Source organism: Paenactinomyces guangxiensis, assembly GCF_016055185.1.
In the GTDB taxonomy this organism is placed as follows: domain Bacteria; phylum Bacillota; class Bacilli; order Thermoactinomycetales; family Thermoactinomycetaceae; genus Paenactinomyces; species Paenactinomyces guangxiensis.
This window is the reverse complement of the sequence record NZ_JAECVR010000010.1, coordinates 57,672-115,342: the sequence shown is the minus strand read 5'-3', so window position 1 is coordinate 115,342 and position 57,671 is coordinate 57,672. Positions and strand designations below refer to the sequence as shown.

General features: G+C 46.7%; 55 protein-coding genes, 6 pseudogenes and 1 riboswitch (2 of these 62 cut by a window edge). Of the genes and pseudogenes, 27 read left to right on the top strand and 34 right to left on the bottom strand.

What is annotated here, in order from left to right; all coding sequences use genetic code 11:
* From queC to I8U27_RS11135, 3 genes are all read right to left on the bottom strand, one after another.
* Window positions 1-68: the 5' portion of a 7-cyano-7-deazaguanine synthase QueC gene (queC, locus tag I8U27_RS11145; protein WP_181752134.1), read on the bottom strand. It extends 622 nt beyond the left edge of the window; 68 of the gene's 690 nt are visible here — the first part of the coding sequence; the start codon lies at window positions 66-68; its stop codon lies off the left edge, out of view.
* Window positions 69-82: 14 nt separating this feature from the next.
* Entirely contained in the window at window positions 83-802 is a 720-nt protein-coding gene (locus tag I8U27_RS11140) for a radical SAM protein (protein WP_181752133.1), read from the bottom strand.
* Between the two features lie 171 nt (window positions 803-973).
* Window positions 974-1,894 carry a DMT family transporter gene (locus I8U27_RS11135; RefSeq protein ID WP_181752132.1) on the bottom strand — a complete coding sequence of 307 codons (921 nt, stop codon included), beginning with the start codon at window positions 1,892-1,894 and terminating at the stop codon, window positions 974-976.
* A 106-nt stretch (window positions 1,895-2,000) separates the two neighbouring features.
* Between I8U27_RS11135 and pdxR the strand changes: the two genes are divergently transcribed.
* Window positions 2,001-3,488 carry a MocR-like pyridoxine biosynthesis transcription factor PdxR gene (gene pdxR / locus I8U27_RS11130; RefSeq protein ID WP_181752131.1) on the top strand — a complete coding sequence of 496 codons (1,488 nt, stop codon included), beginning with the start codon at window positions 2,001-2,003 and terminating at the stop codon, window positions 3,486-3,488.
* 159 nt (window positions 3,489-3,647) lie between these two features.
* Here pdxR and I8U27_RS11125 read toward each other — a convergent pair whose 3' ends face one another.
* Window positions 3,648-4,265, bottom strand: a complete 618-nt coding sequence (locus I8U27_RS11125; protein WP_181752130.1) for an aminotransferase class I/II-fold pyridoxal phosphate-dependent enzyme — start codon at window positions 4,263-4,265, stop codon at window positions 3,648-3,650.
* A complete protein-coding gene (locus I8U27_RS11120) occupies window positions 4,262-5,095 on the bottom strand; it encodes a GntR family transcriptional regulator (RefSeq protein ID WP_181752129.1) in 834 nt (277 codons plus the stop codon). Before I8U27_RS11120 ends, I8U27_RS11125 begins: the two co-directional genes overlap by 4 nt.
* Before the next feature lie 94 nt (window positions 5,096-5,189).
* On the opposite strand from I8U27_RS11120, the gene I8U27_RS11115 reads away from it, so the two are divergent.
* Both I8U27_RS11115 and I8U27_RS11110 read left to right on the top strand, forming a co-directional pair.
* Window positions 5,190-5,801 (top strand): pyridoxamine 5'-phosphate oxidase family protein, encoded by a 612-nt coding sequence (locus I8U27_RS11115; protein WP_232345381.1) that lies wholly within the window; start codon window positions 5,190-5,192, stop codon window positions 5,799-5,801.
* A 75-nt stretch (window positions 5,802-5,876) separates the two neighbouring features.
* Window positions 5,877-6,071, top strand: coding sequence for a hypothetical protein (locus I8U27_RS11110; protein ID WP_181752127.1), 195 nt, complete (start codon window positions 5,877-5,879; stop codon window positions 6,069-6,071).
* A gap of 164 nt (window positions 6,072-6,235) precedes the next feature.
* On the opposite strand, the gene I8U27_RS11105 is transcribed toward I8U27_RS11110, so the two are convergent.
* Window positions 6,236-6,985, bottom strand: coding sequence for an IclR family transcriptional regulator (locus I8U27_RS11105; RefSeq protein WP_181752168.1), 750 nt, complete (start codon window positions 6,983-6,985; stop codon window positions 6,236-6,238).
* A gap of 221 nt (window positions 6,986-7,206) precedes the next feature.
* Between I8U27_RS11105 and acnA the strand changes: the two genes are divergently transcribed.
* From acnA to I8U27_RS11090, 3 genes are all read left to right on the top strand, one after another.
* Window positions 7,207-9,930 (top strand): aconitate hydratase AcnA, encoded by a 2,724-nt coding sequence (gene acnA / locus I8U27_RS11100; protein ID WP_181752126.1) that lies wholly within the window; start codon window positions 7,207-7,209, stop codon window positions 9,928-9,930.
* 4 nt (window positions 9,931-9,934) lie between these two features.
* Window positions 9,935-10,300 carry a VOC family protein gene (locus tag I8U27_RS11095; RefSeq protein ID WP_181752125.1) on the top strand — a complete coding sequence of 122 codons (366 nt, stop codon included), beginning with the start codon at window positions 9,935-9,937 and terminating at the stop codon, window positions 10,298-10,300.
* 124 nt (window positions 10,301-10,424) lie between these two features.
* Complete coding sequence (locus I8U27_RS11090) at window positions 10,425-11,093, top strand: site-2 protease family protein (protein ID WP_181752124.1); 669 nt, start codon at window positions 10,425-10,427, stop codon at window positions 11,091-11,093.
* Window positions 11,094-11,665: 572 nt separating this feature from the next.
* On the opposite strand, the gene I8U27_RS11085 is transcribed toward I8U27_RS11090, so the two are convergent.
* Window positions 11,666-13,318: a cellulase family glycosylhydrolase gene (locus I8U27_RS11085; protein WP_232345377.1), complete on the bottom strand. Its 1,653-nt coding sequence runs from the start codon at window positions 13,316-13,318 to the stop codon at window positions 11,666-11,668.
* Window positions 13,319-13,891: 573 nt separating this feature from the next.
* Here I8U27_RS11085 and I8U27_RS11080 point away from each other — a divergent pair.
* A pseudogene (locus I8U27_RS11080) lies at window positions 13,892-14,251 on the top strand (tyrosine-type recombinase/integrase); the annotation flags it as partial.
* A 123-nt stretch (window positions 14,252-14,374) separates the two neighbouring features.
* Here I8U27_RS11080 and I8U27_RS11075 read toward each other — a convergent pair.
* Window positions 14,375-15,910 carry a glycoside hydrolase family 10 protein gene (locus tag I8U27_RS11075; RefSeq protein WP_181752165.1) on the bottom strand — a complete coding sequence of 512 codons (1,536 nt, stop codon included), beginning with the start codon at window positions 15,908-15,910 and terminating at the stop codon, window positions 14,375-14,377.
* A 24-nt stretch (window positions 15,911-15,934) separates the two neighbouring features.
* On the opposite strand from I8U27_RS11075, the pseudogene I8U27_RS21355 reads away from it, so the two are divergent.
* Window positions 15,935-16,607 (top strand): annotated as a pseudogene (locus I8U27_RS21355) (substrate-binding domain-containing protein).
* Here I8U27_RS21355 and I8U27_RS11060 read toward each other — a convergent pair.
* From I8U27_RS11060 to I8U27_RS11035, 6 genes are all read right to left on the bottom strand, one after another.
* Window positions 16,563-18,974 carry a heavy metal translocating P-type ATPase gene (locus tag I8U27_RS11060; protein ID WP_181752122.1) on the bottom strand — a complete coding sequence of 804 codons (2,412 nt, stop codon included), beginning with the start codon at window positions 18,972-18,974 and terminating at the stop codon, window positions 16,563-16,565. The pseudogene I8U27_RS21355 and the gene I8U27_RS11060 overlap by 45 nt on opposite strands.
* Before the next feature lie 261 nt (window positions 18,975-19,235).
* The gene (locus tag I8U27_RS11055; protein WP_181752121.1) at window positions 19,236-19,436 is read right to left on the bottom strand and encodes a copper ion binding protein; all 201 of its coding nucleotides are present in this window, start codon (window positions 19,434-19,436) and stop codon (window positions 19,236-19,238) included.
* Between the two features lie 29 nt (window positions 19,437-19,465).
* Window positions 19,466-19,789, bottom strand: a complete 324-nt coding sequence (locus I8U27_RS11050) for a metal-sensitive transcriptional regulator (RefSeq protein ID WP_181752120.1) — start codon at window positions 19,787-19,789, stop codon at window positions 19,466-19,468.
* 135 nt (window positions 19,790-19,924) lie between these two features.
* Entirely contained in the window at window positions 19,925-20,089 is a 165-nt protein-coding gene (locus tag I8U27_RS11045; protein ID WP_181752119.1) for a hypothetical protein, read from the bottom strand.
* A gap of 108 nt (window positions 20,090-20,197) precedes the next feature.
* Window positions 20,198-20,725, bottom strand: coding sequence for a GNAT family N-acetyltransferase (locus I8U27_RS11040; RefSeq protein WP_181752118.1), 528 nt, complete (start codon window positions 20,723-20,725; stop codon window positions 20,198-20,200).
* A gap of 77 nt (window positions 20,726-20,802) precedes the next feature.
* Window positions 20,803-21,615, bottom strand: a complete 813-nt coding sequence (locus tag I8U27_RS11035; RefSeq protein ID WP_181752117.1) for an ATP-binding cassette domain-containing protein — start codon at window positions 21,613-21,615, stop codon at window positions 20,803-20,805.
* Between the two features lie 301 nt (window positions 21,616-21,916).
* Window positions 21,917-22,029, top strand: a riboswitch (TPP riboswitch).
* Between the two features lie 145 nt (window positions 22,030-22,174).
* On the opposite strand from I8U27_RS11035, the gene thiC reads away from it, so the two are divergent.
* The gene (thiC, locus tag I8U27_RS11030; protein ID WP_181752116.1) at window positions 22,175-23,923 is read left to right on the top strand and encodes a phosphomethylpyrimidine synthase ThiC; all 1,749 of its coding nucleotides are present in this window, start codon (window positions 22,175-22,177) and stop codon (window positions 23,921-23,923) included.
* A gap of 140 nt (window positions 23,924-24,063) precedes the next feature.
* On the opposite strand, the gene I8U27_RS11025 is transcribed toward thiC, so the two are convergent.
* Entirely contained in the window at window positions 24,064-25,398 is a 1,335-nt protein-coding gene (locus I8U27_RS11025; RefSeq protein ID WP_181752115.1) for a vWA domain-containing protein, read from the bottom strand.
* 205 nt (window positions 25,399-25,603) lie between these two features.
* On the opposite strand from I8U27_RS11025, the gene I8U27_RS11020 reads away from it, so the two are divergent.
* Window positions 25,604-26,851, top strand: a complete 1,248-nt coding sequence (locus I8U27_RS11020) for a dicarboxylate/amino acid:cation symporter (protein ID WP_181752114.1) — start codon at window positions 25,604-25,606, stop codon at window positions 26,849-26,851.
* On the opposite strand, the gene thpR is transcribed toward I8U27_RS11020, so the two are convergent.
* Entirely contained in the window at window positions 26,852-27,424 is a 573-nt protein-coding gene (thpR, locus tag I8U27_RS11015) for an RNA 2',3'-cyclic phosphodiesterase (RefSeq protein ID WP_232345400.1), read from the bottom strand.
* 76 nt (window positions 27,425-27,500) lie between these two features.
* Window positions 27,501-28,022 carry a thiol peroxidase gene (tpx, locus tag I8U27_RS11010; RefSeq protein ID WP_181752112.1) on the bottom strand — a complete coding sequence of 174 codons (522 nt, stop codon included), beginning with the start codon at window positions 28,020-28,022 and terminating at the stop codon, window positions 27,501-27,503.
* Between the two features lie 216 nt (window positions 28,023-28,238).
* On the opposite strand from tpx, the gene I8U27_RS11005 reads away from it, so the two are divergent.
* Entirely contained in the window at window positions 28,239-29,477 is a 1,239-nt protein-coding gene (locus I8U27_RS11005; RefSeq protein ID WP_181752111.1) for an MFS transporter, read from the top strand.
* A 53-nt stretch (window positions 29,478-29,530) separates the two neighbouring features.
* Here the strand turns inward: I8U27_RS11005 and I8U27_RS11000 are convergent, their stop codons facing one another.
* Complete coding sequence (locus tag I8U27_RS11000; protein ID WP_181752110.1) at window positions 29,531-29,710, bottom strand: hypothetical protein; 180 nt, start codon at window positions 29,708-29,710, stop codon at window positions 29,531-29,533.
* Between the two features lie 235 nt (window positions 29,711-29,945).
* Here I8U27_RS11000 and I8U27_RS21000 point away from each other — a divergent pair, with 235 nt between their 5' ends.
* From I8U27_RS21000 to I8U27_RS10990, 3 genes are read left to right on the top strand one after another with little or no spacing between them, the layout of a single operon-like run.
* Window positions 29,946-30,080 (top strand): hypothetical protein, encoded by a 135-nt coding sequence (locus tag I8U27_RS21000; RefSeq protein ID WP_258567775.1) that lies wholly within the window; start codon window positions 29,946-29,948, stop codon window positions 30,078-30,080.
* Entirely contained in the window at window positions 30,053-30,256 is a 204-nt protein-coding gene (locus I8U27_RS10995) for a hypothetical protein (protein ID WP_181752109.1), read from the top strand. The genes I8U27_RS21000 and I8U27_RS10995 overlap by 28 nt, the downstream gene beginning before the upstream one ends.
* Window positions 30,257-30,315: 59 nt before the next feature.
* Entirely contained in the window at window positions 30,316-30,894 is a 579-nt protein-coding gene (locus I8U27_RS10990) for a YdcF family protein (protein WP_181752108.1), read from the top strand.
* Between the two features lie 78 nt (window positions 30,895-30,972).
* Here the strand turns inward: I8U27_RS10990 and I8U27_RS10985 are convergent, their stop codons facing one another.
* Window positions 30,973-31,380 (bottom strand): DUF309 domain-containing protein, encoded by a 408-nt coding sequence (locus I8U27_RS10985; RefSeq protein WP_181752107.1) that lies wholly within the window; start codon window positions 31,378-31,380, stop codon window positions 30,973-30,975.
* Between the two features lie 168 nt (window positions 31,381-31,548).
* Here I8U27_RS10985 and I8U27_RS10980 point away from each other — a divergent pair, with 168 nt between their 5' ends.
* On the top strand, window positions 31,549-31,782 hold the full coding sequence (locus tag I8U27_RS10980; RefSeq protein WP_309506134.1) for a DUF1128 domain-containing protein: 234 nt from the start codon (window positions 31,549-31,551) through the stop codon (window positions 31,780-31,782).
* Between the two features lie 92 nt (window positions 31,783-31,874).
* On the opposite strand, the gene I8U27_RS10975 is transcribed toward I8U27_RS10980, so the two are convergent.
* The gene (locus I8U27_RS10975; protein WP_181752105.1) at window positions 31,875-32,270 is read right to left on the bottom strand and encodes an acyl-CoA thioesterase; all 396 of its coding nucleotides are present in this window, start codon (window positions 32,268-32,270) and stop codon (window positions 31,875-31,877) included.
* 101 nt (window positions 32,271-32,371) lie between these two features.
* Window positions 32,372-32,860: a hypothetical protein gene (locus tag I8U27_RS10970; protein ID WP_181752104.1), complete on the bottom strand. Its 489-nt coding sequence runs from the start codon at window positions 32,858-32,860 to the stop codon at window positions 32,372-32,374.
* 448 nt (window positions 32,861-33,308) lie between these two features.
* Here I8U27_RS10970 and I8U27_RS21140 point away from each other — a divergent pair, with 448 nt between their 5' ends.
* Window positions 33,309-34,862, top strand: coding sequence for a golvesin C-terminal-like domain-containing protein (locus I8U27_RS21140; protein ID WP_198065870.1), 1,554 nt, complete (start codon window positions 33,309-33,311; stop codon window positions 34,860-34,862).
* A gap of 297 nt (window positions 34,863-35,159) precedes the next feature.
* Complete coding sequence (locus I8U27_RS10960; RefSeq protein ID WP_181752103.1) at window positions 35,160-36,062, top strand: EamA family transporter; 903 nt, start codon at window positions 35,160-35,162, stop codon at window positions 36,060-36,062.
* A 64-nt stretch (window positions 36,063-36,126) separates the two neighbouring features.
* Here the strand turns inward: I8U27_RS10960 and lpdA are convergent, their stop codons facing one another.
* The 7 genes from lpdA to I8U27_RS10925 form a co-directional block, all read right to left on the bottom strand.
* Window positions 36,127-37,548, bottom strand: a complete 1,422-nt coding sequence (lpdA, locus tag I8U27_RS10955) for a dihydrolipoyl dehydrogenase (protein ID WP_181752102.1) — start codon at window positions 37,546-37,548, stop codon at window positions 36,127-36,129.
* 1 nt (window position 37,549) lies between these two features.
* Window positions 37,550-38,830, bottom strand: a complete 1,281-nt coding sequence (locus tag I8U27_RS10950; RefSeq protein ID WP_181752101.1) for a dihydrolipoamide acetyltransferase family protein — start codon at window positions 38,828-38,830, stop codon at window positions 37,550-37,552.
* Window positions 38,831-38,965: 135 nt separating this feature from the next.
* The gene (locus I8U27_RS10945; RefSeq protein WP_181752100.1) at window positions 38,966-39,943 is read right to left on the bottom strand and encodes an alpha-ketoacid dehydrogenase subunit beta; all 978 of its coding nucleotides are present in this window, start codon (window positions 39,941-39,943) and stop codon (window positions 38,966-38,968) included.
* A 3-nt stretch (window positions 39,944-39,946) separates the two neighbouring features.
* Window positions 39,947-41,056 carry a pyruvate dehydrogenase (acetyl-transferring) E1 component subunit alpha gene (pdhA, locus tag I8U27_RS10940; RefSeq protein ID WP_181752099.1) on the bottom strand — a complete coding sequence of 370 codons (1,110 nt, stop codon included), beginning with the start codon at window positions 41,054-41,056 and terminating at the stop codon, window positions 39,947-39,949.
* Window positions 41,057-41,321: 265 nt separating this feature from the next.
* The gene (locus I8U27_RS10935; protein WP_181752098.1) at window positions 41,322-42,179 is read right to left on the bottom strand and encodes a Cof-type HAD-IIB family hydrolase; all 858 of its coding nucleotides are present in this window, start codon (window positions 42,177-42,179) and stop codon (window positions 41,322-41,324) included.
* A gap of 341 nt (window positions 42,180-42,520) precedes the next feature.
* The gene (locus tag I8U27_RS10930; RefSeq protein ID WP_181752097.1) at window positions 42,521-43,390 is read right to left on the bottom strand and encodes a carbon-nitrogen hydrolase family protein; all 870 of its coding nucleotides are present in this window, start codon (window positions 43,388-43,390) and stop codon (window positions 42,521-42,523) included.
* Window positions 43,391-43,393: 3 nt separating this feature from the next.
* Window positions 43,394-44,020: a GNAT family N-acetyltransferase gene (locus tag I8U27_RS10925; protein WP_232345373.1), complete on the bottom strand. Its 627-nt coding sequence runs from the start codon at window positions 44,018-44,020 to the stop codon at window positions 43,394-43,396.
* Between the two features lie 227 nt (window positions 44,021-44,247).
* Between I8U27_RS10925 and I8U27_RS10920 the strand changes: the two genes are divergently transcribed.
* Together I8U27_RS10920 and I8U27_RS10915 are read left to right on the top strand one after the other, a co-directional pair.
* Window positions 44,248-45,234 (top strand): TIGR01212 family radical SAM protein, encoded by a 987-nt coding sequence (locus I8U27_RS10920; protein WP_181752096.1) that lies wholly within the window; start codon window positions 44,248-44,250, stop codon window positions 45,232-45,234.
* Between the two features lie 13 nt (window positions 45,235-45,247).
* Window positions 45,248-45,817, top strand: a complete 570-nt coding sequence (locus tag I8U27_RS10915; protein ID WP_181752095.1) for a class I SAM-dependent methyltransferase — start codon at window positions 45,248-45,250, stop codon at window positions 45,815-45,817.
* A 53-nt stretch (window positions 45,818-45,870) separates the two neighbouring features.
* Here the strand turns inward: I8U27_RS10915 and I8U27_RS10910 are convergent, their stop codons facing one another.
* Together I8U27_RS10910 and I8U27_RS10905 are read right to left on the bottom strand one after the other, a co-directional pair.
* Window positions 45,871-46,662 carry an SDR family NAD(P)-dependent oxidoreductase gene (locus tag I8U27_RS10910; protein WP_198065869.1) on the bottom strand — a complete coding sequence of 264 codons (792 nt, stop codon included), beginning with the start codon at window positions 46,660-46,662 and terminating at the stop codon, window positions 45,871-45,873.
* Between the two features lie 346 nt (window positions 46,663-47,008).
* Window positions 47,009-47,395, bottom strand: a complete 387-nt coding sequence (locus I8U27_RS10905; RefSeq protein WP_181752094.1) for a S1 RNA-binding domain-containing protein — start codon at window positions 47,393-47,395, stop codon at window positions 47,009-47,011.
* Between the two features lie 438 nt (window positions 47,396-47,833).
* On the opposite strand from I8U27_RS10905, the gene pckA reads away from it, so the two are divergent.
* The 7 genes and pseudogenes from pckA (at window position 47,834) to I8U27_RS10870 (ending at window position 53,622) form a co-directional block, all read left to right on the top strand.
* A complete protein-coding gene (gene pckA, locus I8U27_RS10900; protein ID WP_198065868.1) occupies window positions 47,834-49,411 on the top strand; it encodes a phosphoenolpyruvate carboxykinase (ATP) in 1,578 nt (525 codons plus the stop codon).
* 241 nt (window positions 49,412-49,652) lie between these two features.
* Complete coding sequence (gene udk / locus I8U27_RS10895; RefSeq protein ID WP_181752093.1) at window positions 49,653-50,276, top strand: uridine kinase; 624 nt, start codon at window positions 49,653-49,655, stop codon at window positions 50,274-50,276.
* Between the two features lie 338 nt (window positions 50,277-50,614).
* Window positions 50,615-50,842 (top strand): annotated as a pseudogene (locus I8U27_RS10890) (LacI family DNA-binding transcriptional regulator); the annotation flags it as partial.
* A gap of 93 nt (window positions 50,843-50,935) precedes the next feature.
* Window positions 50,936-51,502: pseudogene (locus tag I8U27_RS10885) on the top strand (ribokinase); the annotation flags it as partial.
* Window positions 51,503-51,582: 80 nt separating this feature from the next.
* A pseudogene (locus tag I8U27_RS10880) lies at window positions 51,583-51,885 on the top strand (nucleoside transporter C-terminal domain-containing protein); the annotation flags it as partial.
* Window positions 51,886-52,049: 164 nt separating this feature from the next.
* Window positions 52,050-52,217, top strand: coding sequence for a hypothetical protein (locus I8U27_RS21135; protein WP_181752089.1), 168 nt, complete (start codon window positions 52,050-52,052; stop codon window positions 52,215-52,217).
* A 127-nt stretch (window positions 52,218-52,344) separates the two neighbouring features.
* Window positions 52,345-53,622 carry an NCS2 family permease gene (locus tag I8U27_RS10870; RefSeq protein WP_181752088.1) on the top strand — a complete coding sequence of 426 codons (1,278 nt, stop codon included), beginning with the start codon at window positions 52,345-52,347 and terminating at the stop codon, window positions 53,620-53,622.
* 275 nt (window positions 53,623-53,897) lie between these two features.
* Here the strand turns inward: I8U27_RS10870 and I8U27_RS10865 are convergent, their stop codons facing one another.
* Both I8U27_RS10865 and I8U27_RS10860 read right to left on the bottom strand, forming a co-directional pair.
* Window positions 53,898-54,533 (bottom strand): DedA family protein, encoded by a 636-nt coding sequence (locus I8U27_RS10865; protein WP_181752087.1) that lies wholly within the window; start codon window positions 54,531-54,533, stop codon window positions 53,898-53,900.
* A gap of 1,042 nt (window positions 54,534-55,575) precedes the next feature.
* The gene (locus I8U27_RS10860; protein WP_181752086.1) at window positions 55,576-56,169 is read right to left on the bottom strand and encodes a DinB family protein; all 594 of its coding nucleotides are present in this window, start codon (window positions 56,167-56,169) and stop codon (window positions 55,576-55,578) included.
* A gap of 338 nt (window positions 56,170-56,507) precedes the next feature.
* Between I8U27_RS10860 and I8U27_RS10855 the strand changes: the two genes are divergently transcribed.
* The gene (locus I8U27_RS10855; protein WP_181752085.1) at window positions 56,508-56,846 is read left to right on the top strand and encodes a hypothetical protein; all 339 of its coding nucleotides are present in this window, start codon (window positions 56,508-56,510) and stop codon (window positions 56,844-56,846) included.
* A 156-nt stretch (window positions 56,847-57,002) separates the two neighbouring features.
* Here I8U27_RS10855 and I8U27_RS10850 read toward each other — a convergent pair whose 3' ends face one another.
* Together I8U27_RS10850 and tnpA are read right to left on the bottom strand one after the other, a co-directional pair.
* On the bottom strand, window positions 57,003-57,362 hold the full coding sequence (locus I8U27_RS10850) for a hypothetical protein (protein WP_181752084.1): 360 nt from the start codon (window positions 57,360-57,362) through the stop codon (window positions 57,003-57,005).
* 185 nt (window positions 57,363-57,547) lie between these two features.
* Window positions 57,548-57,671, bottom strand: a pseudogene (gene tnpA, locus I8U27_RS10845) (IS200/IS605 family transposase); its annotated part runs 74 nt beyond the window's last position; the annotation flags it as partial.

Sequence of the window (57,671 nt, the reverse complement as noted above, 5' to 3'; positions counted from 1 at the left end):
CGGGCAATCCCCATACAAGTGGTACTATCCAGGCCGCCGCTTAACACAATGACTGCTTTTTCTTTCATTGCTACTCCTCCCCTTAAACTCCTCTGGCATCAGGGTCCCAGATCACTTTATGAATCTGCAGATTTAGTTTTACATTGGTCAGTTGATGTTTCAATATAAGTGAAACCAGCTTTTCCGGGCTCATCGTTTCCCAAACGGGACTAAACAGCGGAACTCCTTTATTCACCCATCGCTCTACGATTTCCACAGCCATTTTGAAATCCTCTTCACTGCCGATCACAAACTTGATTTCATCCGAATCACGAAGATAAGAAAAATTTTCGAGGATCATTTTTTCGTTTTCACCGCTGGCCGGCAGTTTATAGTCTAAAATGAAGCGGGCTTTTTTGCCCGTCAACGGATCACTTTCCCGCAGTTCATGAAAGGGCCCTAGATGAATCGCCCCATTGGTTTCTATATGAATATCCTCAACCGTGTCGATCCCGGCCAAAGCTTTGAGCAATAAAAGAGATTTCCGCCCATGCATTAAAGGTTCCCCGCCTGTCAGGCAGATATATTTGCTGGGGTACTGTTTGACTTGCTCCACAATCTCGGAAATGGTTGCAAAATACTCCGGTTTTGCCGGGGCATAACTATAAGGAGTATCACACCACGTACAGCGTAAATTGCAGTTAAAGACGCGGACAAAAGTAGTGGGAAATCCCGCTTTCGTCCCCTCCCCTTCCACCGTCTGAAAAACTTCTACCATCGGCAGCCTGGGGTCTTCCATTTGCCCGAGTGTATCCTGCAACATTTGCACCTCTTTTCTCTTTCCAATCTATCAAAATCCCCATTCACAGTTACAAGGTTTTACTTTCTTTTTTCCGCTAAAGCCCATGCTATCAGATACAATCCACGATTCGCAACTGTGCCGGAGGATTGCGCAATGTTCAGACGCGATCCAAGACATAAGGAATAATGTTGGTTATTTAGCCAGGCTGCTTCTTTCGCTCTGCCTTAGTCGGAGCATCTTTCTCCAATCCTTGAAATTTGTTAAAAAGACCCCGGCCAGGATCAACAGGGACCCCGTGATTCCAAGCCAATGAACCCTTTCATTTAAAAAGAGGAAGCCAACAAGCAATGCGATCAAAGGTGAGAGATACAGCCAGGTAGCCGGGAACACCGGATTTGTCCGTTGTACAAGCCAGTAATAGATTCCCTGGGCGACTATAGAGCCAAACAGAATCAGGTAGAGTAATGATCCAATCGCCAACCCACTCCCGCCCGATAAAGAAAATGGATTTGTTTCAAAGAGAAGGGAGGCGAGAATCAGGCCCAGGCTTCCGAAAAACATTTGAAATCCGTTTAACATCAAGGGAGTCATCCCTCTGGCTAACAGCTTTCGGGAGCGAATTGTCCCCAGAGCAAAAGCGAACTCAGATCCAACGATTGCCAGGGCTCCCTTTAACCCGACAGAAGAAAAGCCTGCTTCCAGGTGGGGTAGAACGACAAGATATACTCCAATCAGTCCGGCACAAAGTCCGGCGAATTGGACAAAATGAGGAAGCCTCTTCTCATTCACAGATTGAATGGCAGTAATCATGAACGGGCCTGTTGCTGTTAACAAGGCGGCCATTCCGGAAGAAACATATTGTTCACCCCAATACAGAGCGCCAAACGGGATTGCAGTCATGCATAACCCGGTAAAGGCCAGGTTCAGATAACTTTTTAACTCTTTAGGGAATGAAATCTTTCTTATTATTAAATACAACAAAATCATCACCCCGGCTGCAGCAAACCGCACTCCGGCGTACATAAAGGGAGCAGCCCCTGATTGAATCCCCACTTTAATCGCCAAAAAGGTGGTTCCGAAAATCAGGCACATAAAAATATATGCGTAAATCAAGTGTGACACCTCCATCGTATTACTGTTATAATATTTTGCAAGAATATACGGCATATATATGTATAACAGTCAACTTACGATGATAACACTTCAAGGAGGGTTTTCCATGCACATCCGGCTGCAGAGAAATGCAGGTGTCCCGATTGTCAAACAGATTTACCAGGAAATCGCCGATCGCATTCGCTCCGGTTTGCTTGAAGAAGGAGCGTTGTTACCCTCTGTACGGACACTCTCCAAACAATTAAATGTAAGCCCGATGACGACTGTGCGAGCCTACAATCAGTTAGAATCAGATGGTTATATTGTTAGGGAGCAGGGAAAAGGGACATTCGTGAAGAGGACGGAAAAAAGAGAGGAAAAACAGAAGAGACGCCTCAAATCACAGGAGTGGCAGTTATCGATTCCCGATTATTTGCCTAGGGCCCAGTACTGGAGGCAACAACAATTGTTTCAAACAGACAACCTCAAGCTGCCGTTATCGGTCGCATCTATCCACCCATCGTTGCTGCCTCAACAGGAATTTAATCGAGAGGTACAAAAGTTACTGCAAAACGATTCCACCCCTCTGTTTCAATACGGCCCGATTGAAGGAGATCTTGAATTTCGCAAAGCGGCAGCCAATTACTTGTCCAGCCGGAACCTTTCTTTAAAACCGGAGGAAATCCTGGTGACAAACGGTTCCCAACAGGCCATTGACCTCATTGCCCGCTGTTTTGTTGGTCAGGGAGATGTGGTGGTTACAGAAGCCCCCACTTACTCAACTGCGATTGATGTATTCCGGGAACGGGGCGCGACTATCATCCCCATCCCTGTTGATCAAGAAGGAATGCGTATAGACTCACTCATCACTTTGTGCGATACCCATCCCCCCAAAGTGATTTACACGATCCCAGATTACCAGAATCCAACCGGGGCCGTCATGAGTCCCCGCCGACGCTCTCAGCTATTGGAGATTGCTCAAGTCTGCCAATCGGTGATCGTTGAGGACGACCCGTGGAGTGAGACTAGTTTTACAGAGACCGCTCCTGCTCCGATCAAGGCACAGGATCAGGAGGGACATGTGGTTTATATCAAAGGGTTTAGCAAGATTTTGTCTCCCGGATGCCGGGTTGGTGCCGCAGCCGCATCCGGAAGATTGATGGATCGGTTAGTCGCCGCCAAAGCGAATGCCGATCTTGGAAGTCCACTCCTTACACAGCGGGCAGTCGCATCTTTCATTCGTTCCCCGCAAATGCCAAAACATATCAAGAGATTGAAAACCGCTTTAAAAAAACGGCGGAACAAGGTGATTGAGCTGTTAAGCAATTACGCACCCCAACACGTCACCTGGACAGTTCCATCCGGCGGCATAAATATTTGGATCACTCTCCCCGGCACAATCAACGCCGATGAATTAGTGTATGAGGCGAAAAAGGAGAGCCTTTCGTTCCTTCCGGGGTCAAGTTGTTATCCGGGCCAGCCTGAATTTCATCATCTGAGAATCAGCTATTCATATTTGGAAGAGAACCAGCTTGAGTTGGGAATCCGTATACTGTGCCACATTTTGTCCTCTTCCTCAGCCGGGACAATTGCCACTAGATTTCCCGTTTTCTAAAATCAGCAACAGCAGCAAGGCAATTCCTTCTTACCGGATATCGGATAGAGACGAAAAGGAAGAAGGAATCCCCTCTCCCCCTGCCCACATGGGTGCAGAATCTGGTCAATCATCTGGATCAGGATCTTTGCTGCTGTATGGAACCCCTGGACCATCTCCTCATTGACGACTCGTCCGGAAGTTGGATTGCAATACCCGTCCAATCCGTTTGATCCCTTCGTCCAACATTTGCGGGGGGATATGGCCAAATTTAACTTGAAATCCTGGAACGGGATCTTCTGCGGCAAATGCTTCATCCGGCATGACAAACACATGCTCAGCCAGACACCGTTCAAAAAAGTCCAGCCCATTAAAAGCAGCCGGTGCATAAACCCACCCGCTGACGCCCATTTGCGGATAACTGTATGTGTATCCTTGCGGAATCCACTCTTCTAAACTTTCTATCATGCGGTTACGGGCATAGCACAACTTTTTCCGTAATTGCGCGAGATATTCCGGCAATTGGATTGTTTCCCACAGTTGCAACAAAAGCTGCTGGCTGACAAGAGAAGTGGTGGTATCCCTGGCGTATTGAAAACGTTTTGCCCATTCAGGAGGGATGACCAGATAGCCGATCCGCAAGTTGGGATGAAGAATCGTACTGAAAGAGCTGAAGTAAAACACAGACACCCGGCGATTGGAAGGAAGGTCTGAAGCCATTGTAAACAAAGTGGCAGGAGGCAGCGGCGTAAAATACAATTCGCTGTAATATCCGTCCTCAATAATAGAAAAATTCATCTCAGAGGCCATCTTGAGGACAGCTTCTTTTTTTCGGCCGACCAGGACTCTCCGGTCGGATAATGGGCATTCGGCATAGTGTAAAGATAAGTGAGTTTTTCATTTTTGCATACTTCTTCCAGGTGTGTCAGATCAATTCCGTTCCTGTCCTGGCGAATCGGAATCACACGCGCACCTTTCTGTTGAAAAACCTCTTTGACCGGCAAGTAACACATCTCCGTAATCCCCACAACATCCTCTGTGGTGAGCAGTTGGTCTGCCAGTAACGAGATCGCCTGTTGAGTTCCGTTTACCATACAAATTGAAGACAGTTCGCTCCAAAATCCTTTCTCAATCAACAGCCCCTGAATCTTCGACCTTAATGGAAGCAACCCGAAGGGATCATGCTCCTCCATATGAAGCGCCAGTTCCACCGCCTTCCCGGCAACCTCCTTCAATCCTGTCCTGATCGTTTCATCAGGAGGAAGAGAGATGCCCGAAACGGGGAACATTCCCGGTAGATGTGCATATGTTTTCAGCTGCTGTAAAAGCTCGAATCTCTGCTGCTCCCTTTTGGGCGGCAGCATGGGAATGGAGGAAGGGAGATTCGGTGATACAATCGTCCCGTGACGCGGCCGGGAGATAATCCATCCATCGCGTTGCAAAAGATGATAAGCCTTTTGTGCCGTTTCAAGACTGATCTGGACAAAAGAAGCCAGTTGACGCACAGTGGGCAAGGATTGTCCGGGTTGTATTCTGCGCGCGCGAATCGCTTGGACCAATTGTTCTGCTACTTGTTGAGACAGAGGCACACGGCTGGACCGTTCTATTCGCAAATAAGGGATTGACATTGTTTTTTCTCCTCTATATACTCTTAAAAATTTATCTCCATTGTTCTGTTTATTTCATATTAACAGAACAATGGAAGCCGGAGGAGGAAAAGAGTTGAACCAAGAGAAAAGCTGCCCGCTTCACTCCCTTCTTTCCCGTAAAGAAGGGCGACCTTTACGAAGGATCACAAAGGAGGTAAAAGATCATGAACGGGTTACAGAATTGTTGAACTCAACACGTGTGGGATATCTTGGTCTATATGACGAGGAAGGCACTTATGTAGTACCTCTCAATTTCACCTGGTACAATGAAAAGATTTATTTTCACGGGAGCGACCAGGGACGGAAATTTGATGCCCTGCAAAAAGAAGGAACCATCTGTTTCACTGTGGCACAAGATCTGGGAACGATCACCAATCCCGTACCTGCCAAAACGGGAACTGCCTATTTGAGTGTGATGGTTTTTGGCAGTGTACATGTCGTCACCGATCCCCGTGAAGCGACAGAAGCCTTGCAGTCAATGCTGGATAAATATGTTCCCGGGTATTTTGCAAAACCTCTGTCACAAAAGCATGTGGAAAAATACCGTTCCTCCATGGGAAGCGCCACCGTTGTCTGCAGAATCGATCCTGACCGGATCACAGCAAAAGAAGATTCGGGAAATCCCGGTCAAATGTATTATCCGGGCCGTAAACAAGAGGATGACCTTGGAAACAGACTAAAGTAAGTGACTCAAAAAAACATATCCAATATGCCTAACGATCCCTTTCCTTGTCTACACTTAAGATGAGGAGGGATTCCTGTGGATAAAAATGTCGGTGATATGAACGACCAGTATATGAAAACATTTGATGCTGAGGAAGCGGCCATCATTGAATTTGCATTGCTTCAGAGCTATAAGATTTTAAAAGATTATAAGGATGAATGGCATCAACAACAAGCGGAAAAGATCAAACAGCTGCTGAGCAGAAGGTTTGAAGCCAGTATTGATGAATAGCTGAAAAGCCATCCAATGGTTATCTCCATGATGATTAGCAGGCAAGGTTTCCGCCTTGAAAGCATATAGAAACCCCCTCCGGAATATCAATGAGCTGGTGACAACGTGTTGGAACAGCGGGTTCCGTTATCAGCCGATATGAACCGGAAAGGGGGTTTGTTCATTTAACTTTTCACCATTCTCCCCATCTCTTCTGCTGCATCCTTCAGCCGGGGAGCGAACTGAATCATTTTTTCCACATTCATTCTGGAAACGGGGCCTGACACTGCGAGAGCAGCGATAAGCCGTCCTTCCCGGTTGAATACAGGAACGGAAACCGCCGCGGTACCGACTTCCCGCTCTTCGACACTGATCGCATACCCCTTCTCCCTGATCTCCTTTAGCTGGGCTTGATACTCTTCCTGATCAATGCCGGACGGCCATAAAGGATCAGAGAGAACTTGTTGCCTCAACTCTTCATCCCCATAAGCAACTAATACCTTGCTTGAAGCCCCCACTGACAGGGGCATGCGCGCTCCCACAGGAGCTACGCGGCGGATCGCCTGTTTGCTTTCCACCGCTTGGATGCGAATGCGCTCTTTACCGTCCCGGACATATAAGCTGACAGTTTCATCAAGGTCATCCCGCAGGCGCTCCATCTCCGGCAGGAACAAAACGGCCGGGTCATCCGAGTGGTCCAGGTTGGCGGCCAGTTCCCAGATGCGAAACCCCAGCTGGTATTTCTCAGTCTGCGGGTCACGCTTGATAAATCCTTTGGCTTCTAAAGTGGCAAGCAAACGGAAAACAGTACTTTTACTCAGTTTCGTTCGTTTGGCAATCTCCATCATTCCCAGCTGGGGCTCACGCACAAAACAGAGTAAAATGTCCAAAGCCCGTTCCGCAGCCCGAACCGTTAATTTCTTCTCCTCACTCAAATGAACACCCTCCGTGTTTCGCTCTACGAAACCTGTTTTCAATCATTATACTCCTCCTTTCTTAAATATAAAACACTTAATCAGACCATTTTTCGGTTAAGGGGTATACAACATTTTCATTCCATTGTATAATGATTACGAAATTAGAAACTGTGTTCCATTAGATGAAACAAAAACCAGGCCTTTTTATTCAATTTGCCTTAAGCTAGGAGGTTACCCGAATGGCAAACGATTTATATAATGTCCGCTCAAAACTGTCTTCCGGCGGCAAAGAGTATGCTTACTATCGCCTGGGCAGTTTGGAAGAACAGGGCGTTGGCAATATTTCCAAGCTTCCTTTCTCCATCAAAGTATTGTTAGAAGCAGCTGTTCGCCAATATGACGGAAAATCTGTGACTAAAGAACACATTGAGCAACTGGCAACCTGGGCGGATAAACGTTCAGATAAGGAAATCGCCTTTAAACCCGCCCGGATCGTCCTGCAGGATTTCACCGGTGTACCGGCAGTGGTTGATCTTGCCGCTCTCCGGTCTGCCATGGCACGTGTGGGCGGAAATCCGGAGCGTATCAATCCGCTTATTCCCGTTGATCTCGTCATCGACCACTCAGTGATGGTGGACCGCGCAGGTACCAGGGACGCACTTGAATACAATATGAATCTGGAATTTGAACGCAACGAAGAACGGTATCGTTTACTCCGCTGGGCAGCTGAATCGCTCGATAACTTCCGCGCTGTTCCACCGGCAACCGGGATTGTTCACCAGGTCAATCTGGAGTACCTGGCAAGTGTTGCTGTTACTCGTGAAGATAACGGCGAAACAGTTGTTTTCCCCGACTCTCTCGTAGGTACCGATTCCCACACCACCATGATTAACGGCCTCGGTGTTGTCGGCTGGGGAGTTGGCGGTATTGAAGCAGAAGCCTGTATGCTTGGGCAGCCGCTCTACTTTATCACTCCTGAAGTGATCGGATTCAAGCTGACCGGCAAACTGGCTGAAGGGGCTACCGCTACCGACCTGGCACTTACCGTTACGGAAATGCTGCGTAAAAAAGGCGTAGTAGGCAAGTTTGTCGAGTTCTACGGTCCGGGATTGAGCAACATCAGCCTGGCAGACCGGGCAACTGTTGCCAACATGGCCCCTGAATATGGTGCCACTGTCGGCTTCTTCCCGGTAGATGAAGAATCTCTCCAATATCTGCGCAACACCGGACGTGATGAAAGCCTGGTGCAATTAGTCAAGGAATATTACCAGGCACAGGGTTTATTCCGTACGGATGATACTCCCGATCCTGAGTTTACTGATACCATTGAATTGGATCTGGGCGATGTCGTTCCGAGTTTATCCGGTCCCAAACGTCCCCAGGACCGCATTGAGTTAACCAAAATGAAAGAAGCCTGGAACGAAACGCTTCGCAAGCCAATTGAAGAGCGCGGATTTGGCCTGTCTGAAGATGAGGTTGCCAAAACAGCAAAAGTGGAACAGTCAGACGGCTCCTCCTACGAATTGAAAAACGGTGCCGTCGTGATCGCTGCCATTACCAGCTGTACCAATACCTCTAACCCGAGTGTGATGGTTGGTGCCGGTCTGGTGGCGAAAAAAGCCGTCGAAAAAGGACTGTTCGTACCTTCTTATGTAAAAAGCAGCCTGACCCCGGGGTCCAAAGTTGTAACAGAGTATCTGACCAAAGCAAATTTGATTGACCCACTGGCTCAATTAGGCTTCACCGTTGCCGGTTACGGTTGTGCGACCTGTATCGGGAACAGCGGACCTCTGTCCGATGATGTGAGCAAAGCGATTGAAGAAAACGATCTAACCGTCGCTTCCGTTCTCTCCGGCAACCGCAACTTTGAAGGCCGCATCCATCCGCTGGTAAAAGCGAACTACCTCGCTTCCCCGCCGCTGGTGGTCGCCTATGCACTTGCCGGAACCGTAAACATCGATTTTGATAAAGAACCGATCGGCTACGGTACAAATAACCAGCCCGTCTATCTGAAAGATATCTGGCCCAGTTCTCAGGAAGTCAGCGACACAATGAAAGAAGCGATCAGTGCTGAACAATTCCGCAGCCAGTATGCACGTGTCTTTGACGCCAACGAGCGTTGGAACCAGTTGCCGACTCCCAAAGGTGTTCTCTACGAATGGGATGAAACATCAACCTATATTCAAGAGCCGCCGTTCTTCGTTGATATGGCTGCCGATGTGGAAAGCATTAAACCGATCCATGGGGCAAATATTCTGGCCCTGCTCGGCGATTCTGTCACGACTGACCATATTTCCCCTGCCGGAAGCATCGCCAAAAACAGCCCGGCCGGTCAATATCTGCAAGAGAACGGTGTCGCGCTCAAAGACTTTAACTCCTACGGTTCCCGCCGCGGTAACGACCGTGTCATGACCCGCGGTACCTTTGCCAACATTCGCATCCGCAACCAGATGGTCCCGGGTTCCGAAGGCGGAGTTACTGAACATGTGCCAACCGGTCAAGTGATGTCCATCTATGATGCCGCAATGGAATACAAAAAGAACAGCACTCCGCTCGTGGTGCTGGCCGGCAAGGAATACGGCACCGGAAGCTCCCGTGACTGGGCAGCCAAAGGAACCAACCTGCTCGGCGTTAAAGCGGTGATCGCCGAAAGCTTCGAGCGTATTCACCGCAGCAATCTTGTCGGCATGGGTGTCCTGCCCCTGCAGTTTACCAATGGGGACAGCTGGAAATCCCTTGGCTTAACAGGCAAAGAAACCATCGACATCATCGGCCTGAGCGATGACGTACAACCGGGCCAAACTTTGAAAGTACGTGCGACCCGGCCGGATAACTCCTCTATCGAATTTGAGGTGCTGGTCCGTCTCGACAGTGTTGTTGATGTTGAGTACTATCGCAACGGCGGAATCCTGCAAACCGTTCTGCGTCAAATCTTAAACGACAAAGAAGAAGTGACGGTTTAACAACATGCGGATCCTCGACTTGCATCACGCCCAGATCACCGTTCCCAGGGGGATGGAAGCGGAAGCACGCCATTTCTACTGCTACCTGCTGGGGCTTCCCGAAATAGAGAAGCCCGCCTCTCTCCGGGGACGGGGCGGATTCTGGATTCAAGCTGGAAGCAAACAGGTTCACGTGGGTACAGAAGAGGGTGTAGACCGTTCCGCCACCAAAGCACACCTCGCCTATCTGGTGGATGATCTGGACGCCTGGAAAAAGCTTCTGGTCCAAAACGGGATCAAGGTATTGGAATCTGTACCGATCCCCGGATATGACCGCTTTGAATTCCGTGACCCTTTTGGGAACCGTGTCGAGTTGCTTCAAGAGAGCTAAACAAAAGCAGTGCCCTTATCTGCATCAGAAGAGGGGCACTGCTTTTTCATTCAGACAAACACTTAAATTCAAAACAGTCTTCAAGTAAAATAGAGAAATAGAATAAGATCGAGGTGATTATCCTTTGGAACTCCCATTTTTAAGATATTCGCTGGCGGAAATCCCTTATGTTCTCTTCGCCTTATCACTTGCCTTTGCCGTGCATGAATTTGCACATGCCTATGTGGCTTACCGCTTTGGAGACCCTACGGCCAAAAATCAGGGGAGGCTTTCATTAAACCCCCTTGTTCATCTGGATGTAATAGGGACGATTATGATTTTTCTGGCCGGTTTTGGTTGGGCAAAGCCCGTTCCCGTCAATCGTTTCTATTTTCGCCAGCCGCGTTTGGCAGGTGTTTTGGTTTCCGTTGCAGGTCCTGTAAGCAACCTGGTATTAGCTTTTATTTTTATGTTTCTGTGGATAATGGTGAGTAAATTGGGATGGGTCTCCGGACTGTCCATAGCCGATCCCGGTATAGCAAACCAACTGTTTCAACACGTCATCATGTTAAATATCGTGCTATTCATTTTTAACCTGTTGCCCTTCCCACCCCTGGACGGCTATCGGATCATTCAAGACTTGGTGCCGAATGAAACAAGGGCGAAGATGACGCAATATGAAACATACGGCATTATCCTTTTCCTCGTCCTTGCAGTGACACCTTTAGGCGATTATGTCTTTGACCCTATATTTAATACAGCAATCCCCTTTATACTAAGTACCATGTCAATGATTCTGTCGCCGTTATTGTGAGGGACCAAGGCGGTTCCTCTCATTTGTTGGCAGTCAATGACAACCCTCATGACCTAGGCGACACAACCCTGGGATGAAAAGTTGAATCGTGCCGGGGAGGCAGGTTTTTGGAGAGCGATTTTTGGTGACCGAACAAGCGAAAAAAACGGAACAAGGAAAAAGTGAGACAATTCTTCATTGAACTCGCTTCCTGCTTTTTTGCCGAGCCCCTTGTGCTGTTTTTGGAGCGGCCATTTATACTTCCTCGCAGGGCGCCAATCTGAGCGAGACAGAATATCCTTGCCCTCCCCCTGTGATACACAACACTTTCTCAGAAAAAAGCCCCTGAAGGCGTAAAGGGAGCGAAGACCGATTTTTCTCAAGATGACGACGTGTTTCCGTATTTTTATCTCGTGTGAGGGTTGAAACCATGACAAACCGGATTTCAGCGGCGAATGCAGGCACGTTTAAAATTGGCGGCGAATTAACCGTTCATCGCTTAGGTTATGGCGTGATGCGCTTGACCCGCGATGGAATTTGAGGCAAGTCCCGTAATCCTGAGGAAGTGGTCGTTTCAGGTGACTTTCAGGAGCTTACGGTGCCACCTCTATGGTGAAAGCCTCCCAAGCGCCACCAACCGAGTTGCGATTGGCGATCAACTCCGGTGAGGCCTGGTTCAAGTCGGCACACACATACATATTGTTTGCCATTGACCGAAGGGCGTAGGTATTGTCACCCAGAGGCTCCATTTTGAATTTCTCCCATTGTTGGATAATATCCGCGGATGCGATCAGCTTTCCTTGCTGATTCAAATCCGCTTTCACATATTTGTGGTTTGCCATAGACAGAAGGGAGACCGTGCCATCGGAATTGTTGACTATTTTGAATTTCTCCCATTCCTGTACAACATCACGATTCGCAATGAGCGGATTTTTCCCATAATTATCGGCGCTTACATAATTGCCGTTCGCGACCGCTTTGATACTATGCGTGGTTTCCGTGATGGGAGGAGTGGTCGTATATTTTTTGACCAAATTTTGGAATGTTGTGTTGGGAGTGAAATAGTTCGTGCTGAATTTTTTCCATTTGTCCACTATGACGCTTTGGCTGTCGGTATCCAGACTGGGTGATGGGTTGCTGTTGTTTATATAATAACCCCAGTTTCCGCCACCCTTCACTTTATAACTCCAGTTGGTCCAAGATGCGTTGAGAGCATTCAAACCGGAAAGCCATTTTTCATACAAGTCGTTTTGGCCGAATGAGAATTCACCGGCGTATACCGGAATGTTCCATTTTGCCTGGTAATTGGCCAAGTCCGTCAACCATCTGTTAATTTCAGAATTGGTCAGATTCCAGTCATCATAGTTTGTGAAGTTATAGTGATGTGTCTGGTAAACTACGTTGGTCCATCCATAGGTGGACGGAGGATAAGCCGCATACCAATCAAAGAAAGCCGCAATGATGATAATATGGTCTGGGTCTTTAGCCCGAACCGCTTGATACAGGCGGTTATAGAATTGCATTTTTTGTTGGATTTGGGTGGAGTTTTCTCCTTCCCCCATTGTGACCAGGGGTTCATTCAACAAGTCGTAAGCGGCCACAGTCGGGTTTCCTTTATAGCGTGCAGCCAGACGCTCCCAAATTTGAACGGTCCAATTTTGATATGTGGCGTTTGTCCACAGTTGATTGGAATTTTCGCGTCCGCAGGATTGCCATGGGCACGCCGCACCGGGTGCACCATGAAGGTCCAAGATGACATAAATGTCACGGCTTCCGGCTTCAGAAATGAGCCAGTCCAGTTTTCTGAAGGTGATGTTGTCCGGTTTCATCGTACCATTGGTATTGATGAAATCTTCCCAATATAACGGCACGCGAACCACGTTCATTCCTAAATTTTTGATATTGTCAAGGTCGCTCGCCTGAATCCAGGTGTCTTGGTATGCGTTTATCAGCGCTTGAGCATCCGCCTCACCGAATCGGCTAATCAGTTTCCGCCGCAAGGTATACTCATCGACCGCACCGGCAGGTGACATCCAGTTTTCCTGCAAAAGCCAACCTCCAAGATTCGTTCCCCGCAGATTGACAATATCACCAGTACCTGAATGATTTCTGATAACTTTCCCGTTGGCTTTCAGGAAGTCATCGGAACCAATCGCAGCGTTTGCCTCTGGTGTTAAAGGAATGCCAATGAACAATCCAATCAATAACGCCAAGCAAAGCGCGCTCAATAGTGATTTTTTCAACAATTTGCTTCCCTCCCTTTATTCACTGATTAGACCGTCCTTCTTTTAGTTGTTGCCTTTTCTCCGTTCACCCCTTTATAGTGGAACGGCATCATAAAAGTACAAAAACCATGAACCCTTCTTTTATGCAGTGTTGGAAGGTGAACTTGACCGGCTTGGCCATTTTGCCATCAGCGGTTGGGTACAAATGTACTTAATATTCTCATGCTGATTTCCTTACTTAATATTGATTATATACAGAAAATTATAAATGTAAATACTACATATTTTTTAATAAACTACTATATACGAAACGAGTCTTAGACAAATCAAGATGCTCGTTTTTCTTTTGATTGCAAGCTTTAAGCATCGGAGGGGAGAAAGGAGTATCTGATCATCTCCTTTTTAAAACTGCATCTAGTCCCGTTAGAAGTTTCATGCATTTAGATTGTACCACTGGCAAAAACATAAAAAGTATCGTTGGGATGATTGATTGTCGTGTCTCTAATGGTCGCCTGGATATTTTCACTCTCAACACTTTCATCCGGTTTCGTAGGCTCTATTATCCTGTAAGGACGTTTCCCTGGCAAAGGAAAGAAGGATCGGATTGTACTGTTTCCCTTTTCGTTCAAAGAACTGTTAGCTCATGCCGATAGGGCAGAGAAAAAGGGGGCTGTTTACCTATTTGAATCATCCTGGAAGAAGAAATACACCGACCTCGGCATCCGAAAAATCCTCAAGAAGTATTCTGATCAGGCCGGGATGGTTCACTCCGTATCTCCGCCTAAGTTGCGACATTTCCTATTAACGTGGCTCAAAAAGCAAGGGATTGACGATGCACTCATTCAGCCTTATTCTGGACATGCAAGCCGCAAGTCACTTGAAGTGTATTCTAAATTGACCATTAGCGATGCTCAGGGTGAATATGAGCGTGTCATCCCTGATTTTCCTGTATAAACAAGAAATGACTTGAGTCCATAGTCCCAAGTCATTTTTCCATTTATTAGACAGATGGCGGCAAAATCGAGCCTGCCCTACCCGACGCCCCCTGAAGTGATTTCGAGGGCCCGAATTTCAACCTTATTTAACTTTTAAAGTGATCTGGTTACTGATGGCACTTTCATTGTGGAGCCGGTCTGCTGCCGTGATCACATAAGTGTACTTTTTACCCGGTTCAGCCGTTTTGTCGGTAAAAGATTGGAACACTCCATTTGTTTTTCTTACCGTCGCCAGCAAATATTTGGAATCCCCAATATCCAGCACTTTGTTGCCCTCAAATCGGTAGACCACAAAGTAAGCAGAATCGTTCCGGTTATGGTCCCTCCAATAGATCTTAACGCCTTCCCTGCTTCTGTGTGCGGCTTTCAGTTTGGGCTTTTTCGGCGGTTGACTGTCAAGCCAGGGCATGGTTGGAACAAGAGCCGGATATTTGTAGAGATCATTGGCCAGGCGGTCTTTGATCCCCAGCGGGTTTCGGTTTAAATCTTTGAAACTGAAAAAGATACTGCCCTTGACTTCCGGGAACAGCAGATTATATTTAAGCTGATTCGGCATTTCTTCAGGATTTTTCCATTCCGGCGGAGTACTGGTATCAATCTTGTAAGCGGCCTGTCCAACATACAAGTGAGTGTTTCTGCCTTTGACTTCATTACTCCACCAACTGACCAGCTTTTCATAAGCAGCGGGAGGATAGCCGAAATTCCAGTAGATCTGTGGTGTGACATAGTCAATCCATCCTTCCCTGATCCAGGTGCGGGTATCCGCGTAAACCGCATCATAGCTTTGTAACCCGTTTGTCTCTGAACCGGTCGGATCGGTCGATTTGTTTCTCCAAATTCCAAAAGGAGAGATACCAAATTTGACATAAGGCTTTTCCTGCTTAATCGCAGCGGACAATTCCCCGACAAGCGTATTCACATTATGTCGGCGCCAGTCTGCTTTATCGGGAAAGAGGGCGGCGCCGTATTTCTGGTAGGCAGCTTCATCGGCAAACTCCTGGCCGCTTACCGGATAGGGATAGAAATAGTCGTCAAAATGAACGGCATCAATATCGTAATTTTTGACCACTTCCATGACTGATTCAATGATATGCTCTTTTGCTTCAGGAATTCCCGGATTATAGTAGAGCTTTCCGCCGTAGGGAATCACCCAGTCGGGATGCAGTCTGGCCGGATGGTTGGGAACCAGATCCTCAATCCGGGTATCCATGCTGACACGATAGGGGTTAAACCAGGCATGAAACTCCAAATTGCGTTTATGTGCCTCTTCAAGCATAAAAGCGAGCGGGTCATACCCCGGATCCTGCCCCTGTTTTCCCGTCAGATATTTGGACCAGGGGTTGATGTTAGACCGGTAAAACGCATCGGCAGTAGGCCTGATCTGCACAATAACCGCATTCATCCCCATCGCTTTCGATTTATCCAAAATGTTGATAAACTCGGTCTGTTGCTGCTCTTTTGTAAGCACTATCTTTGAAGGCCAGTCAATATTGACTACACTTGCAATCCAAACGGCTCTCAGCTGCCTTTTCACCGGGGCGGCTTCCTGCGGTGTCTGCAAATCATTTGTCTGTGCCTGAATCATACCGGGCATCATCAACATAAAACTGATCATCATAACTAAAAACAGTACACCCAGCTTCTGACCGCACCACTTAAGCTTTTTCAACTCAGCCCCTCCTATTGTCCCATTTATTTAAAGATTTACATAATAATTATACCAAAATATTATTATGTTTCTTACAAATATTTATCATCTTTTAACACAAGACTTAAGCACTCATTCATAACAAAAAACTGGAACCGGCGAATCGCTTACTTTTCAGGTCCCCGGCATATCTCAACGGCCCGGGAGCGGGTTCAAGCTTATATTAATATACTTAAATTAAATAATCTTCCTGTTGACCCTTTATTCATTATTGAAACAAATTATAAATTAGATGGCGGCAAAGAAGCTGCCACTCAACTGCTCAAGCAACCGAAGCGGCCTACAGCATTCTTTGCCGCCAATAACTTAGTGGCCATCGATGCTTTGCACCACCATGGTTTGCGCGTACCTGAAGATATCTGTGGTCTCTTTTGAAGATCTTGGATTATTCAATGACATAAGCCCGTTCCTGACGTTCCTGACCACCGTATCCCAGCCCGCTTATGACTTTGGATTGATCGGTGTAAAATTGCTGATTGACCGGATCCAGGGCACCGCTCCTCCTGAATGGAGGAAGATCATCCTGCAACCCAAACTGGTCATTCGCCAATCGTATCTCCTCCTATCGTTTCACTCGTTGCAAACGCAGGGCATTCAGAACGACTGACACAGAACTGAGTGCCATCGCTGCACCCGCAACCCAGGGAGCTAAGAAACCAAAAGCGGCAACCGGGATTCCAATTACATTGTAAGCCAGTGCCCAGAAGAGGTTTTGTTTAATATTGCGCATGGTTTTGCGGCTCATGAAAATGGCGTCTGCAATGCTGTTCAAATCTCCGCGGATCAAGGTCACATCTGCGGCCTCCATCGCTACATCGGTCCCGGTTCCGATCGCCATCCCGATATCAGCAGTTGCAAGCGCAGGGGCGTCATTTATTCCATCCCCCACCATCGCCACTTTCTTTCCGCTCTTCTGCAGCTTTTTCACTTCATCTGCTTTACCTTCAGGCAATACTTCCGCTAATACCCGATCTACACCGACTTCCCGGCCGATCGCCTGGGCGGTGCGTTGGTTGTCTCCTGTAATCATAATAACTTCTAATCCCATTTCTTTAAGACGGCGTATTGCTTCTTTTGAGGTTTCCTTTACGGTATCAGCTACAGCCAGCAGCCCGCTATATTGCCGGTCTATCGCAACCAAGACCGCTGTTTTGCCCGCGGTTTCAAGCTCGGACATGACAGATTGAATCTGTTGGATTTCTACATTGTGTTTAGCCATTAAGTTTCTGGTTCCAATAAGCAGTTCTTTCCCTTGAACGACTGCCTGAACCCCATAACCGGGGATGGCCTCAAACTTATCTGCGTCAGGAAAAGTGATCTTTCTTGCCTGAACCCCTTCTACAATCGCCTCTGCCAGCGGATGTTCCGAGTTCTTCTCCGCCGCACCGACCAATCTCAGCAAAGAGGTTTCGTCTATTCCCTCTGCCACGATGACATCTGTTAATTGCGGTTTGCCATTTGTGATGGTTCCCGTTTTATCCAGAACAACTGTATTGATTTGTTCGGTAGACTCTAAATGCTCTCCGCCTTTGAATAAGATACCCCATTCAGCAGCACGTCCCGATCCGGCCATAATGGAGGTCGGAGTAGCTAATCCCAGAGCACACGGACAAGCGATGACAAGAACGGCAATGGCTTTCTCCAAGGCTTCGGCAAATTTTCCGGGATCAACTGCCAAGAACCAGATGAAGAACGTAACAACAGCAATTCCTACAACAATGGGAACAAAAACACCGGAAATTTTGTCCGCGATTCGTTGAATCGGAGCTTTGGAACCCTGCGCTTCTTCTACTACTTTAATAATCTGGGCCAGTGCAGTCTCTTTGCCCACTTTGGTCGCCTTCATCACCAAACGGCCATTTTTATTGATCGTCGCACCGATGACAGTGTCCCCAACCCGTTTTTCGACTGGGATACTTTCCCCTGTCAACATGGATTCATCAACAGCTGATACCCCTTCTGTGACTTCGCCGTCGACCGGAATTTTCTCACCCGGTTTTACGATCAGGAGATCACCGGCTGTCACTGCTTCGACCGGCACATTTTGTTCCAGGCCGTCCCGAATCACTAAAGCGGTTTTCGCCTGAAGTCCCATTAACTTCTTAATCGCCTCCGACGAACGCCCTTTGGCGCGGGCCTCAAACAGTTTTCCAAGGATAATGAGTGTAATCAATACGGCACTTGTTTCATAGTACAGTTCCACCCGGTGATGGGCACCCTGAGCGGTGCTTGCAACAGTCAGATACAAACTGTAGAAATAGGCGGCTGATGTCCCCAATGCAACCAACACGTCCATATTGGCACTTTTATTGCGAAGAGCTTTATAAGCGCCTATATAGAAATGGCGGCCTATGATAAATTGGACAGGTGTAGCCAGGGCAAACTGGAACCAGGGATTCATAAATAAATCCGGCAGCCAGATAAAAGAGGTAAATGAAAAATGGCTGACCATAGCCCATAGAAGCGGGAAGGACAAAAGGGCTGAAAGCAAAAATTTACGCTGTTGTTTTTGGATTTCTGTTTGTCTGTAGTCTTTATCCTGAGATTGCTCCTCTTTGGGTTTCGCCTGATAGCCCAGCTGCTCCACCTTTTGCATCATATCCGCCATACTCACTTCAGCAGGAGAATATTCTACTCTTGCTGTTTCCAAGGCAAAGTTGACAGTCGCTTTGGAAACGCCCGGCAGCTTGTTCAGGCCTTTTTCGATCCGATTGGCACAGGCCGCACAGGTCATTCCAATCAGTTTAAATTCAGTTGTTTCCTTTACTGTACGGTAACCAAGAGACTCTATTTTCTCTTCCAGCTGATTTATATTTGTTTTCTCAGGGTCATAAGAAACCTTAGCTGTTTCCAGTGTAAAATTGACGTTTGCTTCCGTTACACCCTCCACTCTGTTCAAACCTTTTTCAATGCGGTTCGCACAGGCAGCGCAAGTCATACCAGTAACTTTGAAGGTGGTTTGTTTCGTTGACATGGATATGACTCCTTTCTATACCTAAATACCCCATAGGGGTATATGAGATTGAAAAAATTTCTACCCCTGCAGGGTAGTATCACTTACCGTAAAAAGCTGTTTAAAAGCTCACAGTCTCCATTATGGAATTAAAAAAAGCAGTGCTGCTATAACTGCATTGGACAGGATGATCACATCCGAGTTCAGGTGCCCGTCGGAACAGAAACCGGACTGAGGCCGCACAAGTGCTGATACTGGATGCGGCCTCAGCCGCGCAGAATGTTAAACTACATCATAACCTTGATCTTCAATCGTATATTTTACAGTATCTAAACTCACTTTATCATCATCATATTCTACTGAGACAGTTTTGGCAGACAAGTCCACTTTTGCTTTCACATCAATTTTTTGCAGGGCTCCTTCAATCGCAGCCACACAATGATTACAAGACATTCCTTCTACACGCAGTGCCTCTTTTTTCATCCCGGATTCCTCCCATATGAAATATCAGTCTATTTCATCAGCTTTTTCATGGTAATAAGCAACTCATCAATCACTTCAGTATCCCCTTCTTGCAAGCGTTCCACTACGCAACTTCGCATATGACCTTCCAAAAGGAGCTTACTGACGCTATTAAGAGCAGATTGAATTGCCGAGATCTGATTCAACACATCATCACAATAAGTATCTCTTTCAATAAGAGTTTTTACCCCTCTGATTTGTCCTTCAATTCGGTTCAAGCGGGTCGTAAGATTATGTTTCGTCTTCTCGGAGTGATGACTCTTTCTTTTTCCAGAGCATTTTTCGGAATATATCAGTTTTTGTGGTTCCTGCATATTGTTTCCACCTCACCCCCACATACCCCTGCGGGGTATCATCCCGTTGTGTCAAATATAACATACCCATCTAGGGTATGTAAAGAGATATATCAAATTTTTAGCACAGCATTCCATAGTGCCCACGCAACATCATCATATTTTAATCTTTCCTTCACAAGGCTCCCCTCTTTGTTCATTCATCGGGTCCAAAATTTTCTTCTTTTCCATCGCCGGATATGTAAGGAAAAAGCTGAGCAGGGAAGCTGCCCCCAGAAGTACCCCGGCTAAAAAAAAGGATGAATCATAACCCACGGTCATGTCAAAATGGCTCCCTTTTTGCCCCACAGTTTGATTGCACAAAAGAATCCATTCGCAGCGGAGAATAAAAAAATAAAACCCGGCTTGACACCAGGTTCCAGGAGATGATTACACGTGTTCGAAGGGTCTGTCTCCAACTCTTTCCCGGTTAAACACCTTTTCCAATTCAATCTCATCATGTAATGGAATTCCAAATTTCCCTACCAGAGGAATAGACGGTTTATCCTTTCTCGCTTCATCTACTGTCCCGGGATAGAGCGCTGCCATTCGATAGCCACGCCGTTGATAAAAACGCAGAGAATCCAGGTTATCATTTGTTGTGATAACCCAGATTCGTTTTCTTCCGGCGTTTTGCACCTCTTTTTCTGCTGACCGGAGCAGGGCACCCCCGATTCCACGTTGTTCAACAAGGGCATTTAAACTTATGATTTCGGCATCTTCGCTATTCAAATGGTACGTAATCGCTCCAACTGGCTTTTCTCCTTCCCGGGCGATAAGAACATTAAGATCCCGCAAATGGTAGATGGTGCCGCGTGTCACCATCGTAGTACCGCCCCATTCCTTCTGCCAGAGTTTTTCCAGCCAGACCCAATCTGATTTATTTTCTGGCGGGGAAATGCAAACCTTTGGATTCATAACTCCATGTAAACCTCCCAAAAAGTCCAACCCAAAACAATGATGGGATTGGACCTCCTCTCCGTAAATCTATTCTCTTACCTCTGGGAACTGCGCAATTTGGAAAATGCCTGCATCGCCTTGTACCAGGCGGAAACCGTCCCCTCCGGAACGCTCGCCGTGAGCCATTTTTTCCGCCCCAGGCGGCGGCAGGAGCCGGATTCCAATAGCATCAGATCATCGGCGCATTCCGCCAGTTCCATATCATCTGTGGTGGCGATCAGAGTAATCCGATCTGCCGGCTGATCAATCAGTTCCTGCCATAGCAATCTTTTTCCCAGCTCGTCCATTCCCTTGGTCGGTTCGTCCAGAATCCAGATCTTCGGGCTGACGATCAGGCTCTGTGCCAGCAGATACCTTTTTAAACTCCCGCCGGATAATTCATGGAGCGGAGTTCTGCGATAGGCGCCCAGTCCCCATTTGGTGATCATCTCTGCACTTCTTTTTTTGGGATTTGGCACACGTCTCAACTGTGCGAGATGCAGCAATGATAATTCGACGGTAATATCATGATCCAACTTTTTTGTATGAGGTATGTAACCAATTTTCTCTTTCAAGTCCCCCAGACTGGAGATTCCCGAAGTAATTACGCTTCCTTTGGACCAAACATAACCTTCCCCGTTACTGTCCTGGAAAGTGATCCTCCCATCGTCAGGAACCATCAATGTTCCTGTTAATCTGAGCAAAGTTGTTTTACCGGAGCCCTCAGGCCCCAGAATAACCGTGATCCCTCTTCGGACAGATGCTGAAAAATCGAGCAATCCCATATGGCGCGTTCTTTTTTGGTAATATCCGCGAATACTTTCTTGAGGTTCATATATTTTACTCACATGAGACCAATCAATCCTCAAAGGAAACTCCTTCCTTTCCACGTACAGCCTACCACTAGCATACCGAAATAAAATGATGAATGATAGAGGAAAACTTCACTTTATCAAATATCAAAGGATTGATACAATTTATGGTAAATATGAGCAAATGGCGCCCCTTAAAATGACAGGTTAACTCTAGTATAGAAAATAAATACACCTCTGTGATCACAAAACAGTGGGACTTTTTAGCAAACTGGTGACAATTTTCCTTGCACCTGCAACTAACTCCGTACGATTGACCCTGCCAGTAATCTGTGTTACGTTGATAGTAGCAACTACATAGGATAGTAACGGGAGCTTGGAGCAGCCAGGCTGAGAGGGCGGAGAACTCTGCCGCCGACCGGTTAACCTGATCTGGGTAATGCCAGCGTAGGGATGGACAATTTGTGTCCTTTTCTATTACTCTTCCAATGGATGACTTGGAAGCCGTATGCGCTGGGCGTACGGCTTTTTTTATTTAAATATCTCAGCATCTGTGAACGACACTCCCGCATTTGAATATGGGTTGCTAATTTTTGCCTCAGGAGGCGAACATGTGATGAGTCCATATTCTTTCCCAGCCAGTAAAAAAGTGTATGTTCAGGGTTCCCGGCCCGATCTGCGGGTACCCATGCGCGAGATTCAGCTCTCCCCAACCAGGGATTGGCGGGGGGAAACAACAAATGAACCGGTTCGCGTCTATGATACCAGCGGTCCCTATACGGATCCCAATCATGTGGTCGATGTCCGAAAAGGGCTGCCCAAGCTGCGGCACAAGTGGATCTCGGAGCGCGGAGATACAGAAGAATACGAAGGACGGAAAGTACAACCCATCGACAATGGCTATCGCTCTGAGGAAAAAGCCAGGCGGCAAGAAGTTTTCCCTCATTCCGGTCACCGCCCGCTGCGGGCAAAAGCCGGGAAAAATGTGACACAAATGCACTATGCCCGCCGGGGGATCATCACTCCCGAAATGGAATTTATCGCCATACGGGAACAGGTAAGCCCCGAATTTGTCCGCGATGAAGTGGCACGCGGGCGGGCGATCATACCCGCAAACATTAACCATCCCGAATCTGAACCAATGATTATCGGAAAAAATTTCCATGTAAAAATCAATGCCAATATCGGAAATTCTGCCGTCTCTTCCTCCATTGAAGAGGAAGTAGAAAAAATGACCTGGGCCACCCGCTGGGGTGCTGATACGATTATGGATCTGTCTACCGGGAAAAACATTCACACTACCCGTGAATGGATTATCCGCAATTCTCCTGTCCCGGTGGGAACTGTCCCCATCTATCAGGCACTTGAGAAGGTAAATGGACAACCGGAAGAGCTCACCTGGGAGATTTATCGCGATACGCTGATCGAGCAGGCGGAACAGGGAGTGGATTATTTCACCATCCACGCCGGTGTGCTTTTGCGCTATGTTCCGCTCACAACCAAACGGATGACGGGAATCGTTTCCCGCGGCGGTTCGATTATGGCAGCCTGGTGCCTGGCACACCACCAGGAAAATTTCCTGTATACCCATTTCCGTGAGATCTGCGAGATTTTAAAGACGTATGATATTTCCGTGTCCCTCGGTGACGGCCTCCGTCCCGGCTCCATCGCCGATGCCAATGATGAAGCACAGTTTGCCGAATTAGAGACGCTGGGTGAGTTAACAAAAATCGCCTGGGAGTACGATGTACAGGTAATGATTGAGGGTCCCGGCCATGTCCCGATGCACAAAATTAAAGAAAATGTGGATATTGAACAGAAAATCTGCCAGGAAGCCCCTTTCTACACCCTGGGACCCCTTACTACAGATATTGCCCCCGGCTACGATCACATCACCTCGGCGATCGGGGCGGCCATGATCGGCTGGTTTGGCACAGCGATGCTCTGTTATGTCACTCCCAAAGAACATCTTGGCCTCCCCAATAAAAATGATGTAAAAGAAGGGGTTATTGCTTACAAGATCGCCGCCCATGCAGCTGATCTCGCCAAAGGCCATCCGGGGGCGCAGAAGCGGGATGATGCTCTTTCCAAAGCGCGGTTTGAATTCCGCTGGATCGACCAGTTTAACCTTTCCCTTGATCCGGAGCGCGCCAGAGAGTTTCATGATGAAACACTTCCGGCAGAACCAGCGAAAACCGCCCATTTCTGTTCAATGTGCGGACCTAAATTCTGCAGCATGAAAATCACGCAAGACATTCGGGAATATGCGGAGAAAAACAATCTTTCTTTAGAAGAAGCGGCCGAAACCGGGATGAAAGAAAAAGCGGAAGAATTTAAAGAAACAGGCTCTTCCATTTATCGGTAAGAGAAGACCAAAGATAAAGTTGCTTACAGAAAGCACCGTCTGAAAGCCTGAAAGGGCGGTTCAGCTGTATGGAAAGTTAAATGACAAAGGTCCTTCCGTCATGTTTCCCGGAAGGACCTCTTTTTCTTTCACTCCGCGATCTAATTCAATATTTTCTGCTTCTCTTTGGTCGCTCTGTCATCATACTCGTTTTTCGCTTTTGTGGTATTTTTATTTAGTTCTTCTTTTAAACGAGTACTCACATCATCTGCATACTCTTTAATGAGTGCAGACCGGTCGTCAAGCCATGATTTCACTTCTGCGCCGCAACCCGGTGTTTCATCACATACTTCCCACATCCGGTTATACTCCTTATCAGCCTTGTTCCACATCTCATTATATGCCTGATCCAGGGCTTCCCAACCTTCATTGTAATATTTGTCGGCTTGTTCCCAATTATGGTTATACCAGGTATCCCAGGCATTATACAGCCGGTCTTTCTGGCTTTCAAAATATCCGTCTAAATCCTGTTCCGATTCCACGGTAGTATAGGTTCCGTTGCCTGCCTCGGCTACCTCTTTTAACGCTTTTTGGCCCGCGTCATCTACATCAAAGCCAATAATATTGACAATCCCTCTGATCTCGGACTGGCTCAAAGCAGATGCCGCCGCCACCGGATCTCCGTCGCAGGTTTCATTTCCGTCACTCACGATATAAACAATATTTTGCGCATCCTTCTGGGAGGCTAAATCGGTCTGGGCCTGTTGAATCGCTCTGGCCAGAGGTGTCCATCCGGAAGGTTGAACCTTTTTCATCTTTGATGCAAACGAAGCGGAATCATAACTTTTAAGAGGATAAATCACCTCTGAACTCCGGCAGGAGACGGCTTTATCCGCATCACTGTTGCTTCCTTTGTTCCCGTAAACGCGCAGCATCACATTGGCATCTTTGGGAATTTGGGAAAGAAACGAATGAATGGACTGTTTTGCCAGATCCATCTTTGTTTGCGAACCTATTTTTTCATTCATACTGCCACTGGCATCCAATAAAATCTCGATATTCAGTTTCCTGGAAACGACCTGTCCGTTGACTGTCAACGTAGGGGTGGGAGTAGGAGCCGGAGCGGAAGTATTAAAATTCTTGAAGAAATCGGTGTACTTGGAATAATCTTCACCTACAAGTTTAACTAAGTTATAAAAATTATCCTTTTCCTTTGCATTGAGGGAAGTTTTAGACAGTTCTGCGATTACACTTTGTTTGTCGTATTTGTCACCGGAAAATTTCCCCGCGGGTTGGTGCAGGATGTAATCTAAATTTTCCTTCACAGGCTTCAAAGGATCTTCAGGAATTCCCGGTTTGGGCTTTTCCTCTTTTTTTGCCGGTTGGGCCTTTGGAGTTTGGTTTTCTTTATCAAATGCACCGATCAAGCCGCAACCAGTTGCAAAGAACGTCAGAGCAACTGTTGCAATGACAGCCAGCTTTTTCAGGCTTTTCACTTTGATACCCCCTGCAACTATGTAAATCTAAGGTCAAGATTAGTAGATTTTACCCTAATATGTCAACAAAATCATCCGTTTAAGATGATAGTTTTATTTCTCTGGTTAAGGCTTCTATGATGAATCCTGCGTTTGATATACTAACACGCATACGCTTAAATCAGGTATGATGATTATAAATAATAGCAAAAGGAGGATGAATGGTATGGAAGGCAGTAAAAAAATAAGCTACTTCCGCAATTACCGGTTCCCTGTTTTATTGCTGGCCGCCATTGCCGTCGGGTGTATCGTCGGTGTGATGTTAGGCCCGAAAGCAGAAGCTTTGAAACCGGTTGGGACGATCTTTCTCAATCTTATTTTTACCGTCGTCGTTCCCCTTGTGCTGATTTCAATCAGCAGTGCGGTCGCTAATATCGCCAATTTAAAGACGTTGGGCAAAATATTGGGGATTATGCTCGCTATCTTTATCATTACCGGTTTTCTTTCCTCTTCGTTAATGATCTCGGCAGTGAAACTGTTTCCCCCGGCAGAAGGTGTCCAGATTGAGCTGCCGAAGCCGGAACAGACTGAACCGTTGAAAACAGGAGATCAAATTGTATCAACCTTTACCGTTCCGGATTTCAGCGACCTGCTGTCCCGCAAAAATATGCTGCCACTGATTATTTTCTCTATCCTGTTCGGGATGGCCGTCAGCCTCGCCGGTGAAAAAGGAAAGACCGTCGCCAGAGGTTTGGAAGCTCTCGCGGAAGTGATGATGAAACTTATTTCCATTCTCATGTGGATTGCTCCGATTGGATTGGGAGCTTATTTCGCTAATTTAGTAGGTGTCTTCGGACCGGAATTGCTCGGTTCATACGCCCGTGCTGCAGCCGTTTATTACCCTGTAGCTATCATCTATTTCGTGCTTTTTTTTACGTTATATGCTTTTATTGCAGGCGGAAACAAAGGGATCCGCACTTTCTGGAAAGAGATCCTTACTCCTGCCGTCACAGCACTGGGTACTGGCAGCAGTGTAGCCACCATCCCGGCAAACCTGGCAGCAGCGCAAAAAATCGGAGTCGACAGGGAAGTGCGGGAAATTGTGATTCCCATCGGCGCAACCATTCATATGGATGGTTCATGCTTAAGTGCCATCTTAAAGATCTCCTTCTTATTCGGGATCTTTGGCATGCCGTTTACAGGGCTTGATACTTACCTCACAGCCTTTCTGATCGCTCTGTTAAGCGGAACCGTCATGTCCGGTGTACCGGGAGGTGGGTTTATCGGCGAATTGTTGATTGTCACCATGTATGGATTTCCACCGGAGGCTCTTCCCATCCTGGCCATCCTTGGCACACTGGTTGACCCGCCGGCCACCATGGTCAATGCCACTGGTGATACAGTTAGCAGCATGATTGTAACCCGTTGGCTGAAAGGAAAGGAATGGATGAAACAAAAATTGGCTGCCGGCTAACTACTTTTTAAAGGGGAAGCGCTCCAGGGCATGATACATGGGTTGCCGGCCCAGCCGAGTTTCATAGAGAACGATTTCCTTCACCTTCCATGTGGTGTCACCTGTTTTCCACAGTTGTAATTGCTGTAATGATTGCAAAGGAAAATGATTTTTTTGGTATTTTCTCGCCAGGGTAATGTGAGGGCGATACGGGCGGTCATCCGGCAAAAAGCCGATCGGGGCCAAACTCTGAACAACTTGTTGTTGCAATTGGTGCAATAACTCCAGCTCTCCCCCCACCCCTGCCCACAGGATCCGGGGTTGCTCAGGCCTGCCAAAAGTTCCCAACCCTTGGACAGCAAGGGAAAATACAGCCTGTTCCGCTGCTAGTTTGTGTAAGGCAGGAATCATTTTTTTGATCTGTTCTTCTGAACAGTTCCCCAAAAATTGCAAGGTAATATGATAATCTTCTCTGAACACCCACCTGCCAAACGGCCATTCCCGCTTGCGCTCCCGGCCCCAACTGTCCAGCAGTTTTTTTTGCGCTGCGGGCAGGGGAACCGCGACAAATAAACGCGGAGTTAAACCTGTCATCAACGAACTTCACTCCTGACATACGGGAAAACAAAACCCGGCACCTTGGCACCGGGTTTTTGTCTTATGTAGAAGATTAAGCTTCCAGTGCCTTTTTGGCAGCGACTACCGGTGCTTCATAATCCGGGTGGTTGGTCGCTTCGGAAACGTATTCCACATAAACAACTTTATCATTTTTGTTGATCACAAATACAGCGCGGGCGAGCAAGCGCAGCTCTTTAATCACGACTCCGTAGGCGGTGCCGAATGATAAGTCGCGATGGTCAGACAGGGTTTGCAGGTTTTCCACTCCTGCCGCACCACACCAGCGCTTTTGCGCAAACGGAAGGTCAACACTGATGGTAAGAACTTTTACTCCTTCCAATTTGCTTGCTTCTTCATTAAAGCGGCGGGTTTGCAAATCGCATACGCCGGTATCCAGAGAGGGTACAACACTGATGATGCGGACAGTACCCTTGCTGTCATCCAGGGTAACCGGGGACAGATCATTCGCCAGCACAGAAAAATCAGGTGCCTGATCCCCGACTTTAATTTCAGGCCCCAGCAGAGTCACCGGGTTTCCTTTAAAGGTAATCGCTCCATGTCGTTCTTGTGGCATCGTCCTTATTCTCCTTTCTTTCGATAAACTACTTTTATATCTTACCATGTGTCCATGGTGGAGGGAAACACGTGAAAACCAGGTTCACTGCTGACTCCTTCGTCTAAAGATTCTTCTTGCCAATTCCCTTTCACCGCTTTATAATTTCGGTAGCCGAAAATTCCGTTGTTTAACAGAATCTTCTGTTTACGCCCAATACGAAGAGGAGACTTGTTGATGCCATTGCAATCATCACAAAATGTAAATATAAAACCAACTGTCTATCACATTTTGTTTTTGATCAGTCTTGTCCATCTTTTTAATGATTCAATCCAATCCGTGATTCCGGCCATTTTCCCCATATTGAAGAAATCGATGCATTTGACATACACGCAGATTGGATGGATCGGTTTTACCATTAACTTTACAGCTTCCATCCTGCAACCGGTATTTGGATGGTACACGGACAAACGTCCTTCTCCCTATCTTTTGCCACTGGGAATGGCTTCTACCTGTTTGGGAATGCTTTGTCTGGCTTTTGCCCCCAGTTACCTGTTTGTGTTACTGGCTGTGGTACTGGTGGGAATAGGCTCCGCCGTCTTCCACCCTGAATCCTCCCGGGTTTCCTATATGGCTGCGGGAAGCCGGAGGGGACTGGCCCAATCGATTTTCCAAGTGGGCGGAAACGCCGGCCAATCACTCGCTCCTTTGATGACTTATTTCATCTTTATTCCACTCGGCCAATTTGGAGCGATCTGGTTTACGCTTGTGGCGGGAATCGCCCTGTTCATTCAACTATTTATCGCCAGATGGTATCAGGAGTCCCTGCTTACCCGTTCACGCCCTTTGAAAAAGAAAAATACCTCGTCCCCAGGTCATGACCGGTTGAAAAAAACACTGTACATCGCCATGTTCCTGCTCATTTTTCTCGTTTTCGCCCGTACCTGGTATCTTACCGGAATCAGCACATATTATCAGTTTTATCTCATGGAACAATACAAAATCTCGCTGCAACAATCACAAATCTATATTTTCCTGTTTTTATTGTCAGGTGCGATTGGGACATTTTTTGGCGGCCCGCTGGCAGACCGGTTTGGCATGCGCAATATCATTTGCTTCTCCATGCTGGGCTCTGCGCCGTTAGCCCTGCTGCTTCCTTATACAGATCCATTTTGGGCTTATGTCATTTGTTTAGTGAACGGATTTATTCTGTTATCCAGTTTCTCCGTTACCGTCGTCTATGCCCAACAACTATTTCCGGGAAAGATCGGCACCGTTTCCGGCCTGATCGTTGGCCTCGCCTTCGGGATGGGCGCCGTCGGAGCCGTTGCGCTGGGAAAATGTATCGACTTCTTTGGCCTGTCTCCCGTTATGCAGTTTTTGGCGTTTCTCCCTTTGCTGGGATTACTCACCTTCTTCCTGCCCTCTGACCAAAAAGTGAAAGAATGGACCCAGGAAACTCAACAAACGGCTTAAAACCGGCTCCGGCTGTCAGACAAAGAATCCGATCACCGGGCTTTTTTGTTGTATTACACATGGCGAGTGGTCCAATGCTCCTGCCGGGAGACAAAAAGAGCTGACAAAACGAACAGAATCCAATAGATCAAACTGCCCCACCCAAAACTTACACTCGTTAATAACAGGCGGGGAACCACGTACAAAGATAAAAAGAGCCCTCCATATAAAAAAAGCATGCCCGTCTTTTTCAACGCACTCACCCCTGTTTATTAGTATTGGCCAAAATGAATGAACCAAACGGGTGGCTCGTATATTATAAGACGGGGGAAATCTTGAACCTGTCCGGAGATGCAGGCATCAAACAGAGCCCTGTATCAGTCATCTTCAGCGAAAAATTGTGACAGGCCGCAAAGACGGCTCCCTTTTCTTTTGTTTTCCTTTTTGATATATTGGCAATGGACCAGTCTAAATCCGGGGGAAACCAACATGAATCTGCAACTCAGTGAATTAGCCGCACTCAAACTAAAATTGCTCATCCTGCCAGAACAATCATCCAAACCGCTCGCAGTGCGTGTCATTCCCCTGACTTCCGGTTGCCACCATCATTTGCCCTGGAGCTGACAGAAATCCTGCCCCATTTTGAAACAGAGGTCAAACAGGGGATACCCTTTGTCTGGCTGCCTGCCGAAGCAGCCTGGATGGATGGGTTAGTGATTGATCTAAACCGTGAAAACGGCAAATTCTCTGTTTATCATCCCCATCCTCCATCGATGTCTGATTGTCAATTGGAGACATAACCATTAACAGGAAGCAATATTCACTTTGCTCAAATTCCCAATCATTGGAGTTGTGGCACATGTTCGCCAACAAATGGATGATCACAGGAATTGTTCTGTTTATCCTTGTTATGATCCCATTCAGCTACTTATGGATCCTGGTATCACGTTACGATGATACGGAACCGGACCGCGTTCCCCGCCAGGCAGCCATTGTTTTGGGGGCCGCTCTGTGGGATCAACAACCCAGCCCTGCTCTGCAAGAAAGGTTAAATCAGGCATTAAGTCTTTACAAAGACGGATTGGTGCAATATATCGTTCTTTCGGGCGGCCTCGGTGATAACGGAATCACTGAGGCGGAAGGGATGAAAAAATACCTGATGGACCGCGGTGTCCCGGCCGGGCACCTGATCCTGGAAGACCGATCCAGCAACACCAAAGAAAACCTTAAATTCACTGCTGAGGTGCTGCAAAAACACAAATGGACAAAGCTCTATCTCGTCACTCATGATTATCACATGTATCGGGCCTTAAATTATGCCCGCCAGGCGGGGATTCAGGCCTCAGCTGCCCCTGTGCACTCTCAAGTGCTGTTTATGCCCTACCACAAAACGAGGGAATGTCTGGCTTTAATCAAGCAAAAAGTATTCCACCAGTGAATTTCCCCCTACTTCAACCAGAAGCGGGGGGTTTTGATTAGCAGGCGTGTGATCGCACTTCAGTGCATAAATTAATTTTTAATCTGCTCTTTGTTTGACCAAATCTTGCAGGACAGGATCTGCCAACTCCATTTTAAAGTGATAAAAAGAAAACGGATGTTCCGAAAACCGCTCGAGACGCTTCAAATAATGTTCTGTCTCTCTTTTTACCTGTTGCAAATCAATCCCCATCCGAAAAGGTTCCGGATATTCAGCAAGTTTGTCATGGGCGGCTTTCATCATCTTCACCGCCCCGCCGATGTTCCCGTTTTGAAAGTGGTACAGGCCGACAGCGATTTGCAGCAGTCCCTGATAAAAGCGGTCCCTCCCTTCCTCCAGCCATAACTCTTCAAGTACTTCATGACACTCATAATAGTCCTGTTCCACGTTAAAATAATACAGAAAATCAATATAAAGCTGCGGATAATCATAAGTATGTTCTGCCATCTCTCTCCCCCTCTAATCCGCTGATATACGTGGTAAGCCATTTTTTGCACGGCCAGCCATCCATACTTGTTTGATCCCGCCCCGCTGCAGTTAAACCTTTTATTTTAATTATATCCCGTTTTTCGTTACAATAAGGAAGAACGCAGAGTTGAAGAGAGGATGGAGCCCGTGAATCTGGAAACAGCCACCCAGGAAAATCTGGAGTTTATTATCAAGGGGATCAAAGCAAACCTTAAAGTGGTCAACGCCGCCATTATCAATCCGGAAGACTTTCAATTAGGCGATTATGAAGAGATCCTGGACATCTACAAAATGATTCAAAAGAAACAAGGCCGCTTAACGATGATGGAAATTGAAGGAGTTTTGGAAGAACTTAAAGGGATGCGCAAAGCGGCAAAATAATGATACGGTAAAAGGCCTACTGTCTTTCCAACATAAAAAGCAGGGATAGCTTGATAACCCTGCTTTTTAACTATGTACCGATCCGGTGCCTGTTATCCCGGAAATTGCTTTGCCAATTCGTTTGGAATCGGCACTGATTTTCTTTCCTTTAAATCAATCGTCACGCTGACAACTTCCGCATCCGCCACCAGGTCCCCATCTTCATTGACAATCTCATGTCTCAATATAAAACTGCTTCTCCCTTTTCTGACCGGTTCCGTAGAAATCGTCAACTTCTGCCCCAACTTCGCCTCTTTCCGATAGTTGATATTGATATTTACAGTTACGGTTCCTATTCCCATCTCTGTAAAAACATCAAATGGCAGCTCAGCTTTGTTGTACCAATCCTCTCTGCTCCATTCCATGTACTCCAGGTACTTGGCATTGTTCACATGCCCCATTACATCAATTTCTGTTGGTCGCACTTCGATTTGGATTGAGGTTTTCATCTTTAGTACTCCTGCCCAAAAATGTTTTGTTCATTTTTATTTTAATCTGATTTTTCCCTGCCGTAAAAGGTATTCCGGCAAATAGGAATCATTTTTGTGTGCTAATCGGATTGAAGGTTTAACATTTGTTTTTCTTTCAGCTGATCCGCCACTTTTAATATCTCTCCCCAGCATCTGCAATCCGGGATTTGGTTGAATTTTTTGGAGAGATATTCCTGGTTCCAGAGAAACGCGCGAAAAGTGAGAGGATTGATCCGGAATTCTTTTCCTTTATATTCCTCTTTAAAATATCTGATCAGCATCGGCTTGATCTCTTCAAAAATATCCCGACAGGTTCCGGCGTCATACTGAAAAGGAAAGCGTATTTTCTTTCTCTGCCAGCAACGGACAATCCGCTTTCGTAAGTAACTATTTTGATATCGCTCAAACTCTTCTTTTTCTTCCCGGGTTGCCGGCGAGTTTGATTCCAGCACATTCCCGATAATTTGAAAGACAATATGTAACTGGTCTTTTGTCATACGCTCAGGTTCTACATTTTCTACATTAAAATTAAGCAATTTGAGAGATGGGATCACTTCACATATCTTCATCGTCGAGATCCTCCTTGATTTTCAATAGGAATCCGTTTATTTCCCATCACCCTCAGGTAAAACAAGTGCCTAAATCATTAACCTGTTTTTTTTCAGGGACTAACTATATTCAATATGTAAAACCCGTATTCCTCCCAGGAAAATAAGATTAAATAAGTTTATTTTTCCCATTATAATCAAATTACCAGCAAAAAATCTTTTTTCATTATGTTAATTATTTACATTTCATTTATGCTCTTTCATATATACTATTTATTGTATTACTGTCTGTTTCCTGCTGTTATCTCTATCTTTCACCTCTAAATATCTTTATTCTGCTTCCCTATTATCGAAATGATTTTTTATTCAATTTTTAATAAATTTCTTGTGCAAATACATATAAAATCATATAATATAATTGCAGTTTGAAATATTTCAAATTGACAATCCCAAAGAGGGGGAATTGACTGTGCGAGCAAAGCGCTGGGTTTGGTTGTCCATTGTTTGTTTGTTGGTTTTTTCTCTCAGTCCCTCTACATTGCTGGCCAATGAAAGTTCCACTAACGCAAATTCGCATCCGGACAAAACCTATCAAACGGGGCCTCTTTATCAGTATTTCAAACAAGCGGCCAGAGAATTTGACGTACCGCTGGAAATTTTGCTGGCAGTCAGTTATGGTGAAACACGGTGGCAAGACCACAAAGGTGAACCAAGTCAACTGAATGGATATGGCGTCATGCACCTGGCCGACAACCCGAAAAACCAATCTCTCTCCAAGGCCAGCCAACTGATCGGTGTTCCGGAAAAACAATTAAAAACAGATATAAAGCAAAACATCCGCGGGGGCGCAGCTGTGCTGGCCTCGCTGGCCAGGGAACAAAACAACGGAAAGATTCCGCAAAAGCTGGGAGACTGGTATACAACTGTAGCTGCCTACAGTGGGTTAACCAGCCCGTTGGCTGTTAAATGGTATGCAGATGAGGTATATAAGATTATCAACCAGGGGGCGTATCGGGAAATCAATGGAAAAGACATCTACCTTGATCCGGTGAAGGTAACTCCCAACCGTGGGAACTACGAGAATGTCGACGATCCGGTCGGCACCATGGCAACTCCCGATTATCCGGGAGCCCGCTGGGTTCCGGCACACAGTAGTAACTATACGGCTTCTAATCGTGAAGCGAACGGTCTCTCCATCGACTATGTCATTATTCATACCACCCAGGGCTCCTACGCCGGAGCGATCAGCTGGTTCCAAAACTCTTCTTCCAACGTCAGTGCACACTACGTTATCCGCTCCAGTGACGGCGAGATCACGCAAATGGTACAAAATAAAGATATTGCCTGGCATGCAGGAAACTGGACTTATAACCAGCACAGCATCGGGATTGAACACGAGGGATATGTCAATGATCCGAAGTGGTATACCGATGCCATGTACCGGGCATCTGCCAACTTAACCCGCTGGCTTTGTGACAAGTACGGTATTCCGAAAACGCGGAGCCACATTATCGGGCACAACGAAGTTCCCGGGGCCACCCATACCGACCCGGGACCGAACTGGAACTGGACCTACTATATGTCATTGGTAAATGGAGGCGGGGGCGACCAACCGGGCATCGTTGTCGATAACAGCACCTCCGGGCGCTTTACCGCCAGCGGCAACTGGGGCACAAGCACCTGGAGCAGCCAAAAATACGGCAGTGATTATCGTTTTATCACTCCACAAGAGGTAAGTGATCCTGCCTGGTTCAAAATTAACGTTCCGTCCTCCGGCAATTACGATGTATATGCCTGGTGGCCGGCAGACAGCGGATACAACGACAGAGCACCCTATCTGATCAAAAAATCAGACGGGTCCATTGCAACGGTTTATGCCAATCAGCAGGCAAATGGAGGAAGATGGAACCTCCTTGGAACCTTTAGTCTGGCGGCAGGAGATTATGATGTCATCGGTGTGTCAAGGTGGACAGGCGGTACCGGCTATGTAATTGCCGACGCCGTAAAAATTGTAAAACGTTAACCACCTGTTGATTCATGAGATTCAGAAGAGTTGATTTTCCCCACTGGCGGGCCGGCCAGTGGGGGTTTTTTCTGTGAAAGTGTTGTGTATCACAGGGGGAGGGCATGATTAAAACTTTCACCCTCGGTTGTATCTGTGTTTTATTTTTACAGACGCATAATCTTGCTTTAAAGTTGCAACATCTATTAATTTTTGAATAAAACATTGTGGTCATTCATTTATGTTATTGTATATTATATTAGAATGCGATATATTACATATAGCATTTGAAAATCAAAAATACTGGGGATGGTTGTTATGCTTGGGGCCTCACAAACGTTAGCAAGAGTTAAAGGATTTGCCCTGGTATTGACCGGAGCTGTCCTGTGGGGAGTTTCAGGTACAGTTGCCCAGCATTTATTTCAAAATGACGGTTTTACACCTGAGTGGCTTGTTGTCATTCGTCTGCTTGTTTCCGGTATTTTACTCTTATCGGCAGCCCGTTTTCAGAATAAACACGGTTTGTGGGCCATTTGGAAATCCAGACATGACAGAATCAGTCTTCTGTTATTTGGCATCATTGGAATGTTGGGAGTGCAGTATACTTATTTTGCCGCGATACAGGCTGGAAATGCCGCAACGGCTACTTTACTGCAATATTTGGCGCCGGTTTTGATCACTTGCTATTTAGCGGTCAGATCGAGGCGTCTGCCCTCCGGAAAAGAGAGTGTCGCCGTCATTCTTGCTCTTTCAGGTACTTTTTTTCTGGTTACCGACGGCCGGGTGAAAGATCTGTCCATCTCCGAGTGGGCTTTGTTCTGGGGAATCGGTTCTGCCTTCACACTGGCTTTTTATACTTTACAACCGTCTAAATTACTTGCACAATGGGGGGCAACCCTTGTAGTAGGCTGGGGAATGATCGTAGGTGGAGTTGGATTTTCTTTTATTTCTCCACCGTGGGAAATTCAAGGAGAATGGAATTTGAAAACTGCTTTATTTGTTGTTTTTGTGATTCTGTTCGGTACTTTGATCGCTTTTTACTGTTACTTAGAGAGTTTAAAGTATTTACGCCCTTCGGAAACCAGCCTGCTGTCCTGCGCCGAGCCTTTAACGGCAGCCATCATGTCTGTCGTCTGGCTTCATGTTTCCTTTGGTACAATCGAATGGATGGGTGCTTTGTGCATCATCGCAACCATTATTCTGTTGTCCAAATCTGAATAGTAGTTTTCCTTTCAGATCCAAAAAAATGATGAAACCCCCGGATCATTCCGGGGGTTCACTTGGATTACCTTTTATTTACCATATGAATCGCATTTCCGAAAACGCCTTCCGCCGCTTCCATGAGGGTTTCCGGCAAAGTTGGGTGAGCGTGGATCGTAAGGGCCAGATCTTCGGCATTGGCACCCATTTCGATCGCAAACACAGCTTCGGCAATAAGAGTGGAAGCTTCAGGACCGACGATTTGCACACCGAGGAGTTGTTTCGTCTCTTTGTCAGCAACCACCTGTACAAACCCATCGGCCGCATTCATGGAGAGGGCCCGCCCGTTGGCCTGGAACGCAAACCGGCTGACAACAGGATCATAGCCTTCTTCTTTGGCTTCTGATTCAGTAAGACCGGTGTAGGCGATTTCGGGGTCACTGAAGATGACGAAAGGCATCGCCTGGTAATCGATCACACTATTTTGGCCGCTGATCACTTCTGCAGCTACTTTTGCTTCATAGCTTGCTTTGTGAGCCAACAGCGCACCACCGGCACAGTCCCCGATTGCGTAAATATGATCCACGTTGGTGCGGCACTGGTTATCAATCTTGATAAAGCCACGTTCATCCAGTTCCACACCGGCAATATCAAGGCCAAGCTCGTCGGTATTCGGCGTGCGTCCGACAGATACGAGGCAATAGTCGCCGGTGTAGGTTTTTTCTTCCCCTTTCACCGACGCACGAACGGTTACTTCATCACCGTTTACTTCGCCTCCCTGAACCATTGCTTCAGTAACAACTGTCACACCGAGTTTTTTCAGTTTGCGGGTTACCATTTTGGTCAGTGAAGGGTCAGTTCCGGGAAGCAAGGATTTCGTTCCCTCCAGGATGGTTACTTCTGCCCCCAGTTTGGCGTAAGCAGTCCCCAGTTCCAGACCGATGTAGCCGCCACCGACAACCACCAGACGCTCGGGAACTTCCTGCAGGTTAAGAGCATCTGTGGAAGATAAAATCCGTTTTCCGTCAAAGGGAAGAACTTTTAATTCAGCGGGACGGGAGCCGGTTGCGATAATCACATCGTTAAATTTATACGTTTGGGCCGACTCATCATTGGATACCCTGACACTGTTCGGGCCGCTGAAGTAAGCTTCCCCGGAAACAATTTCCACTTTATTTCCTTTGAGCAGCGATTTGACGCCACCGGTCAGCTTTTTAACAACACCATTTTTCCATTCAACCAGTTTGGGCATGTTCACTTTCACATCGCCGGATACTTCGATGCCCACATCGCTGGCTTCTTTGATGTGCGTATAACGTTCAGCAGCACTGATCATCGCTTTGGACGGGATACATCCGCGATTCAGGCAGACACCGCCCAATGCTCCTTTATCTACAATGGTTACATTTTTTCCTAGTTGTGCGGCCCGAATGGCGGCCACATAACCGCCGGGACCTGCACCGATTACGAGAACATCCACTTCTTGTGCAAGATCTCCTACTACCATCTTATCTCATCTCCATCATCAGTAGATTCGGGCTTTCAAGCAGTTGTTTGACCCGGCTCAGGAATCGGGCAGCCACATCACCATCGATCAAGCGGTGATCAAAGCTGAGGGATACAAACATTTGCGGACGAACCGCGATTTCCCCATTGTGTACCACCGGTTTTTCTTTTATCGTCCCCACACCCAGAATCGCCACTTCCGGATAATTAATAACCGGGGTAAAGAATTGTCCGCCAAAGCCACCAATGTTAGAAATAGTGAAGGTACTTCCCTTCAGTTCACCCGCATCCAATTTCATGTCACGCGCCCGTGTTGCTTTGTCGGAAATTTCTTCCGCCAATTCAAAAATGGATTTGCGGTCGGCATCCTTCAGAACGGGTACCAGCAAGCCGTGATCAGTGGCAGCTGCCAGTCCGATGTGATAGTAATTCTTGAGGATGATTTCTTCTTTCTCATCATCTATGGAGGCGTTTAGCGCTGGGAATTGACGCAGGGCGGCGATCACCGCTTTAATGATAAACGGCAAATAGGTTAATTTGATATTCCGTTCCTCTGCAATTGTTTTCCCCCATTTGCGCAGGGAGATCAACTCGGTTGCATCCACTTCATCCATAATGGTCACATGGGGGGCGGTGTGTTTGCTTTCCACCATCCGTTTGGCAATGGTACGGCGAATGCCCCGGAGAGGGATGCGCTCTTCGGTGCCGGTCGTTTCAACGGCTGTCTTAGTGAATTGAACAGCCGGCCTTTCTTCTTTGTCGGGTACAGCGGCAGGAGCCTCTTCCACCTGTCCGCCGTCTGCAAATTTCTTCACATCTTCAGCGAGAATGCGGCCGTGTTTACCTGTACCCTTGACCTGGGTAATATCTACTCCCAGCTCACGGGCCAGCTTGCGCACGGAAGGCATTGCGGAAACATTCCCTTTTTTGGTTTCTGCCACTGCGTCAGCAATTTGCGCTTCAGCGGGAACTTTTTCTTCTTTTTTCTCTTCCGTTGTTGCCGGGGGCTCCGGGGGTTCAGCGGGGGTTTCGGCAGCTGCTTCCCCTTCCGCATCGATCAGGGCGATGACCGATTCAACAGCAACAATATCGCCTTCTTTTACTTTCAACTGTTTGATTGTTCCGGTAACCGGCGAAGGTATTTCGACAACCGCTTTGTCAGTTTGCACCTCGACAAATGTCTCAAATTCTTCGATCGTATCTCCTTCTTTAACATGGAGCTTAACGATTTCACCCTCTTGAATCCCTTCACCCATTTCGGGCAATTTAAATTCGTAAGCCACGTGTGTGTTCCTCCCATCTTACAGAAATTACATCTTCTGTAAACAAGATGATGCGGTGGCGCAAGCCTATGATCCGCGTGCGCAGCCACCGCTTGATTGTTTGATTTGTTACTTGCAATGGTCAGGGTATTAACGTTAGAAATCAAGAACTTTATTGATTGCCGAAACGACACGGGCAGCGGAGGGAATCCATTCTTCCTCGATCAGCGGGAAGGCAATGACCGTATCCGGCGGAGTTACACGCAACACAGGAGCTTCCAGCTTCAGAATTGCTTTCTCATTAATTTGCGCAATTACTTCCGCGGCAACTCCTGCGGATTTTTGCGCTTCTTGAACAACGATGGCCCGGCCGGTTTTCTCAACAGATTTAATAATGGTTTCTGTGTCAATCGGGCTGATGGTCCGGAGGTCAATCACTTCCACTTTGGCGCCTCTTTCTCTAGCAGCGAGTTCGGCAGCTTTGAGCGATGTATGTACCATTGCCCCGTACGTAATAATGGTTACATCGCTGCCTTCACGTACTACATTTGCTTTTCCCAGCGGAATGGTATATTCACCCTCGGGAACTTCCCCTTTGGAGAAATAAAGTTTCAAATGTTCCAGGACGAAGACCGGGTCATTATCACGAATCGCGGAAATCATCAAGCCTTTGGCATCATAAGGATTGGACGGAACAACAACTTTGATCCCCGGCGTTTGTGTAAGCAACCCCTCCAGCGGGTCTCCGTGCAATTCAGGCGGTTTCACCCCTGCGCCAAACGGAGTGCGGAAGGTAACCGGGCAATTGTATCTTCCTCCGGACCGATAGCGCATTCGAGGAGCCTGAACGGCAATGGAGTCCATCGCTTCAAAGATAAATCCGATGAACTGAATCTCCGCAACCGGCCGAAAGCCCTGAGTGCCCAGGCCAACAGCTAATCCGCCAATTCCGGATTCTGCCAGGGGGGTGTCAAAGACCCGATCTTCTCCAAACTCTTTTTGCAATCCATCGGTAACTCGGAAGACACCGCCGTTTTTCCCTACATCTTCCCCAAAGATCAATACGTTCGGGTCACGGTTGAGTTCGACACGAAGTGCATCGTTAATTGCTTTTACCATTGTGATTTGTGCCATCTGTTATTTGCCCTCCTTGCCCGTATACTCCGCTTTCTGCTCTTCCAGATGTGGAGGAGTTACTTCAAACATGCTGTCAATCAGACCGGGAATGGTCATCTTTTCATAGGCTTCCGCTTTTTTGATCGCATCAGCCACTGTTTGTTTTGCTTCTTCAATTACTGCATTTTCATCGTCTTCCGTCCACAGCTTTTTGTTTTCCAGATATTTACGGAACCGGACCAGCGGTTCTTTCGCTTCATATTCGGTTGGTTCTTCTTTGGCACGGTAGCGGGTCGGGTCATCCCCGGACATCGAGTGGGGCCCAAGGCGGTAGTTTAATGCTTCGATCAAGGTAGGACCTTCACCGTTGCGTGCCCTTTCCGCTGCATCGGATACAACTTTGTAAACAGCCAATACATCCATTCCGTCCACTTGAACACTGCGAATACCAGCAGCAACCCCTTTTTGTGCAATCGTTTGGGCTGCAGTTTGAATTTCAACCGGGGTAGAGATCGCATAGCGGTTGTTTTGCACAACAAAAATGGCAGGTAATTTATATACACCTGCAAAGTTCATCGCTTCATAGAAATCCCCTTGCGAACTGCCGCCGTCACCGGTGTATGTAATCGCAACATTGCGTTTACCGCGTTTTTTCAAGCCCATCGCCACACCGGATGTTTGTACATACTGGGCACCGATGATAATTTGCGGCATTAATACGTGAACGTCTTCCGGGATTTCACCGCCGTGCTGATGGCCGCGAGACCAGAGAAATGCTTGATACATAGGATAGCCATGCCAGTAAAGCTGAGGAATATCACGATACCCCGGGAGAATGAAATCCTCTTTATCCAATGCAAATTCGCTTCCGATCATGGTTGCTTCCTGGCCGGAAACAGGCGCATAGAAACCAAGACGGCCCTGGCGAGCCAGACCGACGGCCCGTTGATCCCAAACACGGGTAAATACCATTCTCCGCATTAATTCTCTCAGTTGCTCATCACTGAGATCAGGCATTTCGTCTTTATTCACTACTTTGCCGTCAGGTGAAAGAATAGAAAAAGCTTTAATCGGCTCCAACCTGACTTCGGCTTTCGCCAGCCCCTTTACTAGCTGTTTGGTCTTGGCCATTATTAAATCACCTCATCCTCAAGTTATAAGTGGAAGCGCATAACTGTTATATTCAAAAGCCAAAACTGTTTTATAACAGGAATAAAAAATCACTAAAAAAACTTATTTTTATTGATTCTCCCCGTTTGAAACAATACATTATAATACAATAATACAACTTCGATAAAATTTGTCAAATAACCTCTTTTACTGTAGCTTTTACATAAACTCTTCAATTGATTACAAAATGAAACGCTGACTGGTGAATTCTTCCTCTCCCGGGATATCAGATAAACTTTTCAATCGCTTTTGCTACTCCATCCTCATCGTTGGTTTGCGTGACGTAATCACATACTTCTCTGACTTCCTGGTCCGCATTGCCCATCGCTACACTGACACCCGCTATTTTTAACATGGACAAATCGTTGCGGTTATCTCCGATCGCCATCGTCTGCCCGGCGGGAATCCGGTGTTGTTGTGCCAACCTTTCCAGAGCAATGCCCTTTTGCGCTTCACGGTGGTTAATCTCGATGTTGTTGCCAGCTGATGCGGTGAGTACAATCCCCTCTAATCCGCTGACTTTGGTGCGTGCCTCGGCCAGCTTTTCTGCTATCATCGAAAAGGCTAACATTTTGTAGATATGAAAAGACGAGTCAACAATTACATCTTCCAAGTGTTTCCGTTCTGTTACCTCGGCTTGCTGAAATTGTTTTTTGGCTGCCATCTGCAACATTTCCGGTTGAATGGACGGATTGGCGCTTTGCAACTTATCCATCTCCACCTTCAGGTGGTTGTGTCCGTCACGATTGGAAAAAATCCCTTCATCTGTATAAAGTTCATGGTAAATCTCTGCCTCTTGAAATGCCTGATGAATCTGAAGGGCCACCTGGCGATCCAGATGAATTGACTGTAACAATACTCCCTCTTCGGAGCAGATACGGGCTCCGTTCAAATGAATCACCGGACAAATGATTCCGGCGGGTTGCAGTACCCTCATCGCTCCTTCATAAGATCTGCCTGTAGCAATAGCCACCAGAACTCCTTTTTGCTGTGCCTGTTGGATGGCCTTTTTATTGGCCAAACTGATTTCTCCGCGGCTGCTTAATAATGTTCCATCCATATCAATTGCAATCAGTTTTATCACATTATCCACTCCTTCTGTACAAAACCATTGTAACCTTTGTCACAATATAAACAAAAAAGGAGCCAGAAAGCTCCCTTCCTTATTTTTTGTGAAAGTGTGTGTCTAAGGGGGGAGGCAGAATTCTGTCCCGCTCCCGATCGGCGCCCTGCGAGGAAGGTGGAAATGGCCGCTCCAAAAACGGCACAAGAGGCGCAGGCAAACGGCAGGGCAGATTCAAAGAAGTGTTGCCTCGCTTTTTCCCTTGTTCCGTTTTTCCCGCCAGGTCGGTCGCCAAAGCCGCTCCCAAGAATTCTGCTTGCCCGGCATGATTCACACTTTCATCCCAGGGGTGTGCGCCAAGATCATGAGGGTTTTCTTTCTAAACGGTGGTACAGTTCCTGCTTCCTGTCTTTATAAGGGGAAACCTGCCCCTGCTCCCAGTTTTGTTTAAGGAAATTTAAGTCCAGCCGGTAAGAAACCAGTGTTTCAACATTTGCCTCACAAACAGATAGTACTCCATCAGGCGGGAACGGATGATCACAGGGGGAGAAAAAACCGCTCTGTGAATACCCTGTATCGATCTGCGGAACCTCCGGTAATTTCCCCGTCATCCCGCACACAGCAATATACCTTTGATTTTCAACCGCTCTTGCCTGAGCACAATGGCGAATCCGATAATAACCAGCCATCGTATCGGTATAGGTGGGATTTAAAATGATCTCCACCTTTTCATCTGAAACGATGCGGGATAACTCCGGAAACTCAATATCATAACAAATTAAAATAGCTACCTTTCCGACAGGGGTGTCAAAGACTTGCAAATTTTCCCCCGGGGTCAGTTTCCAGACCTTACGCTCTTCAGGAGTTAAATGAAGTTTCTTTTGCCTTTCGATCCGACCGGTAGGAAAAAAGAAAAACGATTCGTTGACATATGCCCCATTTTCCTCATGGATATGAGTTCCCGCCACAATCATGATGCCTGTATCCCTGCTTAATTGCCGGAAAAAACGTATATATGAGTCAGTAAAACCATTTAAGTAGGCACAAGCTTCATGATGGGGCAAAGCGGGTTGCAATGCCAGAAGATGAGCCGTTAAATACTCAGGAAAAACAAGCAGTTCCACTCCACGCTCTCCGGCGGCCCGCACATGGTTTTGAATCCCCTTCCAAAAGTCTTTCTCTGATGACAGCGGGCGAATCGCATATTGAACAACACCTACATGAGCCAGCATAAACTATCTCCCCTTCAGGCCCGGGTTGAGCCACTCAACCAGAACTGCTTTATTCAGTGACTCCTCATCTTCCAGATAATCATCTAAAACTTGCTGCGGCTTTAAGCCTTGTTTCACCATAAAGGTTAATACCGGATCTTTGATCTGACCATGTGCCACCTTTTGCACATATTCCGCGGCATCCATTTGTCCGGCATACTGATGGAATCCGGGAATGCGGCATCCGGCAATCAGCCTTTTTAATCCTAAGCTTTTAACCAGCTCCTTACGTGCTGCATACAACGCTTGCGCAACTCCCCGGCCGCGGAAAGCCGGACGCACACAGAGATCGATCCCATACAGGCTATCTCCGTCCGGTTGATGGCTGTTGCGGATATACCCGTCATCCGCCGCTTCGGCCCACGTATGCGGTTCTCCAGTATATTGAACGATAAGGGAGGTAGCCGACCCGGTAATGATTCCGTCAACCTCTGCAACCATCGCTCCGGCCGGAAATGTTTCCACATGTGCGGCAATCTGCTCTCTGTTCCACAGCAACTCCTCCGGGAAAGGAGGTGGAAAGGCTTCCCGCTGCACTTGCAATAAACCATCAAAATCGTCCAATGTGTACGTTCGCACTCGTACGCTCATCACCGGCACCTCTCTTTTTAACAGATAAATCCTCATTCTAACATCATTATAATGGAGATTGGCAGAAAGGGATGAAATACTTTGCTTCCACCATAAAAAATGTCAAAACCCAAACACTCCCGACTTTTTTTGGCTCAAGGACCGATTCAATCATTGATTTGCAAACTTAAGCATCTGAATCGTGTATAATAGGATCATAGCTTTTTGAAATTAAAAGGATGATTGAAATGCAGCCAACATTAAAAGTTTCAAAAGAAACTCCCCGCCTCTGGGGAGATAAACGCTACCATACATGGAATCACCATCTGCGCCGGGTGTTTGGGGAAAAAATCTTTAAAGTGGCGCTGGATGGCGGTTTCACTTGCCCCAACCGCGACGGCAAAGTGGCCGTTGGAGGCTGTACTTTCTGCAGTGCCAGGGGCTCCGGGGATTTTGCCGGCAACCGGCGGGATGATCTGCTCAAACAGTTCCACGAGGTAAAATCACGCATGCACACCAAATGGGCAAACGCCAAATATCTGGGGTATTTCCAGGCATTCAGCAATACCTACGCCCCGGTGGAGGTATTGCGGGACATGTACGAAACCATACTCGCCCAGGAAGGGGTTGTCGGTCTGTCGATCGCGACCCGGCCGGACTGTTTGCCTGATGATGTGGTAGAATACCTGGCCGAATTGAATCAACGGACCTACCTGTGGGTTGAACTCGGTTTACAGACCATCCATGAGCACACCTCAAAACTGATCAACCGCGGACATGATTTTGCCTGTTTCCTGGAGGGAGTAGACAAACTCCGCAGACACGGGATTCGCACCTGTGTCCATATCATTCACGGCCTTCCCGGCGAAACGGAAGAAGAGATGATAGAAACGGTAAAAGCCTGCGCTGATATGGATATTCAGGGAATTAAGATTCATCTGCTCCACCTGTTAAAAAACACCCCTATGGTCAAGCAGTATGAACAGGGGTTACTCCGGTTCCTGGACAAAGAACAATATGTACGCTTAGTCGCCGATTCGCTGGAACTGCTCCCCCCTGATGTAACCATTCACCGGATCACCGGGGACGGGCCTCCGGATTTATTGATGGGGCCGATGTGGAGCATCAAAAAATGGGAAGTTTTAAATGCGATTGATGATGAATTAAAACGCCGGAACTCATGGCAAGGGAAAAAGGCCGCCCGCCGCAAACCGGCTGTAACTGCGGGCGGTTGAGAGGAGAAGTGCATTGATCCTCCCCTCTACTTTGCAAAGTGCCCGTTCCTGGATCAGTTATTCCCTCCCCCGCGGCGGAACAGCGGTTGATGCTACGGTCGGCAACGGATATGACACATTGTTTCTGGCGGAACAAGTGGGACCTGAAGGGGTCGTGTTCGGATTTGATATTCAGCAGGAGGCCATTGAATCAACTGCCCGCCGGTTGAGAGAAGCCGGCCGGCAAAATCAGGTTCGTTTATTTCCATGCAGCCATCACAGAATGGATGAGAAGCTGCCGGCGGAGGTGAAGGGGAAAATTCAGGGAATGATGTTTAACCTCGGCTATTTGCCGCATGGAAACCCTGAAATTATTACACAACCCCAGACCACGATCGAAGCGTTACAGATCGGCACAGTTTGGCTGGCACCCGGCGGTATGATTACACTCGCTCTATACACCGGACACCCGGGGGGACAGGAAGAGGCAGATGCAGTTGTAAATTGGGCATCAGCCCTCCCTCCCAAACAATTTCAGGTGATGTGGCAACAAATGGTCAACCGCCGCCATGCCCCTTCGCTTTTGGTTATAGAAAAAAGATAAACATTCCGCAAAAAAGCGATTCACCCCATCTAAAGGTATTGGATCGCTTTTTTCTACTTTTCATTTTCCATTTTACGCATGATTTCTTTAACCATATTCCGCGGCAACAGCCGTACGGATCTGGCAAAGAGTTGATTTTTCATGCCGGGAATAATGACACTTTTCCCTTCCATCAAGCCCCGGAATGCCGCAGTTGCCACTTCCCTGTCAGATAGACGGGCCCCAAAAAAGGAGTGCTGGTGAAAGTGTGTCTTTTTCTCCGGTTCCGTTTGCGGAGGCCGGGGACATAAGGCACTTACTGTAATTCCTTGCTCTTTAAATTCCTGGGCCAGCGCTTCACTAAAAGCCAATATATACGCCTGTGTTGCCCGGTAAACAGCCATACGGTCACCAGGATTGGTCCGGAATACCACGGTTGAGGCTACATTTAACACTTTCCCTTTGCCGCGGGCAGCCATTTCCCCAATCAGGAGTCTGGTCAAATGAGTAAGGGCAGTGACATTGACTTGAATCATGGCTAACTCCTGCTCCAAAGGCGTTTCCGTAAATGGTTCATTCGCCGTTATTTCCGCATTGTTGACTAACAGATCAATTTCAATTTCCTTCTCTTTTAACTGTGAAACAATCTCTTCCGGCGCAGATGGATGTGCCAGGTCTTTGGGCATCACCAGCACCCTTACACCAAATTCCGCGCGCCATTCTGTTGCCAGTTGCTCCAATCTCTCACCGTTCTCGGCTACAATCACCAAATCATACCCATTCATGGCGAACAGCCGGGATAATTCATATCCGATCCCTGATCCGGCACCCGTTATCAAAACAGCCTCCATTTTATGGATGAACACGGACAAACCACCTCATCCTTTCATCATCCGCACACCATCCATAACCAAGATGGCAAATAAATCCATCATTTTTTAATGAAAAGGGCGGACAGATATTAAAATTTACTTATATTTTAACATCTGTCCGCCCAAATTCCCCCTTTGGAATGATTTGATTTTTATAAGGAAAAGAGCCGATCGATCCGCAAGCTTCACACAAGCCGGAATTGAACCGCATATTGGGGTTATGGTTGATCATCCGCGAATGTATTTTATTATACAGGTGAACCGACTGTTAAAAAAACATAAAAACATCTTCCGATGAAGGAAGATGTCGTTATTTATCTAACTAAGATAAAACCGCCGCTTAACGATTTTTTTTCTGTTTGGCAGCAAGAGCACTTAAGCGTTCTTCACTGCTCTTGAGCCATTTTTTCATCATGTCTTCAAAGTCGGCAGGCCCTTTGCGTCCGCCCCGGCGATCTCCGCCGCCTCTGCGTTCACGTGGAGGGCGATCTTCGCTCAAGGCTTTTATCGATAAGGAAATTTTTCCTGAAGGATCGATGGAAAGCACTTTCGCTTTGACAACTGCACCTACTTGAAGTTCATCTTCAACTTTTTCTACGTATTTTGTAGAAATTTGAGAGATGTGAACCAGACCGGTTTCCCCTGATTCTAACTTTATAAAGGCCCCGAAAGGTTTGGTCGAGATCACTTCTCCCTGTACGACGGCCCCTTCCTTTAACTCACTCATTATAACACTCCCGAAGTGGAATTCATTCTGTTCCAAAATATCATTTATCTGCTGTAAAGTCAATGGGTATTTATACCTACAAGGCATAACTCTACTACTTTTTTGCAAAGAGTGACAGAACTCTCAAGCAATAACATTTTCGGCCTATAGAAAGTAAACCATAAAAAATCCCTGGTACACATTCATCTTCTTAATAGAGTAAATATTTCCATTAACCACCTGTTGAATGACTGAAGCGGGAACAACAGAGACAAGACGTTCGCAAGCACCAGCAAGAAGCTTTGTTTCCGGTCGCGCTGCCTTTTTAAGGGTCAGAAAAAGAAACTATCATGTATCGGTTCACCTTTTCGGCATCATTATGTTATACTTTTTCTTGATTTAATATGTCATAATTGCCATATGATAAACCATAGGAAAAAATAAAGGTGGCTGGAACAAATGAGCATGGTTATAAAAACTGAAAGTGAACCTTCTTTTCATCTTGCAGGAAAAAAGCACCTGAATTTAACGGCAGCTGAACTGGTAGAAGAAGCTCTGCGCAGACAGGAAGGCGTTCTTGCCGGAGATGGAGCTTTGCGGGCTACAACCGGCTTATTTACCGGGCGTTCACCCAGAGATAAATATATAGTGAAAGATCAGATCGTGGAAAAAACGATTGACTGGGGAACTGTTAATCAACCACTGGCTCCGGAAAAATTTGACCAAATGCTAAATCGCTTACAAACATACTTACAGGAAAAAGAGGTATATATTTTTGACGGATTTGCCGGAGCAGATCCTTCTTACCGCCTGCCAATTCGGGTTATCAATGAGTATGCATGGCATAACCTGTTTGTGCGGCAATTATTTATCCGCCCCACTGAAAGGGAATTAGAAACACATCAACCGGAATTCACCATTATCTGTGTCCCCCGGTTCCCGATCGACCCGAGTATGGACGGAACCCGTTCGGAAACGGTAATCGCCGTCAGCTTTGAACGAAAAGTGGTGGTAATCGCCGGAACACACTATGCGGGTGAAATGAAAAAATCAATCTTCAGTGTGATGAACTATCTGTTGCCCGAACAGGGTGTTCTTCCCATGCACTGCTCTGCCAACATGGGCCCGGCAGGGGATGTCGCCCTTTTCTTCGGCCTGTCCGGAACAGGTAAAACCACTCTTTCCGCCGACCCTGAACGCCGTCTCATCGGCGATGATGAGCACGGCTGGTCCGACCGGGGCGTTTTTAACTTTGAAGGCGGTTGCTATGCGAAATGCATCGGATTGAGTGAGGAAAAAGAACCGCAAATCTGGCAGGCAATCCGGTTTGGAAGTGTGCTGGAAAATGTCGTTCTCGATCAGAACAGGCAGCCTGACTTCAAAGATGACTCTCTCACGGAAAATACCCGGGCCGCTTACCCGATTGATTATATCCCGAACGCCGTGATTCCCGGAGTCGCCGGCCATCCCAATATCATCCTGTTCCTGACAGCTGACGCCTTTGGAGTGCTTCCTCCCATTGCCAAATGCACCCCCGAACAGGCGATGTATCATTTCTTGTCCGGCTATACAAGCAAACTGGCAGGGACCGAACGCGGCGTAACCGAACCGGAAGCAACCTTCTCCACCTGTTTTGGGGCTCCTTTTTTACCCCGTCCCGCCCATGTATATGCTGAAATGCTGGGCGAAAAAATCACTCAACACGGAGTGCAAGTTTACCTTGTCAACACAGGCTGGACCGGCGGACCCTACGGAACGGGAGAACGTATGAACCTCGGCTACACCCGCTCCATGGTTCGCGCAGCCATTAACGGGGATTTAAATCAAGTTTCATACACAACTGATCCCGTGTTCGGACTGTCAATGCCAGCATCCTGTCCGGGTGTTCCGTCAGAATTGCTAAATCCCAGAAATACGTGGAAAAACACTGATGAATATGACCAAAAAGCGAAAGAGTTAGCCCGGCTCTTCCATCAACATTTCTCCAGATTTGCCCAGGTTCCGGAAGCAGTGCGCAACGCAGGGCCGACCTGTTAATACCTGATAGGATACCCGTACTTTCCAAGAGTACGGGTATTTTCAACCTTACAAAATAACTCCGCCTCAACCGTACCTATTGATCTTTCCGGCAGCTGAATCCTTTTTAAAGAATGGGTCCCATGCAATCAGTATTTTTTGTCTTCTGTATATAAATCCATCTTGAAAAAGCATGATTTAATTGCTATGATCAGCAAAGTGGACGAATAAAATGGAATAGAATGACAGGAAGGAAATCTTTATGACAAGACCTGTAGTGATTGGTGTCGCCGGAGGTACCGGCTCGGGAAAGACGACAGTCGCGCGAAAAATCGTGGAACAATTTACAGATTCAGTCGTTTACCTTGAACAGGATGCCTATTATAAGGACCAATCCCACCTCACATTGGCCCAGCGTATACAGACCAACTATGATCACCCGCTCGCCTTTGACAATGATCTGCTGATCCGGCATCTGCAAAAGCTGCTTGACTACCAGCCCATCGAAAAACCTGTTTATGATTACTCGCTTCACACACGTTCCAATCAAACCGTCCCGTTAGCACCCAAAGATGTGATTATTATTGAAGGCATTTTGGTATTAGAGGATGAACGGCTGCGCAATCTGATGGATATCAAAATTTTCGTCGATACCGATGCCGATGTACGGATTTTACGGCGCATTGAACGGGATATCCAGGAGCGCGGACGTACCTTTGAATCGGTGATGAATCAGTATCTCAACATCGTCCGGCCCATGCATTTGCAGTTTATCGAACCGAGCAAACGCTATGCAGACCTGATCATTCCCGAGGGCGGGCACAATCAAGTGGCGATCAATCTGCTGATCAACCAGATTCGCACTTACCTTGATTTAGATGAATAGCCAAAAATGAACCGGAAAAGTCAAGGTTTACATAATATTTGGCACGGATAAAGTACAGATCAGATGGAGGTTACTATGATACATGCAACTATATCTGATCTGTACTTTATTTTTTATACAATCAACCAAAATCTTTTAAAATGGAATTTTTCCGTTAACTGTTAAACTCAATATAAAATGTGCTGACCGCCTTAAATTATAGCAGTCTGAAAAAACAGGCTATATTTGGCGTTGACAAATTGAATGATCTCGATTTAAAATGTTTCAGGCAGGAAATTGTTTTTATGTAAATTTTTTTAAAAAATTATGGAACCGGTTACAATCGGGAGACTGTACGGATGGCTACAATCAGAGATGTTTCGAAATTATCCGGGGTTTCTGTGGCGACTGTATCACGGGTATTGAAACGAAGTGGATATGTCCACAGGGAGGCGGAGAAAAAAGTGTTAACAGCGATTCAAGATTTAAATTACAAACCGAACATGGTAGCCAGAAGTTTATCAAATAAGAAAACAAAGACCATCACCCTCATTGTGCCTGATATCACGAACCCATTTTTTCCGGAAGCAGCTTGATTCGATCCATGTCGAGCTGGACGTTCAGCACATCAAAAGGAAGACAACAAGGAAGGTGTAAATGATGAAACGGCCGAAAATGCCGTCATCGGCAGCATCAATATGGACCTGGTGATGGAAACTTCCCGTATGCCTGCAGTGGGCGAGACTGTATTGGGAAGCAAATTTACTACTCTTCCCGGGGGAAAAGGAGCAATGGTTGCCTGTGCGAGGCTTGGGGCTGACGTCACAATGGTCGGATGTGCGGGAAATGACAGCTTTGGATCTGAGTTGACTGCAAATTTACAAAGAGAGGGCGTTATAACGGTAAATGTGGAAACGGTTACAGATTTAGCAACCGGCATTGCTTCGATTACGGTTGAAAACGGTGAAAACTCTATTATTGTCGTGCCGGGTGCCAATGATGCGCTAACCCCGGAAAAAGTACGACAGGCAGAAAAAGTGATTCAAGAAGCGGATGTGGTATTGCTTCAGCTTGAAATTCCGCTGGATGCGGTAGCGGAAGCGGCCCGCATCTCAAAGCATCATCATGTTCCGGTGATTTTAAATCCGGCAACCGCGCTTTCAGTAACGAAATTCGGCGCCCAGGGCGGCATGCCTTCACATGAACAGGTGCAAACCTTTTTACAGCTGAAACTCAGAGATATTTAAGCATGAACGAGTCCTTTCCTGTGGCGGCACTACGGCTGATATTTGAATCCGAAGATAACTTTTTACGCATTGTAGAAAAAGTACCCTGGTCGGAGGCGGTTACAGCCGGCAATTTTATCGGGCAAAAAATCGTGTTGAACGAATTCGTCGCCTACTCCTCTTTTGTCCCGCAGATGGATACGCTGTCTGCTAAAACAGTAGCCATCGTTACATTTGCCCTGTGCGGATTCGCCAACCTGAGCAGTATAGCCATCCAGATCGGTGGTTTGGGCGGGATTGCCCCGAATCGTCGCAGCGAACTTGCCACATATGGTGTGCGGGCGGTGCTGGCGGGAACACTGGCTTCTCTGTTAAGCGCCTCCATTGCAGGGATGCTGATTTGAACGTCGGACCGGGTGTGCTGTACGGTTCGACGAAGGAATCGGTAATGACCGCCATGATGTCTCATATGCGGTACATTCACCGGAATTAAAGATAATGGGAATCACCACCGGTTTCGGAAATTCAAACGTGGGAGACAACCAGAAATACGCTGCAAGTATTGGAGATGCTGGGAGCGGATGATATCCCGGTCATTGCCGGTGCCGACAAAACGTTTACCGGAAAAAAAGCCGGGGAGAAGGCCGCCGGGTCCGCGTCTGCCTGGACATCGACAGTGAGCGCTTTGTTTCGCATTTTTTACAACGAGTCATGTCATGAAGCAGGAAGCGATTGATTGGCTTTGCAATGGAATGGATCTTCCTCTTCTTGAAATAAATCCTGCATAGCTGTTATAGTAATAGAGTTATGCCCACAAAGGCATGACGGGTGGGTGAGGGGCTTACAAAAGAAGGAATGGAGTAGTGACTGAGCATTTTATTAAGCTGGACGCACATGGAACGACATGGAAAACAGAGTTGACGGCCGGTTTAACCTCCTTTTTCACGAGTGCCTATATTATACTGGTTAATCCCCTGATCCTGAAGGATGCCGGCATCCCGTTGAGCGCCGGCGTCATGGCCACCATTGCTGCTTCTATCGCCGGCTGCCTGCTCATGGCACTATGGGCCAATGCGCCGGTCGTTGTGATTCCCGGCATGGGTGTCAATGCTTTTTTCACCTATACCATTGTCCAATCACTGGGCCTTACCTGGCAGCAGGGGCTGGCTGTTGTAATTGTATCCGGCTTTCTCTTTTTCCTTGCCGGGATCACTTCTTTGGGGAGCCGTTTATCGGCGGCCGTTCCCTCTACGCTGAAACACGGGATTTCCGGGGGGATCGGTCTCCTGCTCACCTTTATCGGACTGCAGAAAGGGCAAATGATTCATCCCAGCGAAACCTCTTTTGTCACCCTGGGTAATTTCGGAGATCCGGTTACGCTGTCTACCCTGGCCGGTCTGGCAGTCACCCTGTTCTTGTTTGTCCGTAACATCAAAGGGAGCATGTTGATCGGGTTGTTTTTCACCAGCCTGTTGACCTTCGGGCTTACAGGCAAAACAACTGCGGCCGTCACAGGAATGGATTTCAGTGATTACACCCGGGTGTTGGCCTCTGCCGACTTTAGCATCCTGCAATTTCCTTTCTGGATCGCTGTTTTTTCCATGACCATGATCGTCCTGTTCGAGAATATGGGATTGTTGAACGGGATGCTCCCGGATGCTCAAAAATTCCCACGGGCATACAAAACACTGGGGGTTTCTACGATCACCTCAGGGTTCTTCGGAACCAGTCCGACCATTGCGGCTGCCGAGAGCGCTTCAGGGATTGCCGAAGGTGGAAAAACCGGCATCCCCGCGCTGGTGACGGCAATTCTGTTCGCTGTGTCGATGCTGGTCCTGCCGCTCATTGAGATGATTCCCGGCAACGCCGTCGCACCGGTATTGATCATCATCGGTGCACTCATGATGAATAGTGTGCAGGAAATCCCCTTTCGCGATTTCTCTGAAGGGTTCCCCGCCTTTTTGATCATCGCCTGCATCCCTCTGACATCCAGTATCGCAGACGGTCTGGCTTTCGGCTTTATCGCGTACCCCTTGCTCAAAGTAGCCACGGGAAAGTGGAAACAGGTTCCCGGTCTGGTATATCTGATCGCCGGGCTGTTCCTGGTCAACTTTATCGCCTCAGCTGTGGTGGCCCATTAAGAGGTTGAATGGGACGGCCTTATACATGGGGAGCATCGTAAGCCGAGATCCCGGGATGCAAGTAATTCAGCTCTCTCTCAATCAGAAGCAGCAGCTTAAAATAAATATGCTTAAGGCTCGCAAACGTGCATTTCAAACACGTAAGCGAGCCTTTATTTATGTTGACTGCCTTGAATGATGTGCGGCTATGTGCTTGTACTCAGAGAAATAGGCAGTGAAAAACACTGCTTCAAACATCTTCATTTGTCAGTGCATAAACAGTTACCAATAGTTACTTACTCCGCTCCCTGCTTAAATTTATCAGATCGTGTTTTCAGCCGAATGCTCCATTTCAGAAGAAAAAATCCGGTCAACACAACACACAATCCCATAAATGTATACATCAAATACTGTTCAACCATTGTATAAACAATCTCCCATTGCTCACCGAAAATATAGCCGATCCCGAAAAATGCTGATACCCATAAACCGGCTCCTGTATACGCATACAAAGCAAACGAGCGATACGGAATACGGATCATCCCCACAAAATAGCCGATAAACTGTCTGATCCCCGGCACGAAATAACTGATAAATACTATTTTATTCCCATACTTCCCATAGGATCTTCTCGTTTTTTCCAAAAGTTCAGGCTTAAAAAACAGCCACTTCCCATAGCGTTCAACCAATGGCGTCCCCAGCTTATATCCGATCCAGTAGGTAATCGTCATGCCCAGACATGCTCCTGCATAAGCCACAGCCATAGCTGGCAAAGGCTTAAGTACTCCTTTGTAGGACAGATAGCCGGTGTAAGTCAGCGCTGTATTGCCCGGAGGAATCGGCAAGGCGATCGTATCCAGGGGCAACCCGATCAACAGCACCCAGTATCCATATTGCGCAAACAATTGTTCAACTAATTCCAGAAACTTCATAAACCGCTCCTTATTTATGACATTTATGAGTGACTGTTGACTCATCATTTTTTATTATGGCTATACAGACATTCTCATATCATACAGTGCTATTTTTAAAATACCAAACACAACCATGTTTTAAATCGAACCGGGGTTGTATTCCAGGATGGAACCCCGGTTCCAGATGAGCGGACCGGAAAAGAAAAAGCTTTGGGTATATAGGCCCCAGGCCATATTGATGATAATAGTTCAAAAAGACTGTCACCCAAAAATATCCCAATGATTCCGGGTTTTATTTCATATCTATATCCTCATGTTACATCAAATCAATTTCCTTTGTCTTTATATACTTTGATAAAATCCTGAAATCTAAAAATACAAGTTTTTGGGAAATTTTATGATTTAATTAAAAAATTCGGGTCGGCCAAGTTTAACATAAATGGGTTGTTTGAGTTGAGATAATGATCGATAGGCTTTCAGAAGCGCTTCTGATCTCATCTGCAATGTCATGATTATCTTTGATTGTGGCTTTAGCAACGCAATACTGCGAAACTTCCAAGAGAAGGATGAGCTCATTAAATACTTGGTTATTCACCCAAATAAAAAAACAAATAAAAAATTGCTCCTGCAAGTATAATTGAGGAACCAACCGCAATTATCCAGGGAGCAATTTTTCATAAATCATTATCACTCGTTTGAGACTCCACACGGCTGAAGCACCACAGGCACTTACGTTGGTCGCCGTGGGATTTCTGGGTAGTTAATGCCCTCCACTCCCAAGTTCGGGGCTGTCTCATCAGTCCTTCCCATGCAGTTCTACAACTCATGTTGCATGTACCCACATAGGCGGAACGCCTGTTACCAGCGTTCTGGTCCATATTCACTCACTCTCATGGTTTTACCCGGCAGGAGAGATTGATACGCCACTGGAACCTCATACTGCGGGTTCTTGGAGAGGTGCATGCGGTAAAAGTTACACGTAAGGTTCAGGAAGCGGGAGTTGATGCACCACCGGGTCTTTGGCCTCTTGCTTCATCCGGTTAAATGGGGCATTTCATTTTCACCAAGAGTTTTTTACCCACGATCCTTGTTTTTGTCGAATCAATACAATTTGCCCAATATGGTAAACATTGTGTGTACATAGGTTGGAAATAGCCATCCACCAAAAGACCTCCTCATCAAAGAAAGGAATTCGCTCATGAAGCTCTGATTCGGGGCAATCAGCAAGAGTGTCCCGCCACTCGCTAAAGATGGCATCCAAGCGAATCAACGCCGCCTTCCAGGCCCTTTCAGAAAAATCTTGAATAACAAATGTCTCTTCATTTTTATCATCCGTATCACCAATGGAGTTCTCCTTAAAGCGATGGAGCCAGACAGTATTCCAAAAAACAAGGTGATTTACAATTTGCCAGATCGAGTTCGTGTCTGTATGATCACACCACATCGCCTGCTCAACAGTGAGTCCGTCCAACACCACACTTAGTGGTGGGAACCAGCTGGCTTCATTGTGACAAATTGTTAATAAATCGAGAAGGAGTTCTTTTTTACTGTCGTTTGTCTGTTTTGTATTTTTAGATGAATTCTGCCAGCTGCTGTTTGGGTCTGTACCCGAAAATAAATTTGGATTTTCCTTTTGGATTGGTCTTTTTTCCATTTGTTACCTCCAAAAATCGATAATAGTTTTGTTGCAAAGGAATATGTGTGTTGTTTTTCATTTAGACCAACCCCTTCCCTGAATTCATTTCTATTTCGTTGCACTAATTTTTATTATATACAAACAATTTTTAATTATCAATATAATAACCCGGATTCGGTGTTGTTAACTCAAATAATATTGACATACGTTCATTGTCAAAGACCAAAAACACCTCCTATCCATTTCTTTGGACAGGAGGACAACAAAAATTGCAATACTCCCCACTCAAAGGAAGTATCATCTTTTTAATGTTTTTGGAATAGAATTAGTAAATCATTGGCTTAGAGGTCACCCTTTTGATTACAAACCGACCTGATATTATCACTCATTTAATAGGTCCAGGAATACCTGAGATGCACTTCCCGGCCATTGTTGGGAAAATAGTTGTGGATAATATAAGCCGGACCCATGCCCCTGGTAAAGATGTTGTCACGTTCGATTCCTTAACTCCATGGGTCCCCGACGTTTCCGCTGCCGTCTTTGTTGTCCTTCCAAACTTCGTACTATTTGATACAGGTCTCATCCTGGAAGTACTTGTTATCACACCAGGGACCGGATGGACCGAACCAAACCTGCTTGTGGTAGAAGTCAACATTCGTACCATAGCATTCTTTTTCAAACTCTGCCATACTTAGTAAAAGTAATAAAAGAAATTTCAAAAAGAACAGATTACTGACGTTCTGTTTGGGAGATCGTTACACAAATATTTGGATTGGCAAGAGTATTACCAGTTGCTCAATTGCAGGCGGTAATAAGTATCCTGGGCATCCAAAGGTTGTCCTATGATTCTGCTATGGTACACAGGTAACATCTCCTACTGCATAGCCACCACTGGCTGTCGAAACATATAAACGATAGGTTGTTTGTGAGCCGTATGAGGTGGAGCTAATTGAAGTATCACCACCACTCCATGATTTACTGGCTTCGTAATACCAACGTCCTCCGGATAGATATTGAATGGCTATAGTTGCATTACTTGCACCCCCGTTTATATTAAACGAGATTGTTGGGCCGCTTTTTGTACAACTAGAGCTTCCCCAATGACTATTCGCCCCAAGATTAAACGTCCAGCCCGATGCATAAGCCTGAAACGGCAGAAGCAGGGCTGTCAACAACACTAGCAAAGAAAGTGTAATTTTTTTGATATTCATCAGCATTATCCCTCTTTTCTTAATATAAAAATAATTTTTACTCAATTAGTATAAACTACTTTTTTATCTAAGCAAATATATTAACTCAGGTACGCAGGGCATCCAAGCATTTTTTGTTTTAAGGGATACGTGCCAATCCATAGGGAAGGGATTCTTGATTTCAGATGTGGAAACTCTTGTCTTCATTCTCGTGATGTAGATCCCTTGAGATGCTTGACAACCTGGTGTATGCCGAATCGGGGATCACATGGTATGAGCAAATGTACATGATCGGGCATGATCTCCATACTTGAAATTGTGGTTTTAAGC

Bases quoted from the DNA above. Each gene is read 5' to 3' on its own strand.
- I8U27_RS10930 (WP_181752097.1), bottom strand. From the start codon at position 43,390: ATGCTGGCTCATGTAGGTGTTGTTCAATATGCGATTCGCCCGCTGTCA.
- I8U27_RS11125 (WP_181752130.1), bottom strand. From the start codon at position 4,265: ATGAATTTTTCTATTATTGAGGACGGATATTACAGCGAATTGTATTTT.
- I8U27_RS11075 (WP_181752165.1), bottom strand. From the start codon at position 15,910: ATGATGATCAGTTTTATGTTGATGATGCCCGGTATGATTCAGGCACAG.
- I8U27_RS10975 (WP_181752105.1), bottom strand. From the start codon at position 32,270: ATGAAAACCTCAATCCAAATCGAAGTGCGACCAACAGAAATTGATGTA.
- I8U27_RS11040 (WP_181752118.1), bottom strand. From the start codon at position 20,725: ATGAATCCAAAGGTTTGCATTTCCCCGCCAGAAAATAAATCAGATTGG.
- I8U27_RS10985 (WP_181752107.1), bottom strand. From the start codon at position 31,380: ATGGCAGAACATACTTATGATTATCCGCAGCTTTATATTGATTTTCTG.
- udk (WP_181752093.1), top strand. From the start codon at position 49,653: ATGACAAGACCTGTAGTGATTGGTGTCGCCGGAGGTACCGGCTCGGGA.
- I8U27_RS11095 (WP_181752125.1), top strand. From the start codon at position 9,935: ATGCGGATCCTCGACTTGCATCACGCCCAGATCACCGTTCCCAGGGGG.
- I8U27_RS10905 (WP_181752094.1), bottom strand. From the start codon at position 47,395: ATGAGTGAGTTAAAGGAAGGGGCCGTCGTACAGGGAGAAGTGATCTCG.
- I8U27_RS10970 (WP_181752104.1), bottom strand. From the start codon at position 32,860: ATGAAGATATGTGAAGTGATCCCATCTCTCAAATTGCTTAATTTTAAT.
- I8U27_RS10865 (WP_181752087.1), bottom strand. From the start codon at position 54,533: ATGAAGTTTCTGGAATTAGTTGAACAATTGTTTGCGCAATATGGATAC.
- I8U27_RS10945 (WP_181752100.1), bottom strand. From the start codon at position 39,943: ATGGCACAAATCACAATGGTAAAAGCAATTAACGATGCACTTCGTGTC.
- pdxR (WP_181752131.1), top strand. From the start codon at position 2,001: ATGCACATCCGGCTGCAGAGAAATGCAGGTGTCCCGATTGTCAAACAG.
- I8U27_RS11060 (WP_181752122.1), bottom strand. From the start codon at position 18,974: ATGTCAACGAAACAAACCACCTTCAAAGTTACTGGTATGACTTGCGCT.
- I8U27_RS10925 (WP_232345373.1), bottom strand. From the start codon at position 44,020: ATGAGCGTACGAGTGCGAACGTACACATTGGACGATTTTGATGGTTTA.
- thiC (WP_181752116.1), top strand. From the start codon at position 22,175: ATGAGTCCATATTCTTTCCCAGCCAGTAAAAAAGTGTATGTTCAGGGT.
- I8U27_RS11045 (WP_181752119.1), bottom strand. From the start codon at position 20,089: ATGACCGTGGGTTATGATTCATCCTTTTTTTTAGCCGGGGTACTTCTG.
- I8U27_RS10920 (WP_181752096.1), top strand. From the start codon at position 44,248: ATGCAGCCAACATTAAAAGTTTCAAAAGAAACTCCCCGCCTCTGGGGA.
- I8U27_RS21000 (WP_258567775.1), top strand. From the start codon at position 29,946: ATGAATCTGCAACTCAGTGAATTAGCCGCACTCAAACTAAAATTGCTC.
- I8U27_RS11055 (WP_181752121.1), bottom strand. From the start codon at position 19,436: ATGAAAAAAGAGGCACTGCGTGTAGAAGGAATGTCTTGTAATCATTGT.
- thpR (WP_232345400.1), bottom strand. From the start codon at position 27,424: ATGACAGGTTTAACTCCGCGTTTATTTGTCGCGGTTCCCCTGCCCGCA.
- I8U27_RS11020 (WP_181752114.1), top strand. From the start codon at position 25,604: ATGGAAGGCAGTAAAAAAATAAGCTACTTCCGCAATTACCGGTTCCCT.
- I8U27_RS11140 (WP_181752133.1), bottom strand. From the start codon at position 802: ATGTTGCAGGATACACTCGGGCAAATGGAAGACCCCAGGCTGCCGATG.
- I8U27_RS10860 (WP_181752086.1), bottom strand. From the start codon at position 56,169: ATGGAAAAAAGACCAATCCAAAAGGAAAATCCAAATTTATTTTCGGGT.
- I8U27_RS11050 (WP_181752120.1), bottom strand. From the start codon at position 19,789: ATGCAGGAACCACAAAAACTGATATATTCCGAAAAATGCTCTGGAAAA.
- I8U27_RS21135 (WP_181752089.1), top strand. From the start codon at position 52,050: ATGCTGGGAGCGGATGATATCCCGGTCATTGCCGGTGCCGACAAAACG.
- I8U27_RS10960 (WP_181752103.1), top strand. From the start codon at position 35,160: ATGCTTGGGGCCTCACAAACGTTAGCAAGAGTTAAAGGATTTGCCCTG.
- I8U27_RS10990 (WP_181752108.1), top strand. From the start codon at position 30,316: ATGTTCGCCAACAAATGGATGATCACAGGAATTGTTCTGTTTATCCTT.
- tpx (WP_181752112.1), bottom strand. From the start codon at position 28,022: ATGCCACAAGAACGACATGGAGCGATTACCTTTAAAGGAAACCCGGTG.
- I8U27_RS11120 (WP_181752129.1), bottom strand. From the start codon at position 5,095: ATGTCAATCCCTTATTTGCGAATAGAACGGTCCAGCCGTGTGCCTCTG.
- lpdA (WP_181752102.1), bottom strand. From the start codon at position 37,548: ATGGTAGTAGGAGATCTTGCACAAGAAGTGGATGTTCTCGTAATCGGT.
- pckA (WP_198065868.1), top strand. From the start codon at position 47,834: ATGAGCATGGTTATAAAAACTGAAAGTGAACCTTCTTTTCATCTTGCA.
- pdhA (WP_181752099.1), bottom strand. From the start codon at position 41,056: ATGGCCAAGACCAAACAGCTAGTAAAGGGGCTGGCGAAAGCCGAAGTC.
- I8U27_RS11005 (WP_181752111.1), top strand. From the start codon at position 28,239: ATGCCATTGCAATCATCACAAAATGTAAATATAAAACCAACTGTCTAT.
- I8U27_RS10850 (WP_181752084.1), bottom strand. From the start codon at position 57,362: ATGAATATCAAAAAAATTACACTTTCTTTGCTAGTGTTGTTGACAGCC.
- acnA (WP_181752126.1), top strand. From the start codon at position 7,207: ATGGCAAACGATTTATATAATGTCCGCTCAAAACTGTCTTCCGGCGGC.